At 48.9% G+C, this 49,393-nt stretch carries 43 protein-coding genes, 1 pseudogene and 1 riboswitch; of the genes and pseudogenes, 33 read left to right on the top strand and 11 right to left on the bottom strand.

Annotated features, from left to right (window positions below; all coding sequences use genetic code 11):
• Positions 1-41: 41 nt before the first annotated feature.
• Both DW922_RS14830 and DW922_RS14825 read right to left on the bottom strand, forming a co-directional pair.
• Complete coding sequence (locus DW922_RS14830; RefSeq protein ID WP_118726985.1) at positions 42-1,406, bottom strand: MATE family efflux transporter; 1,365 nt, start codon at positions 1,404-1,406, stop codon at positions 42-44.
• Between the two features lie 36 nt (positions 1,407-1,442).
• A complete protein-coding gene (locus DW922_RS14825; protein ID WP_118726984.1) occupies positions 1,443-1,781 on the bottom strand; it encodes a VOC family protein in 339 nt (112 codons plus the stop codon).
• 236 nt (positions 1,782-2,017) lie between these two features.
• Here DW922_RS14825 and DW922_RS14820 point away from each other — a divergent pair, with 236 nt between their 5' ends.
• The 3 genes from DW922_RS14820 to DW922_RS14815 all read left to right on the top strand — a co-directional run bounded on the left by DW922_RS14820 (position 2,018) and on the right by DW922_RS14815 (position 4,913).
• The gene (locus tag DW922_RS14820) at positions 2,018-3,532 is read left to right on the top strand and encodes a hypothetical protein (RefSeq protein WP_118726983.1); all 1,515 of its coding nucleotides are present in this window, start codon (positions 2,018-2,020) and stop codon (positions 3,530-3,532) included.
• A gap of 5 nt (positions 3,533-3,537) precedes the next feature.
• The gene (locus DW922_RS18340) at positions 3,538-3,663 is read left to right on the top strand and encodes a hypothetical protein (protein WP_279221347.1); all 126 of its coding nucleotides are present in this window, start codon (positions 3,538-3,540) and stop codon (positions 3,661-3,663) included.
• A 65-nt stretch (positions 3,664-3,728) separates the two neighbouring features.
• Entirely contained in the window at positions 3,729-4,913 is a 1,185-nt protein-coding gene (locus DW922_RS14815; protein WP_243032260.1) for a U32 family peptidase, read from the top strand.
• 94 nt (positions 4,914-5,007) lie between these two features.
• Here DW922_RS14815 and aroD read toward each other — a convergent pair whose 3' ends face one another.
• A complete protein-coding gene (gene aroD, locus DW922_RS14810) occupies positions 5,008-5,775 on the bottom strand; it encodes a type I 3-dehydroquinate dehydratase (protein ID WP_118726982.1) in 768 nt (255 codons plus the stop codon).
• Between the two features lie 243 nt (positions 5,776-6,018).
• Here aroD and DW922_RS14805 point away from each other — a divergent pair, with 243 nt between their 5' ends.
• Entirely contained in the window at positions 6,019-7,131 is a 1,113-nt protein-coding gene (locus tag DW922_RS14805) for a hypothetical protein (RefSeq protein WP_118726981.1), read from the top strand.
• 102 nt (positions 7,132-7,233) lie between these two features.
• On the opposite strand, the gene DW922_RS14800 is transcribed toward DW922_RS14805, so the two are convergent.
• Positions 7,234-8,292, bottom strand: coding sequence for an acyltransferase family protein (locus DW922_RS14800; protein ID WP_195715082.1), 1,059 nt, complete (start codon positions 8,290-8,292; stop codon positions 7,234-7,236).
• A 91-nt stretch (positions 8,293-8,383) separates the two neighbouring features.
• Positions 8,384-9,412 carry a LacI family DNA-binding transcriptional regulator gene (locus tag DW922_RS14795; protein WP_118718213.1) on the bottom strand — a complete coding sequence of 343 codons (1,029 nt, stop codon included), beginning with the start codon at positions 9,410-9,412 and terminating at the stop codon, positions 8,384-8,386.
• Between the two features lie 420 nt (positions 9,413-9,832).
• On the opposite strand from DW922_RS14795, the gene DW922_RS14790 reads away from it, so the two are divergent.
• From DW922_RS14790 to DW922_RS14740, 11 genes are all read left to right on the top strand, one after another.
• Positions 9,833-12,211, top strand: a complete 2,379-nt coding sequence (locus tag DW922_RS14790; protein WP_118726979.1) for a PTS transporter subunit IIBC — start codon at positions 9,833-9,835, stop codon at positions 12,209-12,211.
• Between the two features lie 77 nt (positions 12,212-12,288).
• Positions 12,289-13,140, top strand: coding sequence for an endonuclease/exonuclease/phosphatase family protein (locus DW922_RS14785; protein WP_118718211.1), 852 nt, complete (start codon positions 12,289-12,291; stop codon positions 13,138-13,140).
• A gap of 15 nt (positions 13,141-13,155) precedes the next feature.
• Positions 13,156-14,658, top strand: a complete 1,503-nt coding sequence (gene malQ, locus DW922_RS14780) for a 4-alpha-glucanotransferase (RefSeq protein ID WP_118726978.1) — start codon at positions 13,156-13,158, stop codon at positions 14,656-14,658.
• A 205-nt stretch (positions 14,659-14,863) separates the two neighbouring features.
• Positions 14,864-15,721, top strand: a complete 858-nt coding sequence (locus DW922_RS14775; RefSeq protein WP_118726977.1) for an SseB family protein — start codon at positions 14,864-14,866, stop codon at positions 15,719-15,721.
• A gap of 399 nt (positions 15,722-16,120) precedes the next feature.
• Positions 16,121-17,053, top strand: a complete 933-nt coding sequence (locus DW922_RS14770) for a calcium/sodium antiporter (protein WP_118726976.1) — start codon at positions 16,121-16,123, stop codon at positions 17,051-17,053.
• A 179-nt stretch (positions 17,054-17,232) separates the two neighbouring features.
• The gene (locus DW922_RS14765) at positions 17,233-18,636 is read left to right on the top strand and encodes a L,D-transpeptidase family protein (RefSeq protein WP_118726975.1); all 1,404 of its coding nucleotides are present in this window, start codon (positions 17,233-17,235) and stop codon (positions 18,634-18,636) included.
• A gap of 116 nt (positions 18,637-18,752) precedes the next feature.
• A complete protein-coding gene (locus tag DW922_RS14760; RefSeq protein WP_195715081.1) occupies positions 18,753-20,858 on the top strand; it encodes a L,D-transpeptidase/peptidoglycan binding protein in 2,106 nt (701 codons plus the stop codon).
• A 204-nt stretch (positions 20,859-21,062) separates the two neighbouring features.
• Positions 21,063-21,959 (top strand): transporter substrate-binding domain-containing protein, encoded by an 897-nt coding sequence (locus tag DW922_RS14755; RefSeq protein ID WP_118726973.1) that lies wholly within the window; start codon positions 21,063-21,065, stop codon positions 21,957-21,959.
• Positions 21,960-22,089: 130 nt separating this feature from the next.
• Positions 22,090-22,881, top strand: a complete 792-nt coding sequence (locus DW922_RS14750; protein ID WP_118726972.1) for an amino acid ABC transporter permease — start codon at positions 22,090-22,092, stop codon at positions 22,879-22,881.
• A 2-nt stretch (positions 22,882-22,883) separates the two neighbouring features.
• Positions 22,884-23,627: an amino acid ABC transporter ATP-binding protein gene (locus tag DW922_RS14745; protein WP_118541512.1), complete on the top strand. Its 744-nt coding sequence runs from the start codon at positions 22,884-22,886 to the stop codon at positions 23,625-23,627.
• A gap of 106 nt (positions 23,628-23,733) precedes the next feature.
• Positions 23,734-23,991, top strand: a complete 258-nt coding sequence (locus DW922_RS14740; protein WP_118718202.1) for a hypothetical protein — start codon at positions 23,734-23,736, stop codon at positions 23,989-23,991.
• Between the two features lie 132 nt (positions 23,992-24,123).
• Here the strand turns inward: DW922_RS14740 and DW922_RS14735 are convergent, their stop codons facing one another.
• Entirely contained in the window at positions 24,124-24,801 is a 678-nt protein-coding gene (locus DW922_RS14735; protein ID WP_243032259.1) for a LysR family transcriptional regulator substrate-binding protein, read from the bottom strand.
• A 552-nt stretch (positions 24,802-25,353) separates the two neighbouring features.
• Between DW922_RS14735 and DW922_RS14730 the strand changes: the two genes are divergently transcribed.
• The 3 genes from DW922_RS14730 to DW922_RS17820 are packed head-to-tail and all read left to right on the top strand — an operon-like array spanning position 25,354 to position 27,006.
• On the top strand, positions 25,354-26,700 hold the full coding sequence (locus tag DW922_RS14730) for an enolase C-terminal domain-like protein (RefSeq protein ID WP_118726970.1): 1,347 nt from the start codon (positions 25,354-25,356) through the stop codon (positions 26,698-26,700).
• Between the two features lie 21 nt (positions 26,701-26,721).
• Complete coding sequence (locus tag DW922_RS18330) at positions 26,722-26,844, top strand: hypothetical protein (protein WP_279221346.1); 123 nt, start codon at positions 26,722-26,724, stop codon at positions 26,842-26,844.
• A gap of 15 nt (positions 26,845-26,859) precedes the next feature.
• Positions 26,860-27,006 carry a hypothetical protein gene (locus DW922_RS17820; RefSeq protein WP_154106753.1) on the top strand — a complete coding sequence of 49 codons (147 nt, stop codon included), beginning with the start codon at positions 26,860-26,862 and terminating at the stop codon, positions 27,004-27,006.
• Here DW922_RS17820 and phnE read toward each other — a convergent pair whose 3' ends face one another.
• From phnE to DW922_RS14715, 3 genes are all read right to left on the bottom strand, one after another.
• On the bottom strand, positions 27,007-28,581 hold the full coding sequence (gene phnE, locus DW922_RS14725; protein WP_118726969.1) for a phosphonate ABC transporter, permease protein PhnE: 1,575 nt from the start codon (positions 28,579-28,581) through the stop codon (positions 27,007-27,009).
• A 165-nt stretch (positions 28,582-28,746) separates the two neighbouring features.
• Positions 28,747-29,490: a phosphonate ABC transporter ATP-binding protein gene (gene phnC, locus DW922_RS14720; protein ID WP_118541524.1), complete on the bottom strand. Its 744-nt coding sequence runs from the start codon at positions 29,488-29,490 to the stop codon at positions 28,747-28,749.
• Between the two features lie 106 nt (positions 29,491-29,596).
• Positions 29,597-30,721 (bottom strand): PhnD/SsuA/transferrin family substrate-binding protein, encoded by a 1,125-nt coding sequence (locus DW922_RS14715; RefSeq protein ID WP_118726968.1) that lies wholly within the window; start codon positions 30,719-30,721, stop codon positions 29,597-29,599.
• 550 nt (positions 30,722-31,271) lie between these two features.
• On the opposite strand from DW922_RS14715, the gene DW922_RS14710 reads away from it, so the two are divergent.
• The gene (locus DW922_RS14710; protein ID WP_195715080.1) at positions 31,272-32,738 is read left to right on the top strand and encodes a DUF2812 domain-containing protein; all 1,467 of its coding nucleotides are present in this window, start codon (positions 31,272-31,274) and stop codon (positions 32,736-32,738) included.
• Positions 32,739-32,745: 7 nt separating this feature from the next.
• Here DW922_RS14710 and DW922_RS14705 read toward each other — a convergent pair whose 3' ends face one another.
• Complete coding sequence (locus DW922_RS14705; RefSeq protein WP_118718196.1) at positions 32,746-33,060, bottom strand: hypothetical protein; 315 nt, start codon at positions 33,058-33,060, stop codon at positions 32,746-32,748.
• A 137-nt stretch (positions 33,061-33,197) separates the two neighbouring features.
• Between DW922_RS14705 and DW922_RS14700 the strand changes: the two genes are divergently transcribed.
• Entirely contained in the window at positions 33,198-33,362 is a 165-nt protein-coding gene (locus DW922_RS14700; RefSeq protein WP_118541540.1) for a toxin-antitoxin system protein, read from the top strand.
• A gap of 177 nt (positions 33,363-33,539) precedes the next feature.
• Here DW922_RS14700 and DW922_RS14695 read toward each other — a convergent pair whose 3' ends face one another.
• Positions 33,540-34,955 carry a sodium:alanine symporter family protein gene (locus DW922_RS14695; protein WP_118726966.1) on the bottom strand — a complete coding sequence of 472 codons (1,416 nt, stop codon included), beginning with the start codon at positions 34,953-34,955 and terminating at the stop codon, positions 33,540-33,542.
• Positions 34,956-35,120: 165 nt separating this feature from the next.
• A riboswitch (glycine riboswitch) is annotated at positions 35,121-35,213 on the bottom strand.
• 171 nt (positions 35,214-35,384) lie between these two features.
• Between DW922_RS14695 and DW922_RS14690 the strand changes: the two genes are divergently transcribed.
• From DW922_RS14690 to DW922_RS18145, 13 genes and pseudogenes are all read left to right on the top strand, one after another.
• Positions 35,385-36,746, top strand: coding sequence for an MATE family efflux transporter (locus DW922_RS14690; RefSeq protein ID WP_118726965.1), 1,362 nt, complete (start codon positions 35,385-35,387; stop codon positions 36,744-36,746).
• Between the two features lie 201 nt (positions 36,747-36,947).
• The gene (locus DW922_RS14685) at positions 36,948-37,535 is read left to right on the top strand and encodes a sigma-70 family RNA polymerase sigma factor (protein WP_118718193.1); all 588 of its coding nucleotides are present in this window, start codon (positions 36,948-36,950) and stop codon (positions 37,533-37,535) included.
• 514 nt (positions 37,536-38,049) lie between these two features.
• A complete protein-coding gene (aspS, locus tag DW922_RS14680; RefSeq protein ID WP_118718192.1) occupies positions 38,050-39,381 on the top strand; it encodes an aspartate--tRNA(Asn) ligase in 1,332 nt (443 codons plus the stop codon).
• Positions 39,382-39,533: 152 nt separating this feature from the next.
• Complete coding sequence (gene gatC / locus DW922_RS14675; protein ID WP_118726986.1) at positions 39,534-39,827, top strand: Asp-tRNA(Asn)/Glu-tRNA(Gln) amidotransferase subunit GatC; 294 nt, start codon at positions 39,534-39,536, stop codon at positions 39,825-39,827.
• Positions 39,828-39,841: 14 nt separating this feature from the next.
• Positions 39,842-41,464 carry an Asp-tRNA(Asn)/Glu-tRNA(Gln) amidotransferase subunit GatA gene (gene gatA, locus DW922_RS14670; RefSeq protein WP_118726964.1) on the top strand — a complete coding sequence of 541 codons (1,623 nt, stop codon included), beginning with the start codon at positions 39,842-39,844 and terminating at the stop codon, positions 41,462-41,464.
• Between the two features lies 1 nt (position 41,465).
• Positions 41,466-42,902: an Asp-tRNA(Asn)/Glu-tRNA(Gln) amidotransferase subunit GatB gene (gatB, locus tag DW922_RS14665; RefSeq protein WP_118726963.1), complete on the top strand. Its 1,437-nt coding sequence runs from the start codon at positions 41,466-41,468 to the stop codon at positions 42,900-42,902.
• A gap of 277 nt (positions 42,903-43,179) precedes the next feature.
• A complete protein-coding gene (locus DW922_RS14660; protein ID WP_118726962.1) occupies positions 43,180-44,496 on the top strand; it encodes an aminotransferase class I/II-fold pyridoxal phosphate-dependent enzyme in 1,317 nt (438 codons plus the stop codon).
• Between the two features lie 262 nt (positions 44,497-44,758).
• Positions 44,759-45,241, top strand: a complete 483-nt coding sequence (locus tag DW922_RS14655; protein ID WP_118541556.1) for a PTS sugar transporter subunit IIA — start codon at positions 44,759-44,761, stop codon at positions 45,239-45,241.
• Positions 45,241-45,516: a PTS sugar transporter subunit IIB gene (locus DW922_RS14650; protein ID WP_118541558.1), complete on the top strand. Its 276-nt coding sequence runs from the start codon at positions 45,241-45,243 to the stop codon at positions 45,514-45,516. The genes DW922_RS14655 and DW922_RS14650 overlap by 1 nt, the downstream gene beginning before the upstream one ends.
• Before the next feature lie 12 nt (positions 45,517-45,528).
• Complete coding sequence (locus DW922_RS14645) at positions 45,529-46,893, top strand: PTS transporter subunit IIC (RefSeq protein WP_118726961.1); 1,365 nt, start codon at positions 45,529-45,531, stop codon at positions 46,891-46,893.
• Positions 46,894-46,914: 21 nt separating this feature from the next.
• Entirely contained in the window at positions 46,915-47,673 is a 759-nt protein-coding gene (locus DW922_RS14640) for a helix-turn-helix domain-containing protein (RefSeq protein WP_118726960.1), read from the top strand.
• Positions 47,674-47,895: 222 nt separating this feature from the next.
• A pseudogene (locus DW922_RS18435) lies at positions 47,896-48,117 on the top strand (phosphotransferase); the annotation flags it as partial.
• 362 nt (positions 48,118-48,479) lie between these two features.
• On the top strand, positions 48,480-49,393 hold a 914-nt coding region (locus DW922_RS18145), incomplete at its 3' end, for a GTP-binding protein (RefSeq protein WP_243032257.1).

Raw genomic sequence — 49,393 nt, 5'->3', positions numbered from 1 at the left:
GGCAACTCACACGGCCCTTGTTGTACATTTGACTTGTTGATTTACTGCGGATCTGGCACATCTTCTGGCATTGTGCGGAAGAACTGTACGACCATGGGCAGTGTGATAGCTGCGGCAATGACATCCGCGATAGTCTGGGCCATCTGGATTCCAAGAAGGCCCAATGCGTGGCTGAGGATCCACAGGACCGGAATAAAGACCAGTCCGCTTCGGATCATGGAGAGAAAGGTTGCTTTTCCGCTGCGCCCGATGCTCTGGAACATCATATTTCCGCAGAGGGAAAATGGCATGAAGAAAAGGGCGAAGCACTGGATGCGCAGTGCTGTTGTACCGATTGAGATAACCTCCGGATCATCCCGGAACATTTTCACAATAAAGCTGGAAAAGCCGATTCCGACCAGGGCGGAAAGACTCATAACGACCAGGCTGCTGCGGATGCTGAACCAGAAGGCTTCCCGCACGCGGCTGTATTTTTTTGCCCCGTAGTTAAAAGCGCTGACTGGCTGGAAGCCCTGGCCAATACCGAGCGCGATGCAGAACAGGAACATGATGATCCTTGTGACAATACTCATGGCGGCAATGGCGGCATCGCCGTACGGAGCAGAGCACAAGTTCAGGATCATGACAGAAATGCTGTTGAGCCCCTGGCGCATCAGGCTTGGGAAACCGGTTGCAATGATATTTTTTACATCCGCAAAGCTGTGTGTCACATAGCGGATATGAATGCGGCTCTGGACTTTCCCCTTGAGAAACGGGCTGATCAAGATCGCCATGCTGATGTACTGGGAAACGGCGGTGGAAATACCGGCACCGCGGACCCCGAGATTCAGTCCGAAGATCAGAAACATATCCCCGAAGATGTTGAGAATGCCGCCGGAAGCCAGACCAAGCATGGCAAAGAAGGCCTTTCCTTCGTATCGGAGGATATTGTTCATGACACAGCTGGATGCCATGGCTGGTGCGGCAATAAGAATCCAGGTACTGTATTCAATGGCGTGGGGAAGAATGGAATCAGTGCTTCCCAAAAGCCGCATAAACGGTGCATGGAACAGAAAGCCGAATACACAGATGCAGCCTCCGGCAAGCAGTGACAAAAAGAAGCTGGTGGAAGCAAATACGCGGGCACTTTCCACGTCGTGTCCGCCCAGCTTGCGGCTGATGTTGCTTCCGGCACCATGTCCGAACATAAATCCAAATGCGTTAATGATCGCCATGAGCGCAAATACCACGCCGGTGGCGCCGCTGACACTGGTCCCGAGCTGGCTGACAAAGAAGGTGTCGGCCATGTTGTAGATGCTGGTCACCAGCATGCTGACGGTGGTGGGAAGTCCCAGCCGCAGTACCAGCCGGGGAACCGGGGTTTTTGTCATTTTGTCATATTGTTCCTGTGCGCTGTCTCGTTCCATATTGTCTGTAACCTGCCTTTTGCTTATCGTTTTTTATTAATTCAATTTCCAGTCTTTTAAAGGTTTTAGCTCAATACGGGTTCCATTCGGAAGGGAAAACCAGTGATCGTTGATGACGATTGTAGGATAAGCTTTGATCTTTTCCATAATTTCCGGGATAGAATCGACCGCGATGGAAATGTGATCGTATCCATTCTGGCCGTCGACGCAGATTTCTTTTGTCTCACAGAGCTGTATGCCTTCCTGATACCAGCATTTTCTGGCTGGTTTTTCTCCAATTTCCCGCCACATGTGCATGTCAAATACATCTTCAAAAAATTTCTGTGCTTTTTCATAAGAAGTGGTACGGATTGCTGCATGATCGAGTTTTGCCATAGTATCTTCTCCTGTTTTCTGTTGATTCTTATATTACGATAACGCATTTGGAAGTAAATAGCAAATAGAAAATAGATATGCGGCGCATACAAAATTTGATATAATGATGCTGAGAGGAAAAGGTTTTTGCTTCTGCGATACCGGAGTGTTTTTGCGAAGGTAAATGGGCTGCGCGTGAACCGTACTGTGAATGGTAAGCGGAGTGAAAACCGGAAGAGGAAAAGGTACGGATTACGATGGAGCAGGAACTCTGGAATTGGACAGAATCAGCGGTGGAAATGATCCCGTTTGCGCTGCTGGCTGGTTTTTATAAAGAAAAAGAAATCCGCATTACAAAGCTCTCAGAGGAAGGATTTTGTTTTCGGACTGTACAAAAGATTGAAAAAATCGATACGGATTTTTTGCTTTCTTTTTATGATATGGAATGGAATCAGTATGAGGAGAAAATGGTCCGGGCAATGTGCTGGAAGCTGGAAGGTCAGACGGAGTTCTTCTATGTTTATGCGGTGACTGTAACACAGGAAGATTACTGTCAGGCAGTGCGGAAGCTGTTCGGGCAGTATGACCGCTATATCCGGCTGAAGCTGGAGGAGGACGATGGACTTCTGGCGGAAACACTGACAGGGTATCCGGCTCTGGAGGATGAGGTTTTTGCAGATTCTTTTGCGGAGCAGATGCAGAACTGGTGTGAAGAGACCGGGTTAAACAAAGAATGGGAAGCGGAAATGAGCAGGAAAAATGCGGAAACAGGAGATGTGATGGAGTGCTCCGGGGTAGGGGAAAAGGCAAAAACGAAGCCGGAACAGGAATGCCAACGAAACCTGGAACAGGAGCAGAAGCGAAAAAGCAGCCTGGAAGATGAGGTGGAACTGGCTCTGGAATTGGACCATCCAGCGCAGTATGCGGCATTTCTGGAGCAGGACCTTGCAGAACTTTTGCGCCATTACAAAACGAAAAATTCGATCATAAAACGCTGCTTTTCTCATAAAAATCCAGACCGAATTTACATCGGAAATGCATTTTGTCCTTTGTTATTTCCGGAGGAAGCAGTTCTGTTTGCCATGTTAAAAAAGGCAGAAGAGCAGAAGCTTGCAGTTACGGTTACGTTCTCTTATGTAAGAGAAGAACAGCTGGAATATACAGAAATACTATTGCAAAAATTGGAAGACTGGTGTGCAGAATACGGGGCAGAAATCGAAATTGCAGTGAATGACTGGGCTATGGCAGATATGCTAAAAGAGCGGACCGGACATTTAAAACCGTGCCTTGGCACGCTGTTGAATAAGCGGAAAAAAGACCCGCGTATGGCATACAAAATGGGAGGCCACAGGCTGTTGGAAGAAAATAGTCTGAACACAGATTTCTACCGTGATGATCTAAAACAGCGTTTTGGAATCATACGTTTTGAATGGGAAAGCTGCGGTTATGAGCAGAAGCTTCCAAACGCAGAAAACCATATGCACCTGCCGTTTTACCAGACGAATACTTCTCAGTATTGCACCTTGTATGCAGGGATTTGCTGGAAAGACAGGGGAAAACAGCAGATGGTGACAGAGTGCAGCAGGCTTTGCCAGGCAGCAGCATATCTGTACCCGAAACATTTGCATATGGTGGGGCGTGGAAACTCGTTGTTTGGAATGGATACGGATATTATGAGACAAACCGGCATTGCAAACCAGGATTGGGACAAGACGGTGGCATTTTGCAGGAATCACCGGATCAGCCGCCTGGTGGTGGCCTGCTGGTGGTAAGGCAGATGGATATGGGAAAAGATTCTATGATACCAGGGCGCCAAGGTTTGAAAACTGATACAGGCTTAGTCACAAGAGAATTTGATAAAGGTAGTGGAGAAAGCAAAATAGAAAGAAGACAAAAGCAGTAAAACAAAAGCAGTAAGACAAAAGCAGTAAAACAAAAGCAGGAAAACGAGGAGGCAGATAAAGAACTGTGGCAGAAAACAGAATGAAAATCGTAGCGGGACTTGGCTCGATCGAAGAATATATCCGGTTTTGTGAGGCAGGTGCAGACGAATTTTTTGCCGGGTATGTGCCGTATGAATGGAACCGGAAATATGGCACGCTGATGTCGTTAAACCGCAGGGAAGTGTTTTGCAGCAATGTGCAGCTTGGGGCATTTTCGGAGCTGGAAATTCTGGCTGCGATGGTTCAAAAATACAAAAGGCCGGTGCACTTAACCTTCAATGCGCTGTATTATCTCCCGGAGCAGTATCCTGAGATCGCGGACATTATTAAGCATTGCATGGAGCTGGGTTATCAGACCTTTATTGTGGCAGATCCGGCTCTGATCGTTTATCTCAGGGCACAAAAAATAGATTGCCAGATCCACCTGAGTGGGGAAACAGGGGAGGTGAACAGTCGTATGCTTTCTGCCTTTCAGGAGTATGGGATTCAGCGGTTGATCTTTCATAGAAAGAATAGCTTTTCTGACATGAGATCCGTGATCCGGAATGGAAAACGGGAGGGAAAAACGCTGGAATATGAGGCCTTTGTCTTAAATGAACTGTGTCAGTTTAGCGGAGCATTCTGCAACTCCCTGCATTGTGATGAAATGGGGTATCTGTGCCGGGTTCCGTATTGCCTGGGACCGCTTAGACGAGGAAAAATGCAGGTATATGGTGTGAAGGCGGAAGGTCAGAACATAGAAGAGCAGGACAATGAAGAATGGAATGTTGAAGCAATGGGTGACAGAGAACTGGCTGATAAGGCGCATGATATAGAAGCATGGAATGACAAAGAACGATATGCAGAAGATGGCTATCTCTGTGGTGCTACCGGCTGCGGACTTTGCGCTTTGTATCAGTTGCAAAAGGCGGGAGTTACGCATTTGAAACTGGTCGGACGTGGAAATTATGTAGATTTTATGGAACGGGATATCCGGAATCTGAAGAGAGCATTGGAAATTTTGCAGGAATCGGTCCGTAGTGCAGGGCTAAACGCTGCTGGCGGTATACCGGCAGACGAAATCGCAACGCGAAAGGTTGCCAGAAATGCAGGAACTTATCTGGAAGAATTTTATAAAAGGCAGATGAAACAGGAATTATTTCCGCATGGCTGCAGCGGAAACTGTTATTATCGGGAAGCTTCCCTGGGCAAATCCGCTGCCGGTTCATGATTATGCACGGTGAGAAATTGTTACTGGACATGTATGCGTGTACAGTAACGTGAAAATTTCTGGACCCTGGATTTGCCCTGGACAGCTATTGGCATCAGTTCCCCATACTTTCGTGGATCAGCTTTAATACGTTAGCCAGCTCTTTTGCACTGACCTGACCCGGTGCAGAAGTTTTGCCGACTGACCCGAAGGTTAAAGAAGAGCCAAAAACTTCCCCGCACAGGCGGCTGATCATGCCAAGCGGCCCCATGGACATAGTAATGAGCGGGCGTGTGGTGCGGCAGTCCATTTCCTCTGTGGCGGAAAGGAGCGTCACTACATCCTTCCGGGACTGCGGCATAACGGCAATCTTTAAGATGTCAGCGCCCATCAGGTCCATTTTTTCCAGGATGGAAAGGATTTCTTCCTGCGTTGGCGTGGACTGGAAGTTGTGGCTGGAGGCAACGACCGGAATTCCTGCGTGGTGTGCGGTATCAAGAATGGAGCGGACGGTGTCATCGCCGGTGAAGATCTCAACATCGATCAGGTCTGCAAGGCCGCTCTCTGCCACCTGGCAGTTTAACTGCTGGTAAGAAGCGGGGGAGATGCTTTTTGCTCCGCCTTCCTTCGCCGTACGGAAGGTAAAAAGGACCGGAATGTCTCCCAGAACTTCGTGGAGAGCCTTGAGTACCGCTTGGGCAGCTTCCGGGTCTTCGGCCTGGTCAAAATGGTCGCAGCGCCACTCTATGATGTCCGGACAGGCCATCAGGACATTTTTGGCAGCGGTAAGAATGGAATCGGATGTGTTTTCGACAATTGGTATACAGATTTTAGGGACGCCATCCCCAATCTGGATGTTTCTGACATGAACGGGCTGTTTCATAATAAAGCCTCCTGAAGTGTAAAATGAATTTTTGCAGAACTGCTGTGTCCAATTATAGCAAGTGGAGGATTTATTTGCAAATGTTCGTGCTTCACAGATGAATTATGATAAAAGCATATTGTGAAACAGATGTCAAGTCTTGAATGCGAATATTCTCTGCTATATAATGGGAATCCATAGAAATAACATGCAGATTCTGGAAAACCGGAAACAGACTGCAAATTTAACAGACAGGTGAGGAATATGAACAAAAAGAATTTTGAAACGGTATTGGAACAGTACATGGGCCGCCTGGCAGGTCTTGAGCAGGCAGATGACAGCGATCAGGTTTACAAATGGCGTGCAGTGGGCTGTTTTAAGCGGTTTTGGAATTTGGAAGCGGCAGATTTTGCCGGAATGTTTGAAAAGGCTATGCAGGAGGCTGGAAATCTTCTTGACGATGCAGCCATGCAGCCGGTAGCAGGTCTTCGGATGCTGCTTGCGAGGGAGCCAGAGGTCGAGTACGTGAGAGAGTGCTTCCGTTTTTTATTCAGTGATGACGGAGGAGACCTTAAAAAGCGCCAGGACCGCGCTGAGTTCTTTGCAGATAAGATTAACGAGCGTATCCGTTATTACGAGCGTACAACGAAGAAATATCTCCAGAACCGGGATCATGTTATCTACTATCTGAATCTCTGGAAACCGGAAGAAAACTATGTGTTTGAAGCATCCTCCGCTTCTGGCTGGGCAGCCTGCACAGAGTTTGACGGAGATTTCAGCAGTAAGAACTTCTCTCTGGAGAGTTATTACCGGATGTGCGACGAGCTGCTGGAGGAGATCCGCGAGAATGAGGAACTGACAGGGCTTTACAGCAATCTGTTTGAGGAAGAATTAGATGGCTACGATGACCAGCTTCATATTCTGGTCTATGATATCATGGACTGTGCGAGTCTGTACCGCTATTATGCAGGCATGGACATCCGTAAAGTACCGGGAAGAGAGCGCACAAAAGTGGCGGAAGCTAAGGCAGCGCAGGAAAAGCTGAAGCAGGAGATTGAATTAAAGGAAAAACGCCTAAAGGAGCTGCAGGAAAAACCGGTGAACCTTCCGGATGTAGTTGGAAAACAGGTAAGCCATAAGACGTATGGTACTGGTGTGGTACAGTCGAATGACAACGGAACCCTTCTGGTTCATTTTGAAAAGGCAGATAAGAAATTCAAGTATCCGTCAGTGTTTACCCAGGGCTTTTTAAGCTTTGCAGGGGAAGAAACCCAGACCGGGGAAATGTCAGAATTTGAGGCAGACCAGAAGAAAAAAGCAGCGCTGGAGAAGGAAATCGCGCAGCTGAAAAAATCGCTGGGAAGCATTACTTTATAATATCATTTTACAAAAAACAGGCATCCGCATGATGTGATATGCCCCTGTCAAGCAGACGGGGACATATCAACGATCAGCGGTGCCTGTTTTTTGTTGTCCTTTTTACCGTTTTTTGTTATGTGCCTTTCGTTGATAGCAGTCCCATGGCCATCCGATGAGGCAGATAAGTGCAAAGGTGGCTGCGGTCAGGGCAAAGGTGGAAAGGCGTGTCGGCATCCATTCCATGGGCTTTAATTCCACACCGGTCGTGCGCAAAATGAGCTCCACAAAGAAATACAAAGCAAAGCTCTGGATGGAAAACAGCAGCATGGAGCGGCGGCCGCAAAACTGCCAGAATCTGGAAAATACACTGCCCGAAAAAGCCGGGCGGGCAGCCATGCGGGCTGCAAGAAGCAGTGCGGCAATGCCGGAAAATGCAGCCCCGAAATAGTAAGGCGGAGCGGTGTAGCGGCAGTCACAAAGATTCACGTAAGTGCTGAGCTCTGGACCGAAAAAGAAGCTTAAGACTGCGAAAAACGGAATCAGAAAACCAGTATATGGCTCCATCTTTTCCAGAAGCTTTTCCTGGTTTGCGTAGTACCCGGCGATTAGGAACACAGCTGCGCAGAGCGCGGAATCCAGTTTCAAGGGAAGCCGGTCCATGACCGGGATAAGCGGATCAGCAAGGCGGATATAGGTTCCCGCAAGCACCAGGGCTGCGAGCGCATAGCAGCGCACGGTCAGAGAGCGTTTGTCAAAGAGCTTCAGCCAGATGAGGGCGTACAATCCGGCAAAAAACAATGCCGGGAGGAACCATAACTGCCCTACATAGATCTGCTGTGGCTGTCCGTAGTAAAAGATCCAGGTCAGGATATGCTTCCATCCGTATTCATCGATCGCAAGATGATAATACGGGCGGATGGTGCAGATAGCGAGTGCGGTCAGTGTGACCGCAAAATAAGGAAGGATGAGTGTCCTTCCTCTTTTTTTGATGTAATCCAGGCATGTCTTGTATTTTTCCGGACGGAAGGTCATGCCGGAGAGAAAGAAAAAGGCCGGCATGTGGAACGCGTAGATCCACCGGAAAATGGTATGATGCATGGTCACGACATGGCCCAGCACCACCAGAAACAGGGCAAAGCCCTTGGCAATGTCGATATCGCTTCTTCGCGTTGTACTCATTTGTAACGTTTCCCCCAGTAATAGAAAAAATGTCTGCCAAAGAAACCGCTCTTTGGCATAAGCATGTGCAGGGCACATGCGCTGCTGCTTTTTAGTGTATAGAAGGGCATGCACAGCTTGCCCGCTCGATCAGCTGATGCGGCACTAAAATTTTGGTGGCCGGAAGCTCAGGACGCTCGATATGGCTGATCATCTGACCGGCTGCTTCTATGCCAAGCTGGCAGGAATTGATGTCAATTGAGGTCAGCTGCGGTGAGGTGAGCCTTGCAAACAAAGAATTGTTAAAGGAAAGAATGGAGAGGTCCCTTGGAATGGAAAGGCCGGTTTCCATGCAGATGCGTTCCAGCGTCAGTGCGAGGATATCGTCGCTGACCACGATCGCGGTGGGGCGGTCAGCAGATTCCAGTAATGCGTGGACCGGAGTGTGACCCTCTGCCGTGATGGATGGAAGCTCCAGACAGTATCCGGGCTTCGGCAAAATCCCATGGCGCGCCAGAGCCAGCAGGTAACCACTTTTCCGGTCTGCGGAGAAAACCAGGCTGTTATCGACTCCAAGATAGGCGATCTTACGGTGACCGAGCTGGTAAAGATATTCTGTTGCCTCGTCACCGGCCAGCAGGTTGTCGTTGTCGATGTAAACCGTCTGGTTTGCGTACTGGCAGGCCTTCCCGATGAGCACGTAGGGCAGCTTTTCCCGGTGGAGAAATTCGATGACCGGGTCATTCTGCCTGGAGTAAAGCAGGATAAAGCCATCTGCCTGGCCGATACGGGTCATGGAACGGACCGCTTCGAGCACTTCCTCCTCATCCTGCCCGGTCACAATGGTGCTGATGTACTGCTGCTGGTTGCAGACCTGGCTGATGCCACGGATCGCTTCCAGATAAAAGGAGTTTTCATAAACTTCACGCGCAGAGACCGGTAAGATGATTCCGATGGTGCGTGTGTTGCGGGAGGCCAGGTTACTGGCCTGGAAATTGGGCTCGTATCCCAGCTCTTTCATGGCACTGCGTACTTTTTGTTTGGTTTCTTCGCTGATGGAAGGACTGTTTTTGCAGGTGCGGGAAACCGTAGAAGCGGATACCCCGGCCAGCGCAGCTACATCTTTGATGGTTACGGACATCGGTGCTGCTTCCTTTCTGTCTTTGTGATGTGTTTCGTCATGCTTTCTGCTTTATGGTTAGTTATTTTGTTATGATTTGCAGAAACACTATTGCTTTTTATTTTACGGGATTGCAGAAAAAAAGTCAACGGTACTATGCAAAATCATGCAAAAATTGCATAAAAACAGAAACAAAAAATTTCTGGACATTCCGCACAAAACCGGAGTGCGAAAGTTGTGAAAATCGGAGAATCCATGCGAAATAAAAGAATGTGGTTGCATTCTCGCGGGAAACCAGATATAGTTAATGCAAACGGTTGCATAGATTGCACAAATAATGGACGCATGGTTGTAAAAGAACAGGAAGAACCGGACCCAAAATGCCAGAGCGTGCGCAAACGTGATCAGGAATGCAGCCAGAGAACATGAGGGGGATTTTTTATGAAATGCAGTAAGATTTTCTCTCCGATGACGGGAGAAGCGGTAGGGCTGGAACAGGTTCCAGATCCGGTGTTTTCCCAGAAGATCGTCGGGGATGGCATGGCGGTAATCCCGTCCGAGGGAAATATTGTAAGCCCGGTAGACGGAGAAGTGATCTCCGTGGCAGATACCAGACATGCGTTTGGACTGCGCACGGCAGATGGAGTGGAGCTGCTGATCCATGTAGGCCTTGAGACGGTTCATTTAAACGGAGCCTGCTTTCAGGTTTTTGTGAAACCGGGAGATCAGGTGAAGGTGGGTGACCGCCTGGCAGAGGTGGACCTGGAATATTTAAAGGAGCATAACATCAACCCGGTGACCCCGGTTCTGGTGTGCGGCGGCATGGAAGGCAAGAAACTTTGTCCGACAGAGGGTGCCGTGAAAGCGGGAGAGACTGTGCTGATGCAGGTGGAAGCAGGAAGCGGGGGAAACGTAGGTGCAGCAACTGGGAAAATCGCAGGTACAGAAGCAGTGAACGCAAACCAGACAACAGCTTCAGCAGACCACAAAACAACAGACAAAAAAATGGCGAATGAAAACAATGCAAAGGAAGCAGCAGCCCAGGCAGATAAAGCAGCTGGCAGCAGCCAGAGCCCGAAAAAGAAACCAGCCTTAAGCTTTAACTTCGATTTTCTTCAGAAGCTTGGCAAGGTTTTGATGACAGTTATCGCGGTGATGCCGGCAGCCGGTTTCATGATCAGCCTTGGTAAGCTGGTTCAGATGGGCGGGGCAGATCTGGCCGTCCTGATGACGATCGGAAGCACGATGGAAAATATCGGCTGGGCCGTGATCAACAATCTGCATATCCTGTTTGCGATCGCGATCGGCGGTTCCTGGGCGAAGGAGCGTGCAGGCGGTGCATTTGCGGCGATCATTACTTTTATTTTGATCAACCAGATCACGGGTTCCATTTTTGGTGTAACCTCCGCGATGTTAAATGATCCGGATGCAGTGACCCATACCCTGTTCGGACAGGAAATCCTGGTAAACGGTTATTTCACTTCCGTTCTTGGCGCACCGGCCCTGAATATGGGTGTGTTTGTCGGAATCATTTCCGGTTTTGCCGGCGGTGTGATCTACAACCGTTATTACAATTTCCGCAAATTGCCGGATGCGCTGGCATTCTTTAACGGAAAACGGTTTGTTCCGATGGTCTGCATTGCCTGGTCTGTGATCATTTCCCTGGTCCTGGCCGTGATCTGGCCGGTGGTACAGTCTGGCATTAACGCGTTTGGTGTGTGGATCGCGAATTCTTCTTCCACATCCCCGATCCTGGCCCCGTTTATCTACGGAACCCTGGAGCGTCTGCTGCTGCCGTTTGGCCTGCACCATATGCTGACGATCCCGATGAACTATACTTCCTTTGGCGGAACCTATACCATTGCAACCGGTATCAATGCCGGAACCCAGGTGTTTGGCCAGGATCCGCTGTGGCTGGCATGGGCAACCGACCTGATCAACTACAAGAATTCCGGCGATATGGCAGCGTACCAGAACCTGCTTACCACCGTGACCCCGGCCCGCTTCAAGGTCGGCCAGATGATCGGTGCGACCGGTCTGCTTCTTGGAATCGCCCTGGCGATGTACCGCAGAGTCGATGCGGATAAGCGTCAGAATTACCGTTCCATGTTTGTTTCCACGATTTTAGCAGTATTCCTGACTGGTGTTACGGAGCCGCTGGAATTTATGTTTATGTTCTGCGCACTGCCGCTGTATGTGGTTTACGCAGTACTGCAGGGATGCGCTTTTGCTATGGCCGGTGTGATCCACCTGCGTCTCCATTCCTTTGGAAACCTGGAATTTTTCACCCGTATCCCGATGTCCATCAAGGCTGGTCTGGGCGGTGACCTGATCAACTTTGTAATCTGCGTTGTGGTATTTTTCGTGATCGGCTACTTTGTTGCATATTTCATGATCGGAAAATTCCAGTTCGCAACCCCGGGACGTCTCGGAAACTATACCGATGAAGGTGCAGCCGACGATGGCGCAAAGTCTGCAGGTGGTAGTGGAAATAAGCAGGCGGATGGAAATACAGCCGGAACGCTGCCGGAAAATGGAAACGGAGCTGGAAATAACAGCGGTGCCAATGGCACTGAGGCAGCAAGTGGCAGCCAGGCCGAGCGCATCATTGCACTTCTCGGCGGAAGAGAGAACATTGTTCTGGTCGATGCCTGCATGACCCGCCTCAGAGTTACGGTAAACGATCTGGATAAGGTTGCCGAGCTTCCGGAGTGGAAGAAGGAAGGCGCATTGGGACTGATCAAAAAAGATCAGGGAATCCAGGCTGTTTACGGACCGAAGGCCGATGTCTTAAAGTCGGATATTAATGATATTCTGTGATACCAGGGTCGAAAGGTCAAAAATCCGATGCAAGAGGATTTTTGAACCAAATTCTGTAAGAAAAAGAGGAAACATGCATGAAACTGATCACACTCAACACGCACAGTCTGATCGAGGAGCACTATGAGGAAAAATTACGTGCCTTCGCAGACTTGATCTGCAAAGAACGCCCGGATATCCTGGCTATGCAGGAGGTCAATCAGCTGGCCAGCGAAGAGATCCTGCCGGATGAGACGATCCCGGGATTTGTGCGCTGCAGCGGCTTTTCCCTTCCACTTCGGAAGGGAAACCATGCGGCGCGGCTGGCGGGGCTGCTTTCGGCGCGCGGCCTTTCGTATTCCTGGACCTGGATCTCGGCAAAGCTGGGCTATGACCGTTATGACGAGGGTATGGCATTGTTTAGCTTAAAAGCGATCGCGGATACCGATCAGTTTCAGATCAGCCGGTCTTCGGATTACCATTACTGGAAGACCCGCCGGGTGCTTGGCATCCGCACAAAAGAGGATCCGGATACCTGGTTTTACACGGTCCATATGGGCTGGTGGGAAGATGAGGAAGACCCGTTTGCCGGGCAGTGGGAAACCTTAAACCGGAAGCTCCGGGAACAGGGAAGACTGTCCGGAACCGGAAGAGTCTGGCTTCTTGGTGATTTTAACAGTCCGTCCGCAGTCGCAGGTGAGGGCTACAGCCTGATCCGGCAGAGCGGCTGGCTGGACAGCTATCGTCTGGCACAGAAAAAAGACGATGGCGCAACCGTGGATCATGTGATCGATGGCTGGAGGGAGCGGATGGCAGAAGGGGAGAGCTGCCGTCTGGATTATATTTTCAGCAGCCGTCCGGAAGCAGTCGCACAGAGCCGTGTGATCTGCAACGGGACATTTTATCCGGTTGTGTCAGACCATTTTGGAGTTATGGCAGAGATATTATAAGGGAGTATTTTCGATATGAACAGATCAGCAGGAGTTTTACTGCCGCTTAGCAGTCTGCCGTCCGAGTACGGCATTGGATGTTTTTCAAAAAGCGCTTATGAATTTGTGGACTGGTTAAAGGAAGCCGGACAGAGCTACTGGCAGATCCTTCCGCTCGGACCGACCAGCTACGGGGATTCGCCGTATCAGTCCTTTTCTACGTTTGCGGGAAATCCGTATTTTATCAGTCTGGAGACCCTGATCGAGGAAGGCGTTCTCACAAAAGAGGAATGCGATGCCGTCGATTTCGGGAAGAAAGAGCGGGATATTGATTATGAAAAGCTGTATCGGGGCCGTTACCCGCTGCTTCGGAAAGCGTATGAGCGCAGCCACATCCACGAAAATCCGGATTACCAGAAATTCGTGGCAGAAAACAGCTGGTGGCTTTCGGACTACGCGCTTTTCATGGCAGTGAAGGACCGGTTCGATGGCGTGGAATGGACCAAATGGGCAGAGGATATCCGCCTGCGCTGGGGCAATGCCATGGACTATTACCGCAGGGAGCTGTATTTTGACATTGAGTTCCAGCAGTATCTGCAGTATCAGTTTTACCGTCAGTGGAACCAGTTAAAGACTTATGCCAATCAGCGCGGAATCCAGCTGATCGGCGATATTCCGATCTACGTTTCCATGGACAGTGCCGATGCCTGGGCGCATCCGGAGCTGTTCCAGCTAGATAGCGAAAATGTGCCGCTGGCTGTGGCAGGCTGCCCGCCGGATGGCTTTTCGGCCGATGGACAGCTTTGGGGAAACCCGCTTTACCGCTGGGAGTATCACCGGGAGACGGGGTATCAGTGGTGGATCTCCAGACTGGCACACTGCTTCCGGCTGTATGATGTGGTGCGGATCGATCATTTCCGTGGATTTGATGAATACTATTCGATCCCTTACGGAGAAACCTCCGCGATCCATGGGCACTGGGAAAAGGGACCGGGCATCGACCTTTTCCGCAAGGTGGAGCAGGCGCTTGGCTGGAAACAGGTCATTGCAGAGGACCTGGGTTATGTGACCGATTCCGTGCGCAGGCTGGTGCAGGAGAGCGGTTTTCCGGGCATGAAGGTGCTGGAGTTTGCATTTGATTCCCGAGATTCCGGCTGTGCCAACGACTATCTGCCGCACAACTATCCGGAAAATTCCGTGGCCTATACCGGAACCCATGACAATGAGACGCTTGCCGGATGGTGGAAGAGCATCACTCCGGCTGAGCAGAAGATGGCGCGGGATTATCTCTGCGACCAGTACACGCCGCAGTCGAAGCTTGGAAAATCGTTCATTAGTCTGATCCTGAGAAGCCGTGCGGCACTCTGCGTGATCCCGGTCCAGGACTATATGGGACTCGACAACCGCAGCCGCATCAATAAGCCGTCCACCGTGGGAACGAACTGGAGATGGCGCCTTGGGAAAAATGACCTGACGGAAGACCTAAAGGACGAGATCCGTGGCATGACACTGCGCTACGGCAGAATGAACTGGGGTTGAAAAAGAAATAAAAAGCCTGTATAATTAGCAACAGTGCAGCCAGGAGACATTTTTATTTGCCAATGCGTAAACAAAAATTTTGAACTGCTGCAGTTCAGGCCGCGATCAGGCGGCTGAAAAATAGAAAGACAGGCGGAGCCGTATGGCTGAATATCCGTGAACAGGAACGAATATACAGTATGGCCGCGGACAGGAGAGTAGCGAAATGAGTGAAGCAAAGGACAGACTGCTTGCGCAGATGAAAGACCCAGAGGGCGCAGTTTACGCATTGATATCTGGATTTACAAAAGAACCATATGTGGAATGTGACAAGGAAACCTACGATGACAAGGTATTTATCTATCTGTCTGAGGATGCGGCAAAGGCAAAAGCAGAAGAGTTAAAAGAAGAAAAGATTCCGGTGGGAGCTGCAACGATTCTTGCAAACCATATGCTGTTATTTTTTACAAACCTTTACACGATGGGTGTCAATGCGCTGGAAATCTATTACGATGACCAGAAAGAGCTGGTCCAGATCGACGAATTTGCAAAGCGCAGAGAAAACCCGCAGCTGGAAGAGGGCAAAAAGTGGATCGAGAATCCACAGCTTCATCTGACTGCCCTGTATTTTGCGCAGGAGGTCCGCAGACCGAAGGAGCTTCAGGACCCGAAGCGTATGGCAGAGCTTCAGGAGGAGATGGCAGCTGACTTTTTGAAGAGCGAATTCATCTTTGCCCTGCAGCAGGACGGCAAGGGAACCCCGCTTGTCAAGCTGAATACCGGTGACAAATACCAGCTGGTATTTACCGATGCAGTGGAATTCAGCCGTTTTAACCGCAACAATGCGTTCAAGCCGGTGATCGTAGGCGCTGCCCAGCTTCCGAAGGTATTGGACAAAGAGGCAAAGGGCGTTGTCTTAAATATCATGGGTGTCAACCTTCCGCTGGCAGTGAACCGTCCGGTTCCGGCACCGGCCGATCCAGCAGCCCGTGCACAGGCAGCATCCGACCAGGCAATCGCACAGGCAGCTTCCGCAGCGCTTCAGAGACAGGCCGCAGAGAAGACAGAGAAGAAGAACAATTAACAACTTGTTAAGATTTGTGAAAATTGGAAAAAAGCATAGCGGTTTCTGGAAAAATCTGCTATGCTTCCTTTATAAGAGAAAGGGAGTAGCTGACAGGCTGCCAGCCATGGCAGATGTTTGCAGAACCGTCAGTACGGTTTCGAAGATACGAAACCCGGTTAGTGACTAAGCAGCGAGACTTTCACCGTATAACCAGAACAGGTGCGGTGGGGGCCTCGTTTTTTATATGATAGGAAATTGCGTCCTATCATATAAAAATGCTCCGCGAGGAAGCGCACTCGGCGCAAAGGTAGATCGTTGCTGAAGCAACCGCGCCTCGGCGCGAGAATGTGCCAAGGCACATTCTTTTTTGTTTTCTATTTACAGACCCCACCGACCGGAAAAAGAGGAGGAACGACTATGAAAATGATCATGGAATTGTTATTGCTTGCAGGTGGATTTTTTATGCTCGTGAGGGGAGCGGACTGGTTTGTGGATGGAAGCTCGGGAATTGCAGACCGTTTCGGGGTACCGCAGCTGGTGATCGGCCTGACGATCGTTGCCATGGGAACCAGCGCGCCGGAAGCGGCGGTTAGCACTACGGCAGCGCTGAAGGGGAATGCGGAGATCACCATTGGAAATATTGTGGGGAGTAATATTTTAAATATTCTGATCATTTTGGGCATTACAGCCACGATCACGACGTTAGCTGTGGCAAGATCAACGGTACGGATTGAAATCCCGTATATGATCTTCATCACGGTGGTGCTGCTTTTGGCTGGCATGAGCGGCAATGTTGTAGGACGTGGGGAAGGAGCCATGCTGTGGGTTTTGTTCCTCATCTATCTGGGTTACCTGTTGTACATGGCCATGAATGGAAGGGAAGAGGCGGTAAAAGAGCAGCAAATGGTGCCGCTTTGGCGGATGCTTCTGGGTGCGCTTATTGGACTTTTTCTGATTGTGGCAGGAAGCGACGTAACGGTGAATGCGGCTACGGAAATTGCAAAACTGATGGGAATGAGTGAGCGTTTTATCGGTCTTACCATTGTTGCACTCGGCACGTCCCTGCCGGAACTGTTTACTTCGGTGTCCGCTGCATTAAAAGGAAAAGCCGATATTGCCATCGGAAACATTGTAGGAAGCAATATTTTTAATATTTTGTTTGTAGTTGGAACGGCAGCGCTCATCACACCGGTAAGTTTTCAGCCGAATTTCCGGATGGATACCGTGGTTGCAATCGGAGCGGCTGTGCTGCTTTTTCTTGGAACGTTCCGGAAACAGAAACTCGGCAGAGGCATTGGCATTTTGATGCTTCTGTGCTACACTGCATATTTTGCGTGGTTAATTTTGTAAATTCAAATAAAATGTAAGAAAACCGTCAGGTGCATTTGCTTGACGGTTTTTCAGACGGCTTCTATAATGGGACATATATCTGTCGGGGCAGTACGTTCCTGCAAGGAAGGGCGCCTGGCGTACGCTGTGCAGCCGGGAAACTGTTTCGGGTGTGTGTTGACTCGTTTGGGAGGATTATTATGAAAATAAGCTGGAAAAGAAATGCAAAGAGTGCCGTGTTTGCGATTGGGGCTGCTCTTTTATGGCCTGTCAGTGCCTATGCAAATGAAACAACCTTTGTATCTGGGACCTCGGTCAACGGTCTGGGCATCAGCAATATGACTGTAGAGCAGGCGACGCAGCGTGTTGCGGATTTTTACGCTAGTGATTATAAACTTACGATCAGGGAAAAAGGCGGAAAGACGGAAGTGATCACGGGACCGGAAATTGGCTTTTCGGTTGGGCTGCCGGAAGGATATCTGCAGCAGATCCTGGATGAACAGAATGCATCCGGCCGGCTTTCCGGACCAGACGCAGACAATAAGCACCGCACTGAGATGACAGGAAGCTTTGACCAGGCAGCGCTTGATGCAAAGATTGGAAGCTTAAATGCCATCAGCGGCAGCAGCATTGTTACAACGGCAGATGCATACGTATCCGGATATCAGGAGGGTCAGCCTTTTACCATCGTCCCGGAAGTACGTGGCAATAACGTGGACCGCGAAAAGACAGCGCAGCTCATCCGCGATGCCGCAGCAAAGGGCGAGACTGAGGTGGACCTGGAAGCAGCAGGCTGCTACTATACACCTTCTGTCACCAAGGATGATGAAGCATTAAAGACGCTCTGTGACACCATGAACCAGTGCCGGGAGATGACGGTCACCTATACCTTTGGAGAGCAGAGCGAAACACTGGATTCCGCCTCAATCTGTTCCTGGATCACGGGAAGTGCAGAGGGGCAGATCCAGCTTGATATGGAAAAAGTCCGTGCGTATGTGAAGACCCTGGCAGATAAATACGATACTGCCGGGACTGCACGGACCTTCCACACCGCGACGGGAAGAGATGTCAGCGTGAGCGGACCTTTTGGATGGAAGATCGATCAGGCAGCAGAAGCAGATGCGCTTGCCGCAGTCATCCGCACGGCCCAGTCCCAGAGCCGGGAGCCGGTCTATGCGTCTCGTGCAGTGGACCGCAGTGCGGCAGAATGGGGAACGACTTATGTGGAGGCAGATCTGACTGCCCAGCATGTATACATGATCAAAGAAGGAACGGTTGTCTGGGATGCACCTTGTGTCACCGGTAATGTATCGAAAAATTATACGACACCGCCGGGACTCTACCGCCTGACCTACAAGCAGCGTGACCGCGTCCTACGTGGGCAGAAGCAGGCAGACGGCAAATATGAATATGAGACACCGGTATCTTACTGGATGCCGTTTAACGGAGGCATTGGCTTCCACGATGCAAACTGGCGCAGCAAATTTGGCGGGACTATTTACCAGACAAGCGGAAGCCACGGCTGTGTGAACCTGCCGCCGCAGAAGGCAGCAGCACTTTATGATCTGGTTTATACGGGGATTCCGGTCATTTGCTACAATTAAATAAACCCTAAGGTCATGGACATTGTGAGCGTTTACAGTGAAGCATGATCCGGTATCACAGGGACCAGAAGCTTTTGGCCTCGGCATTATTATATAGAAAGAACAGAATTAGATTTATGGAAACAGGAAATCAGCAGGCGGGCTACGGCCGCAGCCGCGGAAAGTGGAATAAAAGGAAACAACAGGAGAGACTGGCACAGAAGGAAAGCCAGAAGCTGGTGGAGCCGCAGAAGCAGCAGAACCAGCAGAGTGCTCCGCTGGGACAGCAGGGACAGGAGCCGGAACGGGAAAATAACGGGAAGAAGATTGCGGTCATAGCCGGTGCGGCAGCGCTGGCAGTAGTAGTTGCAGCCGGAGCCGTCTATGTGGGCCTGGGCCAGAAATATAAGAGGGTCTATTTCCCAAACACGACGATCAACGGGCTGGATGTATCCGGCCTTACTCCGGAGGAAATCAAAGACCGGATCACGGCAGAGACCAGCGGATATACCCTGACATTGCAGGAACGCGGCGGGGCCAGTGAGGTTATAAGCGGAAGCGATATTGGCTTTCACCCGGAATTTGACGGAACCCTGGAGCAGATCTTAAATGACCAGAGTGTTTTTGCATGGGGGTTTCATATTGGAAGGTATGTGGATTACACAATCGACACCATGGCTGTGTTTGATGAAGCGAAGCTTTCTGATGCGGTAGCTGCACTTTCCTGTTTAAAGCCGGAGCAGGCGGTTGAGCCTGAGAATGCCTACATATCGGATTACATTTCCGGGACTGGTTATGAAATCGTGCCGGAGAATGAGGGCGCCAGCCCGGACTTGGAGCTGCTCTCATCTGCTGTCCATGAGGCAATCCTGAATTTCCAGGAAACACTTTCCCTGGAGGATGCAGGAGTTTATAAAAAACCGCAGATCACAGCAGACGATGAGGCACTAAATGCAGAGCTTGCGGCATGGAATAAGTATGTGCAGACCCGCGTGACGTACCGGTTTGGCAGCAAGAGTGAGATCCTGGACGGGGAAAAGCTTCATACCTGGCTGGTAAGCGATGGCCAGGGCGGTGTTTCCCTGGATGAGTCAAAAATCAGTGAGTATGTATCCTGGATGGCCCAGAACTACAATACCGCTTATAAACCGAAAACCTTCCGGACCTCCTATGGACAGTCTGTGACCATCAGTAAGAGTGTTTATGGCTGGAAGATCAACCAGAGTGAGGAGGCAGCTGCGCTAAAGCAGATCCTTCTTTCCTGCGAGAGCCAGGAGCGGGAGCCGGTCTACAGCCAGACAGCAGCATCCCACGACGGAAACGATTACGGAACGACCTACGCAGAGATCAATCTGACAGCCCAGCATATGTTCTTTTATAAGGAAGGAAAACTGGTCGTACAGTCTGATTTTGTATCGGGAAATGAATCCCGCGGCTGGAGTACCCCGGCTGGAGTATATCCGCTGACCTACAAGCAGAGAAATGCTACATTAAAGGGCGAAAACTATTCGACCCCGGTATCCTACTGGATGCCGTTCAACGGCGGTATCGGAATGCACGATGCCTACTGGCGTTCCAGCTTCGGTGGAAAAATCTACAAAACGAACGGCTCCCATGGCTGTATCAATCTGCCTCCGGCAGTAGCCAAGACCGTTTATGAAAATATTTCTGCTGGAATGCCGGTCATCTGCTACCATTTAGATGGAACCGGGGATGGCAAGACCAGCACAGCGGCCCAGAATGGGGCAGTAGAAAGTAATCCCCAGCAGACTACGGCAGCGCAGACTCCGGCAGAGACGAAGGCGCAGCAGACAGGTGGTACGCAGGTGGCAGAGACAAAGCCGCAATCCCAGAATGGAGGAAGTAGCCAGTCAAAGCCGCAGGAGAGTGCCGCGCAGCCGACTACAGCCGCGCAGGCCCAGCCAGGGGCAGCAGCCCAGCCAACTACGGCCGCAACCCAGCCAGGTGGTTCATCCCAGGCCCAGCCAGGGGCAGCAGCCCAGCAACAGCCGTCGGGCAATACCTCTGGCTCCGGCGGTGCGCAGGCATATCCGGGACAGAATGGTGCGTCTCAGGGCAGTTCCTCCGGAAATTCCCAGTCCGGACCAGGCGGCAGCGCTGGTGGAACACAGAGTACGCCAGGTGCGTCAGGAAACACCCAGGCAGGGCCAGGAAGCACACCGGGTTCCGGAACAAGCGTCTCTCCGTCCCCGGCACAGACTCCGGGACCGGGAGGACAGTAAGACAATCGATACAAAATCCCGTTGCTGGGCACGCATGCGTGAACAGTAACTGGTTTTGACATGGAAAAAGAAAGCAATTGACAAAGCCACAGGCGGGTTGTATGATAAAAAAAGCAAAAAACCATAAGATATGCAAAAAAGAAAGCAAAGAAGCCTTCAACCAAGGGGTTTCTTTGCTTTCTTGATGCACGAGGAGGAAACATTATGAAGAAAAGCGCAAAGAAATTAATGGCAGCCGCTATGGCAGCCCTGATGGCAGCATCCATGACTGCATGCGGCGGCAGCAAGACCGAGACCACTGCAGCAGAGACCACAGCAGCTGGTGAGACCGAGGCAGCAAAAGATGGCGAGAAGAAAGTATTAAAGGTAGCGATGGAGTGTGCATACGCACCGTACAACTGGACCCAGCCGGACGATTCCAACGGTGCCGTTCCGATCGCAGACAGCAACGAGTACGCTTACGGCTACGATGTCATGATGGCAAAGAAGATCTGTGAGGAGTTAGGCTATGATCTCCAGATCGTCCGTCTTGACTGGGATTCCCTGATCCCGGCTATCCAGTCCGGTCAGGTTGACTGCGTCATCGCAGGCCAGTCCATCACCGAGGAGCGTCTGCAGGCCGTTGACTTCTCCGAGCCGTACTACTATGCAACCATCGTTACCCTGGTAAAAGAAGACGGCAAGTACGCAAATGCAACCAGCGTAGCAGACTTAGCTGGCGCAACCTGTACTTCCCAGCAGAGCACGATCTGGTATCAGAACTGCCTGCCGCAGATCCCGGACGCAAACATCCTGGCTGCAACCGCAAGTGCACCGGATATGCTCATGTCCTTAAACGCAGACAAGTGTGACCTCGTTGTAACCGACCAGCCGACCGGTAAAGGCGCTTTGGTTGCTTATCCGAACTTCAAGATGCTTGAGTTTGGCGGCGGCGACAACGACTTCCAGGTAAGCGATGAGGATATCAACATCGGTATCTCCATGAAGAAGGGCAACACCGAGTTAAAAGAAGCCATCGACAGCGTTCTCACCAAGATGACCAAAGACGATTTCTCTGCCATGATGGACGAGGCAATTTCCGTTCAGCCGTTAGCTAACTAGGATTGCGCTTCAAATAAAGCGAATCTGGCGAACGAAGTTATATCATTCCTGCAATGATGCAGGGCTGCAGACGCGTCATTTGGCGCGTCTGTGTAGTTACAGTTATTGAATATTCAGAGGAGAAAGTATTATGCCAACAGACTTTTTCGGCCGTGTAATGGTCGTATTCCAGAGATACGGAATGTCTATGCTGCAGGGTGCAGGAGTCAGCATCCGCATTGCGCTGGTGGGTACCCTGGTGGGCTGCATCATTGGTTTCGCAGTGGGTATTGTGCAGACCATTCCGGTTGAAGCAAAAGACAACCCGGTAAAAAAGGTAGTTTTGTGGATCATTAAGCTGATCATGAACGCCTACGTGGAATTCTTCCGCGGAACCCCGATGATGGCGCAAGCCATGTTTATCTATTATGGTATGCTTCCGCTTTTAGGCTTAAACTTAAGCATGTGGCAGGCAGCCTATTTTATTCTGTCCATCAACACCGGTGCGTACATGGCTGAGACCGTCCGCGGCGGTATCCTTTCCATTGACCCGGGCCAGACTGAGGGCGCAAAGGCCATCGGTATGACCCATGTACAGACCATGCTGTATGTCATTCTGCCGCAGGCACTCAGAAACATCATGCCGCAGATCGGCAACAACCTGATCATCAACATCAAGGACAGCTGCGTGCTTTCCGTCATCGGTGTGGCAGAGCTTCTGTACAAGACGAAATCTGCTGCAGGTGCGCTGTACATGAACTTTGAGACCTACACCATCACCATGATCGTGTACTTTATCATGACCTTTACCTGCTCCCGCATCCTGCGGTGGCTGGAGAACCGCATGGACGGTTCCGACAACTACGATCTGGCAACCACGGATACCCTGGCACACACCAGCGGCATGTACCGTTATGAAGAGAAAAAGAATGAGGAAGACTAACGATGGCAGAGAATCATGTATTGGAAATTCGTCATTTGAGCAAATCCTTCGGCAAGCATGTAGTCCTGCGTGACATTGACTTTACCGTAGACACCGGCGATGTAACCTGTATCATCGGGGCATCCGGTTCCGGTAAATCCACGCTGCTTCGCTGCATCAACATGCTGGAGACTCCGACCACCGGAGAAATCCTCTATCATGAGAAGGACATCACCGACAAGGGTGTGAATGTTCCGGCATACCGCTCCAAGGTAGGCATGGTGTTCCAGAGTTTTAACCTGTTTAACAACCTGACCGTTCTGGAAAACTGCATGATCGGCCAGACCAAGGTGTTAAAGCGTTCTAAGGAAGATGCAAAGGCCATGGCCATGAAATATCTGGAAAAGGTAGGCATGGCGCCCTACATCAATGCGAAGCCGAAGCAGATTTCCGGCGGACAGAAGCAGCGTGTGGCAATCGCCCGCGCCCTGGCTATGGAGCCGGAGGTGCTCTTATTCGATGAGCCGACTTCTGCACTCGACCCGCAGATGGTAGGCGAGGTACTGGCGGTTATGCGTACCCTCGCAAAAGAAGGCATCACCATGATCATTGTAACCCATGAGATGGCCTTTGCCCGTGATGTTTCCAACCATGTGGTATTCATGGCGGACGGAGTCATCGAAGAGGAAGGAAAGCCGGCAGATATCTTCGGCAATCCGCAGAAGGCAAAGACACAGGAGTTCTTGAGCCGGTTTATTCAGGGTTAGGAATTTTGGAATAAAACAAGTAAGGTCTCTTTCATTTCAGGTCCCGGACCAGATTCATGGTGTTGCAGCGTCGGTTTTCCGCAATTTATCTCAGGAACTTTTGGAAGTGATCTATTATAATCAGGGAGAGCAGGAAGTGGCGAGAGTCCGCAAAGGGATCGGGACAGAAGATGTCAGCGGTGATTATGTGAACTATCCGGAGATTAAGACAGAAAACGTAAATGGAAAATCCGTGACCATGAAGGGGCAGGAAGAAAAAGTCGTGCTTGCCATCTGGAACGATGGGGAGTACAGTTATGCTGTATCTGTTGAGAAATCCATCAGCGTGGATGAAATGACGGAACTAGTTTCTGTGGTCGAATAGGTTGTGTCTGGCATTTGCGCACGACACGAATGGTAACAATGATTGTGTCGTGAAGACATGGAGCTGTTGTCGTAAAATCAAAAAAATGTGAGAAATAAGAAGTTGGGAAATCAGAAAAAATGCAGGACCCGGTCAGACGATCAGGTTCTGCATTTTTTCCTGTTTGAAATAATCTCTTATGTACTGGCGGAGTGCTTGCTCCGGTTTGTTCTGGATCCAGCCCTTCCGGTGGACGAAAGCGATTTTTCTCCAGATCGGCGGATTCATGGAGTAGTATTTGATGTTTTGATGGTCCTTCGCACAGGTTTTGGCAATAAAGGCGATGCCGATTCCCATCTCGACCATGGAGCGGATGGTGATGATGCTGTTTGTCTCGCACATGGTCCGTGGCTGGAACTGGATATCCGCAAAGATCTGGTCGGAAAGCACGCGGAGCGTGGATGCTTTTTTCGACAGGATAAAATTATCATTTCGGAAAATACGGGCAAAATCATCCCAGGTGATGGGGGTCTGGTTATTTTCCGTGGCGTAGGGATGAGTTGCTGGAATCCCCAAAAGCACCTCTTCCTGCCCGATGAGCTCCAGCTGATTTTTATCAAAGGATGCAGTATCGTTGAGGGCGATCATGGCACAGTCAATATTTTCATCGAGAATCAGCTTCTGGATGTTGGGAAGATTGGTCTCGGTGATCTCGATCGTGACTTCTGGGAACTCTTTTTTGTATTCCGGAATCAGGGTCGTGAGCATTTTTAAACCAAACAGGGATGTGATCCCAAGTGTGATATGGCTTTTATTATTCAGACTGCGCATCTGATAGTAAAGGTCATTTTTTATGTGAATAACATGTTCAGCTGCCTTGATATAAAGCTTGCCGGCTTCTGTCAGCTCCAGCTTTCCTTTGGCCCGGATGAAGAGTGGAACACCGATTTCCTGCTCCAGCCTTGCAAGGTACTGGCTCAGGGAGGACTGGGAAATATACAGTTCTTCCGCCGCTTTTGTGATGTTCTGTTTTTTAGCAATGGTCAGGATGTAATTCAGATATTTAGTGTCCGTATCGGGTTCCTCCTTTGTATTATGCTCGTGCTCGTGACACAGTCACTCGTTTGCCTCGCCGTTCGCCATAATCATGCAAGCATGCTTCTGGCTCTCTTGCTGCTCGTTACATTATAACGCATCGGATTGTATTTTTTAAAGAAATATTTTGTGAAAATGAAAAATAAGTAAAAATGATGGACTGCATCATTTTTAAATATTGGTCAGAAATTTGTCAATCATTTATAATCAGCTTTGCAAAGAACAAATGTGACTGAATCAGCTTTGCTGAACAGTTACCAATCATGATAGGAAAAAGGAGTAGGGAAGATGAGCTTTAGCAAAACACCTGTTGTAACAGAGATGAAGGTCATTCCGGTAGCTGGCTATGACAGCATGGAAATGACATTAAGTGGAGCACATGCACCATTTTTCACCAGAAACCTCGTTATTTTAAAGGACAGTGCGGGCCACACCGGTATCGGTGAGATCCACGGTGGGGAATATACCTGTGAGTGCCTGACAAACTGCATTCCGCTGGTAGTGGGACAGGAAATCGGAAAGTACCGTTCCGTACTGGGAACCATCCACAGAGGCGGCAAAAAGGCTGCAGAGGATGACGGGGAAGGAATTCAGACTCTGGATATCAGCAAGCTGAAGTTCGTGGTAAAGGCAGAGTGGGCGATCGAGTGCGCGTTCCTGGATCTTCTGGGACAGTATCTGGGCCTGCCGGTGTGCGAGCTTCTTGCGGAAGGAAAGCAGAGAGATAAGGTAGAGACACTGGGTTACCTGTTCTATGTATCTGATCGTCACAAAACCGATCTTCCTTACCTGGATGAGAATAACAGCAGCGATCCGTGGTTCCGCATGAGAAGAAATGAAATGGTAAGCCATGAGCAGATCGTGGAGCAGGCTTGCTGCCTTCAGGAAAAATACGGCTTCCGCAACTTCAAGTTAAAAGGTGGTGTATTTGAGGGTGCTTACGAGATGGATACGATCCGCGCATTGAAAAAACAGTTCCCAAATGGCCGTATCAACATTGACCCGAACGGCGCATGGAGCCTGGCAGAAGCCATTGACCTGTGCAAGGATATGAAAAATGTACTGACTTATGTAGAAGATCCGTGCGGACCGGAGGCAGGTTTCTCCAGCAGAGAAATCATGAGCGAGTTCAAGACCGCTACTGGCCTTCCGGTTGCAACCAATATGATCGCAACCAACTGGAGACAGTTCTACCATGCAGCTTCCCTGAAGGCTGTGGATATCGTACTTGCAGATCCGCATTTCTGGGGATTAGAGGGAAGCCTTCGCATGGCACAGATCTTAAACGACTGGGGTCTTACCTGGGGAAGCCATTCCAACAACCATTTCGATATCACACTGACTACCTTCGCGCATGTAGCGGCAGCAGCACCTGGAAAGCCAACCGCACTGGATACTCACTGGATCTGGCAGGATGGTCAGGGTCTCTTAGAGGATGCCCCGAAGATCAAAGACGGATATCTGGAGGTTCCGGATCGTCCGGGACTTGGTGTAACCCTGAATATGGACCGTGTTATGGAAGCAAACAAGCTGTACAATCAGATGCCGTCTCATGACCGCGACGATGCTATGGCAATGCAGTATCTGATCCCGAACTGGAAATACGATTCCAAGAAACCGTGTCTCGTTCGCTAAACGCTACAGGTGGAAAAAATCATGAGCTATACCGCACTTGTCGGATTTGTGATGATGATCCTTATCACAGTCCTTTTGCTTAAAAAGAAAGTCAGTACCCTGTTCGCATTTGCGGGATCATTCCGATCATCGGAGCATTCCTGATCGGATCAAGTGTCAGTGAAATCTGCGATTATGTACTCCACTGCATGTGCGGTATTCCTTTCCGGTGTTGTAGCAGGTGTTCTGTTTGAGAGTGGCATGATGGATGCCATGGTACAGTTCCTGATCAATATCATTGCTGTGTGTGCCGCAGGAAATTTATAGCTATGTTTTGGGGGTTGCCAGTTTTCCTGACATTGTATCCACGATCCAGACAAGCACAATGAGTCCCAGAAGAATGGCACCAGCCTGGCTCCAGTTATATTTGTTCATGGCAAAGATCAGCGGAGCTCCGATCCCGCCTGCACCGACCAGGCCAAGCACGGATGCCTCGCGGATATTGACATCGAACCGGTAGAGGATCGCGGAAGCAAATACCGGGGCAATCTGCGGAAAAATGGCGTGACGGATTGCTGCAAGTGGTGCGATTCCCATGGCAAGGAGAGCCCGGTAAGGGCCTAAATCCAGTGCGTCCAGATATTCCGTGAAGCGCTTGGTTAAAAGGCCGATGCTGCACATGGCCAGGGTCAGTACTCCGGTGAAAGCGCCAGGACCGGATACCCGGATAAAAATCAGTCCATAAATGAGAAATGGAACCGATCGGATGGCAATCACCAAAAGCTGAAACAATGCACATACCGGCACGGGTGTAAAGCGCCGTGTGCCGAAAAATGCGAGAGGTGCTGCAATCAGTGCACCAATCCCGGTTCCAACAATGGAAATACAGACGGTCTCAATCAAAAGATAGAGAAGGCCGTCTTTTTTCATGGAAAAAAAGAAGCTCCAGTTGGGATGAAGGAAGCCGGACAGCATGTGCTGCAGGTTTCCGGGACTGGTGTGGGAAAAATCCGGCGGGGTTTGTGTGATGAGACAGCAGGCAAATAGAAAAATGAGCGCAAGTGAAAGTAAGCGGAGCATGTATTTGCGGTGCAGTCCGGACGAGGTCTGCAGCAGGAATTCTCTGCGGATCAGGCCGGAGAGCGCGCGGCTTATGGATTCAATCACACATACAGCAAGAAACAGCAGCAGAAGAATGGCTCCGACCTTATGAAATTCCCGCCAGGAAATCTTTTCATTTAAGATCAGACCAATGCCTCCGGCACCTACATAGCCGAGAATGGAACTGTGCCGCACGTTGGTTTCTAGAAGATACAGGGCATTGGTTAAGTAAGAAGGAAGAATTTCCGGCAGTACCGTGTGAAAAAATGCCGGAAATGCGCTGCATCCCATGGAACGGAGTGCCAGGTAAGCGCTTAAGTTGCTGCTGTCTGCGTCCTCGTAAGTGAGTTTTGTCATAATGGCAAAGGTGTAGAGCGTGATCGCAGCGGTTCCGGCAAAGGTTCCGAGTCCAAATAAAAAGGTGGCGATCAGTGCCAGCACAAGCGCCGGGAACGAACGCAGGATCTGGATCACAAAGCGGGTAAACCGGCGGAAAAATGCTGGAAACTGTAAGGCAACAGAACCGGCCGGAGCTGCAAACAGTGCCAGAACCGAGCCGAGGATCGTGCCAGTCACAGACATCTGCAGCGTATAAAAAAGCGGGGCAACAATTTTCGGAAGATAGGAAAAATCCGGACGGATTATATCGGCAGCCAGGTCCGTCAGATGGCTCCGGCGTGCAAAAAAATAAGCCGGATCGCAGCCGGTGAAGGCTGCGGCGGCAAAAAAGACAAAAAGAAAGAGAGACCAGCCCAGAATACGGAAGATGGTTTTTCTTTTGTAATGAAGATTTAGTGTCATGGGTGCTCTCCTCTGAAACGGTTTGTTCTCATTGTTCACGTGGACGTGTCTGGTAACGGTTCGTTTCCCTTTCTATATAGTTTGGCTGTATTTTTCAGTGTTGCATACCGGGAAAACGTCGGCAGGAAATTGCTGATTCTTTCATGTCTCGTTTTTACAGGAATGTTATTCTTGTTCCTGATAGATTTGCTGCAGCATCTCTTTGTCCAGCGCATCGGGCCGGCCGTCGAAAGCAACAGTTCCGTCTTTCAGGCCGATGATGCGACCTGAAAACTCCAGGGAAAATTCCAGGTTGTGGCTGTTCATCAAAACGGTGACACCCTCTGTCTGCTGGATTTCCTTTAAAAGTTCCAGGATCTGTCTGCCGGTGACCGGATCGAGGGAAGCGGCAGGTTCATCGGCAAGAAGTAGCAGCGGGTGGCGCATCAGCGCACGAGCAATGGCAACCCGCTGTTTCTGTCCGCCGGACAGGTTTTTTACAGGTTCTTCTGCTTTTTCTTCAAGACCGACCCGCTTTAAAAGCGAGAGCGCTTCGTTCTGTTGTTCTCTGGAATAAAGTCCGATCACTGCAGAAAGAAGGTTCATGTCAGGAAGACAGGCGGTAAGGACATTAGCCAGACAGGTGGAGTTTTCTACAAGACAGAAATCCTGATAGATGGTGCCAATGGAGCGCCGGATCTGCTTTTGCTCCCGCTTAGTTATGGTGGAAACATCGTTTCCGTCGAACAAAAGAGTTCCGGATGTTACCGTATCCATCCCGTTTAAAATGCGGAAAAGCGTGGTTTTTCCGGCGCCGGAAGCGCCAATGACAGAGACAAATTCACCCTGGAAAACGGTAAAAGTTACATTGTTCAGGGCTGTGGTCCCGTTTGGAAATTGTTTTTCTAAGTGTTTGAGTGCGATTTCCATAAAATACCTGCCTGTGGTCTCGTGTGAAATTATTTTGGGGCAAATGCAAAAATCCGCAGGCAGGGCAGCTGCCTGTGCCGTGCGGACTTTGCATATCGTGAAACATTTAGTTTAAGGATTTCAAGAGGTCCTGTGCAGCGCGTTCGCCGTCGTAGTTTGCATCGTCGCCCCATTCATAACCAACCTGGCTGAATACGCTGATGATGTCCTTGCCCTCGTCGGTGTTTGCAATTTCAATGAAGGAATCGCCAAGTGCCTTGCGGAAATCTTCATCCTGCATCAGGTCAGAGTTTTTGCTGTAGGCGATCATATCGTTGTAGATGCCCTCCGTAACGCCAATCACACCGGTCTGGTTCACCATGTCATCGGTGCCGCCGAATTTTTCTTTCCAGTCTGCTGCGTATTTGGTACGGATGTGTCCGTAGGAAACCATGATATCGGCCTGGCCGGAAGCGAGGCGGGAGAGGGAGGTGGTGTAGGAGTCAGACTGAACGGCATTGTCAAGGTCGGCAATGGTCTTGCCGTAACGCTCCTGCAGCCACAGTGCCGGATAAATGTAACCGGATGCGGAGGTCGGTCCCATAACAGCCCAGGTTGCGCTGTTTAAATCGTCCCAAGTCAGTTCCTCACCGTTGTTTACTTTTGCAAGCAGCTCCTGGCCTTTCTCACTTGGTCCGGCCAGAAGAATGGAACGGTAGTAAGTGCTCATCTCGTCGGTATTTTCCTCGATCGTGCCGTCATTCCAGTCTTTCGGATTTTCAGAATCCTTGTTGATGGCGTAGCGCAATGCGGTCAGAAGTACATCGCAGTCATCGGAGAACAGTACATAGTTGCCGCCGGAGATAAAGCCGATGTCGGCACTTCCCGCGCTCAAAGCTTCGCCGACCGCAGTGTAGCTGGTACCGACAGTCATGTCGATATCTGATACATCATAACCTTTGGTCAGAAGCGTTTCTTTTAACAGATTCTCCAGCGGCTCGGTGGCAGTGGTGATGGTATCTGCATCGGCATAAGGGGAAAAGGCAATCTTTAAAGAATCGATGCTTTTCGGTTCTGTGGTGGATTCAGCCTCAGAGGAGGCTTCAGCAGAAGAATCTGCAGAAGTATCGGCAGAGGGCGCAGCAGAAGCTGCTGTTTCTGAAGCAGCCGGTGCATCTGTTTTGGAAGAACAACCGGTGACAAGACCCAGGCAGAGCGCCAGGGAAAGAGCTGGTACAACAAATTTTCTCATAATACTACCTCCATGGCCCGTTTCGGGCAGAATAAATTTTCGTGTAGCTGCCGTGAAAAATGTGGTTGCTGTTCGCAGCAGTTACGGGATTCTGCTGAAAGGGTTCGAAAAGGTACAAAAAAAGCATGCCACAGCATGCCTGAACATGACTTTCAGACAGAATGCTGACAGCCTGTATCTGGGCAGAGTACAAGCTGGGGACGGTCGATCCTTTCTGGGATCCTCTCAGCCCGGAACACGGACTCCCTCGCAATCTGGTTTTCGTCATCGCAGTAATTTTTCTGATCGTAGTGTCAGGGCGCTCCCCCTCACACTGCATTCCGTTAACCGATTAGGATTGTACCACAGGAATGTGGAAATGGCAAGAATGGAAAATTGTGCAGGATTGCTGTGAGCGACCGTTACGGATAAAGAAAAAATACGGCTGAAGGATGAAAAATCCGTAATGAAAGCGTAAGGAAGTAGTAAGTGTGCCGTTCTTGCGCAAGGGGGCATGTTTTGTATAATGAAATTAGAAGAAAGTAATTGGAAATTGGAAGGAGGCGGTACGATGAAGCAGACAAAACATATCTGGTGGACATTTTCCGTGTGGGAAGCAGATGCGCTCAGGCAGTATCTGGAACAGCTGGCACAGGAAGGCTGGTATCCGGAGAGCATTGGCGGGGGAGGTATGAAATGTTACCATGCAGACCCGGAAAAACGACGTTATGCCGCGGTTTTGGCACCAAAGACTTCTGTGCTTACCGGTGCAGATTCCTGGGACGCCGGAAAATTCCGGGAGCGCTGTGAGGCAGCCGGATGGAAATTCCAGTGCAGCGGCATCAACTGGCAGATTTTTTATACCACGGATGAGACATTGGAACGAACCGAAGAGATGAGCGATGCGAATCAGTTTTTGATTCAGAAAACGCTGGCATTTGGCTGGTCGACCCGGATTTTATATCCGCTGATCGTAGTGCTGCAGGGGTGGTTATTGTATCAGGGTCTGCGATATCCCGCAGAAACGCTGGCGGATCCTTGGAGCCTGTTTTCCGGTGCGGTGTGCCTGCTGTTGATCTTTTCTTATGGCATTCCCTATCTACAGCTGATTCGTTGGGTAAGAAGCAGTGAACATGCGTTAAGAGAACGCGGAAAACTTCCGGTCATAGATCTGAAACGCAGGATGAAGTCCAAGAAGCGTATGGCAGCTCTGCTGTTTGGCATAATCCTCCTTTTCCTTATTCTGGCTTTTTCAACTTCAGTCCACTTGCTTGTGACGGTATTAACCTCCAGCCTGATCCTATGCGGAAGTGCATGTTTGGTATTAAGCTGGATCCGGAAACATGGAAGCGGAGATCAGAGAGAAAACTGGATCGGATATCTGGTCGGGGTGACTGCGCTCTGCATGATCCTGGTTCCACTGTCCGGAGCCCTGACCGGGCATTTGATCGGGAATGAAGAAGAAAGTACAAACGTAAAGCAGACGGTATTTGCCACCTGGCAGAGCAATACGGTTCAGGCTGACAAAGCCGGGAATCCGGTAGTTGTGAATGTTTATAAAAGCCGGATTCCGTGGATCATACAAAAGACCAGACAGAATTACCCGAAAGATCTGACAAAACTGTGGGATTGCAGGGAAGTGGAGGTGCCAGAGGTATTGAGCACGTTGCCGGATGGGGCGCAGGTTTCCTGGTATCGTTATTATATACGGAATGAGACAGAAAACGGGAATGCGGAAAACCAAAGTGCTGAGAATCAAAATGTCAAGAATCAAGCAGCAGAAAGCGAAGATGCAAGAAGTGCAGACACAAAAAGCGGAGAAGTCATAGCGGCAGATGAGCGGACTGCACAGGAATTACAGAAGGAACAGGACGTAATAAAGACTGCAGAAGCGGCTGCCACAGAGGCGTATATTGCGTTGGATGAAGTGGTCCTGAGCGATGAGAACCGCCTGGTGATCCTGGATTATGGCGGCGGAACGGATGCAGACGGAGTGGAAGAAGCGGTACAGGGATTTCTGGAACCGGTATTGAAGTAGAAACGTATTAATCTATGTCGTTACCGGCCGGCACACATAAAAAATCCATATTTTCTTTCGTACACTGTCCTGGTGTGATCCGTTTTCCGGTTTTGGGGCAGAAAAAGTCACTGTTTGCTTCCAGCGTGATGACATCGCCTGCCTGAAAGGTTCCATCGGTACAGGATTTTGTAACAGAATAAAAAGCACCGGGAGTCAGGGAAAGTTGTTTTATGGTGTTGCGCAGCAGTGTTCCTTTTTCAAAAAGCTCCTCCCATGACAGTAATTTGTCACTGTATTTTTCTGAATTTTTATGATTGGTTACAGATGGATTTCGTTTCATGGTCTGTTCCTTTTCTTGAATTTATCCTACTTTATCATACTTTATACTACTTAGCAATATCGAATCCTCCAACATGCTATAGTCAAAAAAGTTTACGGAATCCGTAGACAATACAAAAGAAGAAGGAGGATAACGGAATGAGGCCGTTAAAGGGAAAAGTCAGTATCACACTGGATAGTGACGTTATTCAGATTATCAGAGATTACGCAGAGGAGGATAACCGGTCGTTTAGTCAGTATATCAATATGGTGTTGAAAGAATATATCAACAGGCAAGGCAGGACTGCATTAACAAAGTCTTGAGCTTGCCTGTTTTTATTATACAACGAAAATATGATATAGCAAGGTGAAATGGCAATATTATCCGATTATAAACAATAACAATATCTCACAGTAAACACAAATGGGCCGGAAGGTTCCGTCCCCGCCGAATGGCGGGGACGAAACCTTTCGGCCCTCGTTCGTTACTGTGTGATATTGTTATTTGATTTTGTCTCCGAGTATCCGTATCCAGTAGTCGCGTGTCTCAGCGACAACAACACCGCTGAGTGCCAGCAGTGCGATCAGGTTCGGTAGTGCCATCAGCGCATTGAAGATATCGGCGATGGTCCACACGGCTTCTACGGTCATGAACGGTCCGATAAAAATAGCCAGGATATACAGGAAACGGTATGCCATGACGGCGTTTTTGCTTCCGTTTGAGAGGTACTCCAGGCAGCGTTCTCCGTAGTAGTTCCAACCGATGATGGTGGTGAATGCGAAGAAGATCAGGCACATCATCAGGAGAAATGCGGAAAACTGCGGCGGGACCGGAAGTCCCTGCTGGAATGCGCGTGTGGTTACGGCAACACCTTCCAGTCCGACGGTATGGGAACCGGTCAGGACGATGCAAAGACCAGTCATGGTACACACGATAATGGTATCGATAAAGGTTCCGGTCATGGTAACCAGACCCTGGCGGGCCGGTTCTTTGGTCTGTGCTGCAGCTGCAGCGATCGGAGCGCTTCCGAGTCCGGCTTCATTGGAGAAGATACCGCGGGCGATCCCCTTTTGCATGGCAACAAGAATCGCGCCAAGTGCACCGCCGGCAGCGGCCCGAAGTCCAAACGCACTCTGGATGATCTCGGCAAATGCAGCCGGAATGCGGGAAGCATTCAGAACCAGAATAACGACGCTGGATGCAATGTAGAAAACTGCCATAAACGGTACTACAATAGAAGAAACACTTGCGATACGCTGAATGCCGCCAAGCACGACCAGAGCCACGCAGATGGTTAAAATGATGCCGGTTGCGATAACGGCGATGCTGTAATCGTGCCCGAAGAGATTGATCACGTGCACATTATTTTTATCGAAAAAGTCTCCGGCAGCGGCAGTGATGCCGTTTACCTGGGTGAAGGTACCGATTCCGAGAAGGCCGACACCGGCACCAAAGAATGCGAAAATCTTACCAAGCCAGCGCCAGTTTTGGCCCATTCCGTTTTCAATATAGTAGAACGGTCCGCCGAGTACATGCCCGCTTTCATCGACAACACGGTATTTGATGGCGAGAACGCCCTCGGAATATTTGGTTGCCATGCCGAATAAGGCTGCGATCCACATCCAGAACAGGGCACCTGCGCCGCCTGCAACGAGGGCGGTTGCGACGCCGACGATGTTGCCGGTACCGATGGTTGCGGACAAGGCGGTACAGAGGGCTGCAAAGCTGCTGACCTCACCGTGGCCTTCGCCTTCATTCTGGAACATGTACTTACAGGCCATGCCCAGCTTGTGGAACTGGATGCCGCGCAGGCGGACCGTCAAAAAGATTCCGGTTGCCAGAATCAGAACGATCAGGGGGACGCCCCATACAAAGCCATCCAGCCAGTTCAGAAACTTACTTACATTAGTTAACATAATACTCACTCTTTCTCCCTTAGGGGTTTTGTTTGATAGAAGCTCTGGGGGAAGAAAACCGGAAGAAAACCAGTTTTTGGTAAACAAAAAAGGAAGTATTCCAACTGCGTGACTGCAGGTGAAAAACTCCCTCTAAAGAGTGTGGAAAGACGGATGCATTGCTGCATCATGTGCTCTGTCCTTTTGCCTGAGAGATTGGCACGTTTCGTGCTGTACACCTTCGGCGCTCCATACATGAGACTCTCCAGAGTTTGCTTCTTGCAAAGAAGCATAGACGATTTGCTTTAGAAATGCAAGTGTATTTTCAAAAAACAGGAAAAGTCTTTGAAAAAATACAATTTTATAAAGTACTGCTTGCATATACTTATAAGAAATGTGTATAATAGAAGTTCTAGGGCATTTAGGCCCTTACATGAAAGAGGAAAACGTATGAACAACGAAAAAGATTTTTTGGGGACAGAGCCCATCGGAAAACTGCTCCGCTCTCTGGCTATTCCGACCATTACGGCACAGCTGATCAACATGCTGTATAATATTGTAGACCGTATTTACATCGGTCACATTCCGGAATCCGGCGCACTGGCCTTGACCGGAGTCGGAGTCTGCATGCCACTCATTATGATCGTTTCGGCATTTGCGGCCCTGGTGGGAAGCGGAGGTGCCCCGCGTGCTTCCATCCACATGGGAAAGCAGGATTATGACCAGGCAGAGAAAATTTTAGGGAACTGTTTTACGCTTCAGGTGGTAATTTCCGTGATCCTGACAGCGATTCTGTTTTTATTTAACCGGAACCTGCTTCTGGCTTTCGGTGCCAGCGAGAACACGATAGGGTATGCAGTCAGCTATATGAATCTGTATTCCCTGGGAACGATTTTTGTGCAGCTGACACTCGGTATGAATATGTTTATCACAGCCCAGGGCTTTGCAAAAACCGGCATGCTTTCCGTACTTATCGGTGCAGTTACAAACATTGTCCTGGATCCGGTATTTATCTTTGGAATGCATATGGGAGTCCGTGGAGCGGCACTTGCAACAGTCATTTCCCAGGCGGTTTCCACGGTCTGGGTTCTGGCGTTTTTAACCGGAAAAAAGACACGCTTAAAGATCCGTTTTAGTACAATGGGACTGAATCCATCCATCATTCTGCCATGTGTGGCTCTGGGTGCAGCGACCTTCGTTATGCAGTCCAGTGAGAGTGTGATTTCAGTCTGCTTTAACTCCTCTCTGTTAAAATACGGCGGTGATATTGCAGTCGGCGCCATGACCATTTTAACCAGTGCCATGCAGTTTGCGATGCTTCCGCTGCAGGGACTTGGTCAGGGTGCCCAGCCGATCATCAGCTACAATTACGGCGCACGGAATGCAGAGCGTGTAAAGGGCGCGTTTAAGCTTCTGTTAAAGGTAAGCCTGACCTATTCGGTCCTGATCTGGCTGTTTGTGGAGCTGGTTCCGCAGGCCTTTGCAGGGATGTTTACTGCGGATGCAGAGCTTCTTGCATTTACGTCCCGCGCACTCCGCATCTACATGGGCTGCATCTTTATGTTTGGCATTCAGATCGCCTGCCAGATGACATTTACCTCCATTGGCTTTGCAAAGGAATCAATCGTTGTGGCAGTAACCAGAAAGTTTATCTTGCTGCTTCCGCTGATCTATATCCTCCCGCATGTGCTGGCAGGCAACCAGACTATGGCGGTTTATACGGCAGAACCGGTTGCAGATTTCCTGGCAGTATCGTTTACGATACTCTTATTCAGACGGCAGTTTAAGAAGGCTTTGAGTACGCTTGTGTAGGAAAATTCCTATCTGCAACAGAGGCAGGAACGGAAGCGAAATGGTGCGATGCATCGCTGCATTTGAGCCAAAAAACAGTAACAAGGTGGCATATTTCGTCAAAAACGCGGCGGAATGTGCCACCTTTGTAGTTACAAAAAATATTGCGTGCTATAGTGTTTCCAACAGAAAATGGCATAGAGCCAGAGGGGATACTTACTTATGGATCTTGGAACATTTTATGAGAAACACAAGCAGTTTTACTATTGGTTTTTATATCGGAAATTGAAAAATACCGGGCTGCCGTACCATGCGGAAGACATCATTCATGATGCAGTTGTAGCCATTATCGCGAATGAAAAACATCTGGAAATCTTCGAAAATCTGACAGAAAAACAGGCGAAACAATATTTTAAAACGTGTCTGGTCAACCGGCTGATCGATACCATACGGCAGGAAAAACGAAAGCGGGAGCAGTTAGAAGAGCTGGAACGGACAGAAAGAAGCGAGCTTAGAGAGGAGACCAGTGCATGCAGCATGGAAAATGCAGTCATCGAAAAGCTGAATCTGGAAAGCTGTGCACCTGGTGTCTTATGTCTTTTTAGCAGCAAGGAAATGGAACTGATCCGGCTTGTCTTTTTGCAGGAGCTTCCTTACCGGGAGGTGGCAAGAATAGACCGTGTGAGGGAAAGCGCCATTGCTATGCGGGTGGTCAGACTTCGAAAAAAGATATGGAAAATCTGCCTGAAACAGCATGTTTTTGATGAATTTGTGGAAAAACGAATAAAAACGCTGCCAATTGGTTCATAAATTAAAATTTTGGACTTGCCAAGCAAAAAAACTTGTGTTATTATGATGTCAATTTTCAGAGGAACACTTCTGAAAGAAAACCAAACAAATGGCAGTGAAGGAGACTCTTGCCAGCAGGACTTCGACAGGAAGAGGGCGTCACCGACTGAGAGCGCCGTCAGGTTGGACTCTGGCTCACAGGGAACACTCCGGAGCCGGTATTTCGAAAGACATAGACTGTTAAACGGTTCAAGTTGCCAGTCATGTGCGTAGGGGTATCCGTAGGACACACGTTACGTGTCTTAAAAGAGTGGAGCCGCTTTCGTTCAAAGGGGAAAGAAAGTCAGGTCTCAATGCGGGTGGTACCGCGGAACATAACAAAATCATAGTGTCCCGTCCCGGAATATGTAACAGTATTCCGCGACGGGATTTTTTGTGTTACATATCAGAAATTCACCAACGTGTATTTCCTGATAGTTTCCCAAAATTCCTTCCGGAATACAGAACCACCACATTCAGGTAAGGAGAGAACAGCATGGAATTTTTAACAGGTGTAAAGGAAAAGGAAACCATCGGAATCAGCGAAATCTTAAGCGGAGATTATGTCGGAAAGGTCGTAAAAATGAACGGTGCAGTCCACAACATCCGTGATATGGGTGAGTTTGCATTTGTTATTTTGCGCAAGGCAGAAGGTCTGGTGCAGTGTGTGTATGAGGAACGAAAAACCGACTTCGATCTAAAAGAACTGAAGGAAGAATCCGCTGTGGAAGTGACCGGTGTGGTTACTTTGGAGGAGCGTGCCCCGCAGGGATTTGAACTCCGTCTTACCGGTATCCGGGTATTGTCCCAGCCGTCCGAGGTTATGCCGATCGCCATCAACAAATGGAAGATGAATACCTCCTTAGAGACACGTTTAAGTCTTCGTCCGGTATCCTTAAGAAATGTCCGCGAACGTGCAAAATTCAAAGTTCAGGAAGGCATTGTACGCGCTTTCCGTGAGTTTTTGTCCAGTCAGGGATTCACCGAAGTGCATACCCCGAAGATCGTATCCCGCGGCGCAGAGGGCGGCGCAAACGTCTTTAAATTAAACTACTTCAACAAAAAAGCAGAGCTTGGACAGAGTCCGCAGTTCTACAAACAGATGATGGTTGGCGTGTTTGACCGTGTATTTGAGGTGGCTCCGGTGTTCCGTGCCGAGAAGCACAACACCACCCGTCATTTAAACGAATATATCGGACTGGATTTTGAGATGGGCTATATCGACAGCTTTGAAGATGTCATGGCGATGGAGACCGGATTCTTAAAATATACCATGGAGCTGTTAAAGAAAGATTATAAGAAAGAGCTGGACATGCTTGACATCGATCTTCCATCCATCACCCAGATCCCGCAGGTCCGTTTCGATGAGGCAAAGCAGCTGGTATCGGAAAAATATAACCGGAAGATCCGCAACCCATTCGACTTAGAGCCAGAGGAGGAAGTGCTGATCGGCCGTTATTTCAAGGAAGAGTACGACAGCGATTTCGTGTTTGTCACCCATTATCCATCGAAAAAACGTCCGTTTTACGCCATGGATGACCCGGCAGATGAGCGTTTCACCTTAAGTTTTGACCTGCTGTATAAGGGTCTGGAAATCACCACCGGAGGTCAGCGTATCCACGATTACCAGATGATCCTGGAGAAGATGGCGAAGCGCGGAATGGACCCGGAAGACATCAAGGATTACCTGATGATCTTCAAATATGGCATGCCGCCGCACGGTGGTCTTGGCATCGGCTTAGAGCGTTTGACCATGCGCCTGTTAGACGAGCAGAATGTACGTGAGACTTCATTGTTCCCGCGTGACGTGACCAGACTGGAACCGTAATCAGCGTAATCAGTTTTGAAAAACGCAGTGGCAAGGCGATAAAAATGGAAGTTTCTGTGACAGTGCCGGTGCAAACGAAAAATACCATGGCAGTTGGAGAAACAGACAGGGTGCCGGTGCAACCTGGAAACCGGCAGGAAAGGATTGAAAATATGGCAAATATCATCAGCGATGAAACCATCGAATATGTAGGAATTCTGGCAAAACTGGAACTCTCGGACGAAGAAAAAGAGACTGCAAAACAGGATATGGGCCGGATGTTAGACTATATTGACAAGTTAAACGAACTGGATACGACCGGAGTCGAGCCGATGTCGCATGTATTTCCGGTGACAAATGTGTTCCGGGAAGATGTGGTAACCAATGGAGATGAGCGGGATAAGATCCTGCTGAATGCGCCGGAGCAGAAGGATGGAGCGTTTAAGGTTCCGAAGACGGTAGAATAAAGGGAGGAAACGACGTGAGTATCTTAGATTTAACAGCGGTAGAGCTTGGAAAAAAGATCAAATCCGGCGAGATTACGGCAGTGGAAGCCACAAAGGCAGCCCTTGCGCAGATCAGGGCACTGGAGCCGGTATTAAATTGTTATGTGACCGTAGATGAGGAAGGTGCGTTAAAGCGTGCCGGAGAAGTGCAGAAGCAGATTGAAGACGGAACATTGACCGGCCCGCTTGCCGGTGTTCCGATTGCTATTAAGGATAATATGTGTACAGAGGGCCTGCTGACAACCTGCAGTTCCAAAATTCTGGATAACTTCAAGCCGACTTACACGGCCGAGGCAGTAAAAAACCTGGAGGCAGCAGGTGCTATCATTCTTGGTAAGACAAACATGGATGAGTTTGCCATGGGAAGCACCACCGAGACTTCTGCTTACGGCGAGACGAAAAACCCGTGGAACCCGGAACATGTGCCGGGCGGTTCCTCCGGTGGTTCCTGTGCGGCAGTGGCAGCAAATGAGTGCTTCTTCGCATTGGGCTCCGATACCGGCGGTTCCATCCGCCAGCCGAGTTCTTTCTGCGGTGTCACCGGCATCAAGCCAACCTACGGAACCGTTTCCCGTTATGGCCTGGTTGCCTATGGTTCTTCCCTGGACCAGATCGGACCGGTCGCAAAGGATGTGACGGACTGTGCTACGATCCTGGAAGCAATTTCTTCCTATGACAAGAAGGACAGCACTTCCATGAAACGAGAGGACTGCGATTTTACCTCTGCCCTGGTGGACGATGTAAAGGGCATGCGCATCGGCATCCCGCGTGATTACTTTGGCGAGGGCCTGGATCCGGAAGTGAAGGATGCCATCTTAAAGGCAGCAAAGGTTCTGGAAGAGAAGGGCGCTATTGTCGAAGAGTTTGACTTAAGCCTAGTGGAATACGCCATTCCGGCTTACTATGTCATCGCTTCCGCAGAGGCAAGCTCCAATTTATCCCGTTTCGATGGTGTAAAATACGGACACCGTGCAAAGGAATACGAGGGTCTTCACAACATGTACAAAAAGAGCCGTTCCGAGGGCTTTGGCCCGGAGGTAAAACGCCGTATCATGCTTGGTTCCTTCGTTTTAAGCAGCGGCTATTACGATGCTTACTATTTAAAGGCACTCCGCACCAAGGCGCTCATTAAGAAAGCCTTCGATCAGGCCTTTGAAAAATACGATGTCATTTTAGGACCGGCGGCACCGACCACCGCGCCGAAGTTAGGCGAGTCCTTAAGTGATCCGCTTCAGATGTATCTGGGTGATATCTATACTATTTCCGTAAACCTGGCAGGACTTCCGGGCATGACCGTTCCCTGCGGAAAAGATTCCAAGGGACTGCCGATCGGTCTGCAGCTGATCGGAGACTGCTTCAAGGAAAAGAACATCATCCGCGCCGGTTATGCGTATGAATGCAGCAGAAGCTACGAAACACCGGAACTGGCAAAAGCGGCAGAAGCGAAGCTGGATGAAGAGCCAGTCATGGCAAAAGCGGCAGAAGCGAAGCTGGATGGAGAGCCAGTCATGGCGAAAGAGGCAGAAGCGAAGCTGGACAGAGAGCCGGCCGTATCAAAACAGGCAGAAGCAAAAGCAGTAGAAAAGGAGGCGCAGTAACATGAGCAAACAGTATGAGACCGTCATTGGCCTGGAGGTTCACGTAGAACTGGCGACCAAAACCAAAATTTTCTGCGGCTGTTCCACCGCATTCGGCGGTGCGCCAAACACCCATACCTGCCCGGTCTGCACCGGTATGCCGGGTTCCCTTCCGGTTTTAAACAAGCAGGTTGTAGAGTACGCACTGGCAGTCGGACTGGCTACGAACTGCGGCATCAACCAGTACTGCAAATTCGACCGGAAAAACTATTTCTACCCGGATAATCCGCAGAACTATCAGATCTCCCAGCTGTATCTGCCAATCTGCCATGACGGCTGGGTCGAGATCGATACCGCTGCAGGTAAGAAAAAGATCGGTATCCACGAAATCCACATGGAGGAGGATGCCGGAAAGCTGGTCCATGATGAGTGGGAAGACTGCTCTCTGGTTGATTACAACCGAAGCGGTGTTCCGTTAATTGAGATCGTGTCCGAGCCGGATATGCGCAGCGCTGACGAGGTCATTGCCTATCTGGAAAAACTTCGCCTGATCATCCAGTACCTTGGCGCTTCCGACTGTAAGCTGCAGGAGGGCTCCATGCGGGCGGATGTCAACCTCTCTGTCCGCGAAGTGGGCGCACCGGAGTTCGGTACCAGAACTGAGATGAAAAACTTAAACTCCTTCAAGGCCATTGCCCGTGCAATCGAGGGCGAGCGTACCCGCCAGATCGAGCTGATCGAGGATGGCAAGAAGGTCATTCAGGAAACCCGCCGCTGGGATGACAACAAGGAATCCTCCCATGCGATGCGTTCCAAGGAAGATGCGCAGGATTACCGTTACTTCCCAGACCCGGATCTGGTTCCGGTATGGATTTCGGATGAGTGGATCGAGCGTGTGAAGGCTGCACAGCCGGAGCTTCGCACCGAGAAACTGGCCCGCTACGAGAGTGAGTACGGACTGCCGCAGTACGATGCAGAGATCCTGACCGGTTCCAAGCATCTGGCCGATGTATTCGAACAGACGGTAGCACTGTGCGGCAAGCCGAAGGAGGTTTCCAACTGGCTTATGACCGAGGCCATGCGCCTCTTAAAAGAACAGGAGCAGGAGCCGGAAGACATGACCTTCTCCCCGGAGAACCTGGCGAAGCTCATCAGCCTGGTAGATAAAAACGTCATCAACCGTACCGTTGCAAAGGACGTGTTTGAGGTAGTATTTAAGGAAAATGTAGATCCGGAGCGCTATGTCGAAGAGCACGGATTAAAGGTGGTAAATGATACCGGTGCATTGACAAAGACCATCGAGGAGCTGTTAGAGAAGAACCCGCAGTCCGTTGCAGATTTTAAGGCTGGAAAAGAAAAAGCTATGGGCTTTATCGTAGGCCAGACCATGCGCGCCATGAAGGGCAAGGCCGATCCGGCTGTGGTCAACCAGCTGGTGCGGGAACTGATGTCCCGGTAGATAGAATAACAGCCAGTTTGGATTTAGCGGAGATGTCCTGCATGGGGACATCTAGCCGGAACCAGACTGGCTGTCCTGCTGAAAAGGACAATATTCAATCAGATGTCCACGCAGGGAAACCAGTGACAGAAAAAGAAGATATATTCTGTAAAATTCGTGAAAAATGCGATTGTAATACCACTTTATATCGTGTAAAATGGAATGCAAACCAAGAACACCGGGTGTCAGCGCCTGGGTGAAGAAAGGGAGTACACAGCTGATGAGGAGGAAAAAGAAGATGCAGCCATATGCAGAGATGAGCACAGAGGAACTGCAGGAGCTCAGAAAGCAGCTTTCTGTCCAGTACAAAGAGTTTCAGGGAAAGGATTTAAGACTGGACATGTCCAGAGGTAAGCCAAGTGTAGAACAGCTGGATCTTTCCATGGGAATGATGGATGTATTAAGCAGCAGCGATGACTTAACCTGTGAAGACGGAACCGACTGCCGTAACTATGGTGGACTGACAGGAATCAAGGAAGCCAAAGAGCTGATCGGAGACATGATGGAGGTAGCTCCGGATTACATCATCATTTACGGCAATTCCAGCTTGAATGTTATGTTCGATACCGTATCCCGCTCCATGACTCACGGCGTAATGGGATGTACTCCGTGGTGCAAATTAGATAAAGTGAAGTTCCTTTGCCCGGTACCGGGTTATGACCGTCATTTTGCCATTACCCAGTATTTCGGCATTGAGATGATCAATGTTCCGATGACTCCGGATGGCCCGGACATGGATATGGTGGAAAGACTTGTGGCAGAGGATGACAGCATTAAGGGTATCTGGTGCGTGCCGAAGTATTCCAATCCGACCGGAACCAGTTATTCTGATGAGACCGTCCGCCGCTTTGCAAGACTGAAACCGGCCGCTCCGGATTTCCGTATCTACTGGGATAATGCTTATGGCGTACATCATTTATACGATCACGATCAGGACCACCTGATCGAGATTCTGGCAGAGTGTAAGCGTGCCGGCAACCCGGATATGGTTTACAAATTCGCTTCCACTTCAAAAATCAGCTTCCCGGGTTCCGGTATTGCAGCCATCGCAACATCCCGCAACAACCTGGAGGATATTGAGAAGCAGTTGAAATTCCAGACCATCAGCCATGATAAGGTAAACCAGCTGCGTCATGTCCGTTACTTTGGTGATATCCATGGCATGGTAGAGCATATGCGCAAGCATGCGGATATCCTGCGTCCGAAGTTTGAGGCAGTCATTGATACCCTGGAGCGTGAGCTTGGCGGTCTTGGTATCGGAACATGGACCAAGCCCAAGGGAGGCTACTTTATCGCCTTCGATTCCCTGGATGGTTGTGCAAAGGCTATCGTAGCGCGCTGTAAGAAAGCCGGTCTGGTTATGACCGGTGCCGGAGCAACCTATCCATATGGAAAGGATCCTCATGACACCAATATCCGTATTGCACCGTCCTATCCACCGCTGAGTGATCTGATCCTGGCAATGGACCTGTTCGCGCTGTGTACGAAGATCGTAAGTATTGATAAGATCCTGAAAGACCGGGAAGAGGCGCAGAAAGTACCGGAGCAGGCATAACGTGTTCTAAAAAATAGAAAAGAAAAAAGAAAAAATCCATGCCGTTTGCGTGTGAACGCAAGCAGCATGGATTTTTTTTCTGAAATACAGAACTCTGTTGTGCAAACGGATTGTCATTCACAGGAATGAGCACAGCCATGTGCAAAGAATGTCCCAAGGTATCATTGAAAAAAAGGGAGGCAGACGTATAATGGAAGTATAAGAAATGGTCAGTAAGCGCGCAAGAGTCTGTTTCTGAAATAGAGAATAAGGAGCTGGAACATTGAATAGAGACATTATTTATAAGGAACTTGTTCAACTGGATCTGGAAGCAGAAAGTACAGATGAGGTGTTTTCTATCCTGGCAGAGAAGCTGGAAAAAGCTGGATATATTCGTGCAGGATTTTTAGAAGCAATCAAGGAACGGGAAAAAAATTATCCTACGGCATTGCCGATTGAACCTTATCCGGTGGCAATTCCGCATACAGATCCTAAATGTATTGTAAAGCCTTTTGTTGCATGTGTTCGGTTAAAACATCCTATTCCATGGAGAGAAATGGCAGCAAATGAGATTATCCATCAGGTGAAATTTGCATTTATGCTTGGTTTCCAGGAAGCAGATGCAGGAGAAAGCCATATAGAACTTTTACAGATTCTGGTCAATAACCTGCAAAAGGTAGAACTGATGGAAAAACTGGACCATGCAAACACGGTTGAGGAGTATTGGAAACTGATTATATCAATGGATGGATTGGAGGATTCATAATGAAAAAGATTGTAGTAGCATGTGCGAGTGGAGTAGCAACTTCCCAGGCAGTAGCAAGTAAGGTAAACCGTCTTCTGAAAGAAAATCATGTGGATGCAGCAGTGAAAGCAGTAAACATTCGTTCTCTGGATACGGAATTAAGAGACAGTGTGGCATATATTTCCATTACAAAAACGACAAAGGAATATCCGGTTCCGGTAATTAATGGAATTGCATTTTTAACCGGAGTAAAACAGGCAGATGAATTGAATAAACTGATTGAACTTTGTAAATAGCAGGAGGAAATTATGGAGATACTTACTCAGATAGTAAACTTTTTTCTGGGCCTTGGGGCGTCAGTATTTGTTCCGTTTATTATGATCATTGCCGGATTGATCGTGAGAATGAAAGTTAAAGATGCGATTTCATCTGGTATTACACTGGCCGTAGCTTTTACCGGAATGAACCTGATTATCAGCTTCATGAAGGATTCCCTGAATCCGGCGGCACAGGCAATTATGTCAGCAACGGGCATGTCATTTCCGGTTGTTGACGGTGGATGGACTACTATGGCAACCATTTCCTGGTCCTGGCCGTACGCATTTTTAATGTTTCCGTTGCTGATCGGAATCAATGTGTTAATGATCCTGTTAAATAAAACGAATACGATCAATGCAGATCTGTGGAATGTATGGCTGAAAATCTTCACAGCAGTTGCAGTGGCATCCATTACAAAGAGTGTTATTCTGGCATTTGTGGTGGCAGCAGTGCAGGTTGTGGTAGAATTGAAATCGGCAGATGCAAACCAGCATAGAATCGAAAAATTAACAGGAATCCCGGGAGTGACCTGTACGCATACAACATTAACCTTTTGCGCAGTTATGTATCCGATTGCCTGCCTGCTGAAGAAAATTCCGGGTATGGATCGCAAGTTCGATACCGAAACTCTGAGAAACAAGTTTGGTATTTTTGCTGAGAATCATGTGCTGGGATTTATTTTAGGATGTTTATTTGGTGCGGTGGCAAGATATGCTTTTGCTGATGTGCTGATCCTGGCTGTAAAGTCGGCGACTGCCATGACACTTTTCCCGGTAGTAGCTAAGTATTTTATGCAGGCATTATCACCTATTTCTGAGGCAATGAGCGAATTTATGAATAAGAAATTCGAAGGAAAAGAGCTCAACGTTGGTCTTGACTGGCCGATTATGGGAGGATGCAACGAAATCTGGCTTACGATTCTCTGGAGCATTCCATTTATGCTGTTGTTTTCTGCGATTTTACCTGGAAACGGAATTCTTCCGTTTGCCGGCCTGATGGGTTCATCCCTGGCAGTTCCAGCATTTCTTGTAACACAGGGAAATCTGATTCAGATGTTTATTCTTGCGGCAATCAGCTGTCCCATCTTTTTATGGGTGGGAACTGCATTTGCTCCGTTTATGACAGAGCTTGCAACGGTTACCGGAAGTGTATCACTCAATGCAGGAGAACTGATCAGTAACAGCCTGATCAATGGACCGGTATTTACATATTCTATTTCACACGTGTTCCAGTTCCTGCAGGGCAATTTTATTCCGCTGATCATTTTAGTGGTTTGGTTTGTATGCTTTATTTCTTATTATAAGGCACTGAGAAAGGAAGAAGCCGAAGATCTGGCCCAGGAAGGGGAAAAATAGTTCTGAAAGGAGAGATTGAAGGTGTACCTGGATCAAAGGGGAGTTAAGATATTAAAGATGATCGTGAATGATCCGTCGGTTTCAGGAAAAGAACTGGAACAGTCCTTAGGGCTGAGCAGGAAACAGATCAGCTACAGCCTTGGAAAAATTAACGATTACCTGAAAAAGAATGGTTTCGAGGAAATCAAATGGCTGAAAACGGGGAGATTTCTGGTTTCGCTTGCGGTAATCAGGGAGTATCAGTCAGAAGATTCGAAAACAGCCGAGTACACCTATGTTCTCTCAGATGAAGAACGATACAGCTGGCTGACCTTACGTCTGTTATGTCACACAGAAGAATTGTCTACATATCATTTTACAGATGAATTGAAAATCAGTAAAAATACGTTGATGAGTGATCTGAAACGGGTTCAGGAGATTATGAAATCTTATGGACTGGAGCTGAATTACGACAGAAAGCGTGGATATGTGGTTTATGGAGAGGAATATGACAAGCGTGGATTGATTATCCAGGCATTAAGGGAGAATTTGAATATTCCTGGAGGCGAGGAACGTCTCGCTGTGGTTTACCACATAAAACAGACAGAGCTGGAACAGCTGAGATCAGATATAAAAGAAATAGAAGAGAAGCTGTCTGTCTGTTATGCAGATGAACGGATGAAAGAATTTCCATATATTCTGGCATTCCTTTTACGGCAGATTCGGAACGGATGCCTGCTGCAGAACTTGCCGGAATGCTCATGTACGGTAAGGAAGCAAGCAACCGAAAACAAGAGATAGACCGCCAGCACTACACTATTCCGAACCAAAGACCAAAAGATAAGCATTGTGGGAAAATCTAAACTTTTGGATTTTCCTACAATGCCGACTACGGCGGAATCCTTCCCACTCCTTATATCTTTATTTCCGTATACATTGAATTTGTATTTAGTAAATGCTATAATGTCCCTATTCAAATTATAAATGTGTTGAATTAGTTACATGTACATATTTTTTGTGCCGCATAAATACCCTGTTGAGGTTGTCGTTCTTTGTCCAGATGTGGAAACAATAAAAGGAAGGGAACGATACAGGGAGAAAACAGGCTATTCCGGCTTTACGGTTGAAACCTTATACGATACATTTATGCAGACAACACCACGGATCGGCTTTTGGCTGGACAATTCCAACCAAACACCACAGCAGACAGCAGAAACCATTCTGAACGCCAGAAAGTCGGTATGATTGTTACATATAAGGGGAAGAAAAATTTCTTTTAGGTACTTTCTTTCCTAAAACTAATGTGATATAATAGCATCATTCCAAAAAAGGAGTAAAAAATATGCGGCAAGGTATTCTTAAATAAAACTATAATCAAATAGTGGGAACAAAGGATTATGATAGTCCCTTTTGTGGGGGCTTGGTTTTTTGTACCCAATTTAAGAATACTTTTGCCTTATCAATTTTGACATATCCGAAAAACAGCAATCACAAACAGGTGTATGCTGTATATGTGTATGTCCGCAAATTATAATCCCCAGTGGTAAAAGTATTTTACTGCTGGGGATTTTTATGCCCTTTTGGGGCTGTAAAAGGAGGACAATCACATGAAAATAATCAATATTGGAATTCTCGCCCATGTAGACGCAGGAAAAACAACATTGACGGAAAGCCTGCTGTACACCAGTGGAGCGATTGCGGAACAAGGAAACGTGGATAAAGGAACTACAAGAACAGACACTATGATTTTGGAACGGCAGCGCGGAATTACCATTCAGACAGCGGTTACTTCTTTTTGCTGGAATGATTATAAAATCAATATCGTGGACACTCCCGGTCATATGGATTTTTTAACCGAAGCATACCGCTCTTTATCTGTCCTTGACGGAGCTGTTTTAGTCATTTCGGCAAAAGACGGCGTACAGGCACAAACCCGTATATTATTCCATGCGCTTCAGAAAATGGACATTCCGACAATTATCTTTATAAATAAGATAGACCAAAATGGGATCGACCTGCGGCGTGTTTACCAAAGCATTAAAGATAAACTTACCAGTGATATGATTGTCATGCAGGAGGTTTCCCTGTCGCCAAAGATAACCATGACCGATATTTCTGATTTGGACAAATGGGATATGATTATTTCCGGAAGCGATGAACTATTAGAACGATATGTTGCAGAGGATTCTTTGGATATACAGGAATTACAATATGAAAAGTGCAAAAGAACCAGATGCTGCTCTTTGTTTCCTGTTTATCATGGGAGTGCAAAAGACAATTTAGGAACAGAAAAACTGATTGAAGCGATTACAGAAACTTTCATTACAGAAACAGACGATATTCAGTCTGAATTATGTGGATATGTTTTTAAGGTTGAGTATACAGAGCGGAAAAAACGGCTTTCTTATTTACGCCTGTATCATGGGACGCTCCATTTACGGGATACCCTGCTGCTGTCAAAAAAGGAAAAAATAAAGATTACAGAAATGTGTATTCCGTCAAATGGTGAAATCGTCCCGGT

Origin of the sequence: Clostridium sp. AM42-4 (assembly GCF_003480105.1) — a bacterium.
Taxonomy (GTDB): domain Bacteria; phylum Bacillota; class Clostridia; order Lachnospirales; family Lachnospiraceae; genus Brotaphodocola.
The sequence above is the reverse complement of the archived record's forward strand: the minus strand, read 5'-3'. Positions and strand labels throughout refer to the sequence as shown.

Bases quoted from the DNA above. Each gene is read 5' to 3' on its own strand.
- phnE (WP_118726969.1), bottom strand. From the start codon at position 28,581: ATGACACTAAATCTTCATTACAAAAGAAAAACCATCTTCCGTATTCTG.
- malQ (WP_118726978.1), top strand. From the start codon at position 13,156: ATGAACAGATCAGCAGGAGTTTTACTGCCGCTTAGCAGTCTGCCGTCC.
- DW922_RS14710 (WP_195715080.1), top strand. From the start codon at position 31,272: ATGAAGCAGACAAAACATATCTGGTGGACATTTTCCGTGTGGGAAGCA.
- DW922_RS14770 (WP_118726976.1), top strand. From the start codon at position 16,121: ATGAAAATGATCATGGAATTGTTATTGCTTGCAGGTGGATTTTTTATG.
- DW922_RS14745 (WP_118541512.1), top strand. From the start codon at position 22,884: ATGGCAGAGAATCATGTATTGGAAATTCGTCATTTGAGCAAATCCTTC.
- DW922_RS14750 (WP_118726972.1), top strand. From the start codon at position 22,090: ATGCCAACAGACTTTTTCGGCCGTGTAATGGTCGTATTCCAGAGATAC.
- phnC (WP_118541524.1), bottom strand. From the start codon at position 29,490: ATGGAAATCGCACTCAAACACTTAGAAAAACAATTTCCAAACGGGACC.
- DW922_RS14695 (WP_118726966.1), bottom strand. From the start codon at position 34,955: ATGTTAACTAATGTAAGTAAGTTTCTGAACTGGCTGGATGGCTTTGTA.
- DW922_RS14795 (WP_118718213.1), bottom strand. From the start codon at position 9,412: ATGTCCGTAACCATCAAAGATGTAGCTGCGCTGGCCGGGGTATCCGCT.
- DW922_RS18330 (WP_279221346.1), top strand. From the start codon at position 26,722: ATGAGCTATACCGCACTTGTCGGATTTGTGATGATGATCCTTATCACA.
- DW922_RS14825 (WP_118726984.1), bottom strand. From the start codon at position 1,781: ATGGCAAAACTCGATCATGCAGCAATCCGTACCACTTCTTATGAAAAA.
- DW922_RS14760 (WP_195715081.1), top strand. From the start codon at position 18,753: ATGGAAACAGGAAATCAGCAGGCGGGCTACGGCCGCAGCCGCGGAAAG.
- DW922_RS14775 (WP_118726977.1), top strand. From the start codon at position 14,864: ATGAGTGAAGCAAAGGACAGACTGCTTGCGCAGATGAAAGACCCAGAG.
- DW922_RS14650 (WP_118541558.1), top strand. From the start codon at position 45,241: ATGAAAAAGATTGTAGTAGCATGTGCGAGTGGAGTAGCAACTTCCCAG.
- DW922_RS14755 (WP_118726973.1), top strand. From the start codon at position 21,063: ATGAAGAAAAGCGCAAAGAAATTAATGGCAGCCGCTATGGCAGCCCTG.
- DW922_RS14805 (WP_118726981.1), top strand. From the start codon at position 6,019: ATGAACAAAAAGAATTTTGAAACGGTATTGGAACAGTACATGGGCCGC.
- DW922_RS14685 (WP_118718193.1), top strand. From the start codon at position 36,948: ATGGATCTTGGAACATTTTATGAGAAACACAAGCAGTTTTACTATTGG.
- DW922_RS14705 (WP_118718196.1), bottom strand. From the start codon at position 33,060: ATGAAACGAAATCCATCTGTAACCAATCATAAAAATTCAGAAAAATAC.
- DW922_RS14645 (WP_118726961.1), top strand. From the start codon at position 45,529: ATGGAGATACTTACTCAGATAGTAAACTTTTTTCTGGGCCTTGGGGCG.
- DW922_RS18340 (WP_279221347.1), top strand. From the start codon at position 3,538: ATGGATATGGGAAAAGATTCTATGATACCAGGGCGCCAAGGTTTGAAA.
- gatC (WP_118726986.1), top strand. From the start codon at position 39,534: ATGGCAAATATCATCAGCGATGAAACCATCGAATATGTAGGAATTCTG.
- aroD (WP_118726982.1), bottom strand. From the start codon at position 5,775: ATGAAACAGCCCGTTCATGTCAGAAACATCCAGATTGGGGATGGCGTC.
- DW922_RS14735 (WP_243032259.1), bottom strand. From the start codon at position 24,801: ATGCGCAGTCTGAATAATAAAAGCCATATCACACTTGGGATCACATCC.
- DW922_RS14660 (WP_118726962.1), top strand. From the start codon at position 43,180: ATGCAGCCATATGCAGAGATGAGCACAGAGGAACTGCAGGAGCTCAGA.
- DW922_RS14730 (WP_118726970.1), top strand. From the start codon at position 25,354: ATGAGCTTTAGCAAAACACCTGTTGTAACAGAGATGAAGGTCATTCCG.
- DW922_RS14830 (WP_118726985.1), bottom strand. From the start codon at position 1,406: ATGGAACGAGACAGCGCACAGGAACAATATGACAAAATGACAAAAACC.
- DW922_RS14785 (WP_118718211.1), top strand. From the start codon at position 12,289: ATGAAACTGATCACACTCAACACGCACAGTCTGATCGAGGAGCACTAT.
- gatB (WP_118726963.1), top strand. From the start codon at position 41,466: ATGAGCAAACAGTATGAGACCGTCATTGGCCTGGAGGTTCACGTAGAA.
- DW922_RS14765 (WP_118726975.1), top strand. From the start codon at position 17,233: ATGAAAATAAGCTGGAAAAGAAATGCAAAGAGTGCCGTGTTTGCGATT.
- DW922_RS14715 (WP_118726968.1), bottom strand. From the start codon at position 30,721: ATGAGAAAATTTGTTGTACCAGCTCTTTCCCTGGCGCTCTGCCTGGGT.
- DW922_RS14790 (WP_118726979.1), top strand. From the start codon at position 9,833: ATGAAATGCAGTAAGATTTTCTCTCCGATGACGGGAGAAGCGGTAGGG.
- DW922_RS14690 (WP_118726965.1), top strand. From the start codon at position 35,385: ATGAACAACGAAAAAGATTTTTTGGGGACAGAGCCCATCGGAAAACTG.
- DW922_RS14700 (WP_118541540.1), top strand. From the start codon at position 33,198: ATGAGGCCGTTAAAGGGAAAAGTCAGTATCACACTGGATAGTGACGTT.
- aspS (WP_118718192.1), top strand. From the start codon at position 38,050: ATGGAATTTTTAACAGGTGTAAAGGAAAAGGAAACCATCGGAATCAGC.
- DW922_RS14800 (WP_195715082.1), bottom strand. From the start codon at position 8,292: ATGAGTACAACGCGAAGAAGCGATATCGACATTGCCAAGGGCTTTGCC.
- DW922_RS14820 (WP_118726983.1), top strand. From the start codon at position 2,018: ATGGAGCAGGAACTCTGGAATTGGACAGAATCAGCGGTGGAAATGATC.